Genomic DNA, 44,631 nt, shown 5'->3' on the forward strand with positions numbered 1-44,631 from the left:
ATAATATGCTTAAGGTTTACAAATTTTAAAGTAACGTCAAGTTTTTTATTAGAAGTAATTTTATGAGTGCTATAGATTTTTAAAATACTATCTTTAACATTAAATTTCAATACTTCATGTAGGTTTTCATCAGCTGTTAACTTGTATTCATTGATAACATCTTGAATTAAAATGAGATTTATATTATCATTTATTTCAATAGCATTAAACTCTGATGTAATAGGTTGGGTATTAGTTATAATATTTTTATCTCCTTTTATTTTAATTTTTTTTTGACAAAAAATTGATGTTGAAAAGCACAGTAAAACTAATACTACAATAATTTTATTATTCATTTAATTTATTTTTTACAAAGATAAAACATAAATAATGTAGAAAATTATTGCTTGGATAAAAAAAACCGATTTCTATTTTTAGAAATCGGTTTTTTTAGTTGTTTGTTTATAATTTATTAGTACAAGCTCTTGAATTTAGCAGGGTTTGCTTCATGCATAATTTCATAAACTTTTTCAAAAACATCTTCAGCAGATGGTTTAGAAAAATAGTCACCATCAGTACTGTAAGCAGGTCTATGTGCTTTAGCAGTTAAGGTTTGTGGCTTACTATCTAAATGTCTATATCCGTTTTGATTTTCTACAATTTCTTGTAATAAATATGCAGAGGCTCCACCTGGTACATCTTCATCTACTACTAATAACCTGTTAGTTTTAGCTACAGATTTTACAGTGTCTTGATTTATATCAAAAGGTAATAAACTTTGTGCATCAACAATTTCAACATCAATACCAACTTGCGCTAAATCTTTAGCAGCTTCTTCAATAATACGCAAAGTAGAACCGTATGAAACTATAGTTATATCAGTTCCTTCTTTAATAGTTTCTACAACACCGATAGGCGTTTTAAATTCACCTAAATTGGTTGGCATTTCTTCTTTTAAACGGTAACCATTTAAACACTCAACAATAAGAGCTGGTTCATCACCTTCTAAAACTGTATTATAAAAACCAGCAGCTTTGGTCATATTTCTAGGTACTAAAACATGAATACCTCTAATATTATTTATAATTCCTCCCATAGGAGATCCAGAGTGCCAAATACCTTCTAATCTGTGTCCGCGAGTACGAATAATTAAAGGTGCCTTTTGTTTACCAAACGTTCTGTAACGTAAGGTTGCCAAATCATCACTCATAATTTGTAAGGCGTACAATAAATAATCTAGGTATTGGATTTCTGCAATTGGACGTAAACCTCGCATGGCCATACCTATACCTTGACCTAAAATAGTAGCTTCTCTAATTCCAGTATCAGATACACGTAATTCACCATATTTTTCTTGTAAACCTTCTAACCCTTGGTTAACATCTCCGATATGCCCTGCATCTTCTCCAAAAACTAATACTTCAGGATATTTATTAAAAATAGCATCGAAGTTGTCACGCATAATTAAACGAGCATCAACAATATTTTTATCATCAGCATAGGTTGGATTCACAGCCGCTACTTTTTGAGTAGCTTGAGAAGTTTCGCTCATTAGGTGAGCAGAGTACTTAACAGCTGCATTATCAATAGCAGTTTTAATGAAGTTTTGCAGAGTTATTTTTTCTGCAAAATTTTCTTCTCTTATTAGTCGTAACGTTTTACGACAGGCTACTAAGATATCTTTTCTAATAGGTTCAGCAATTGATGCTAAGTCATTTTTGTATTTTGTAATAAAAGCAGCATTGCTACTTTTTTGAGCTACTTTTTCTAGTAAAGAGATGGCTTCGTTTACTTCTGATTTAATGTCGTTAACAAAATTATTCCAAGCATCTCTTTTAGCTGTAGAAACTTCTTTTTTAGCAGCTTTTTCAAGTTCTTTTAATTCATCTTCATTTTCAACAAATCGTAAAACATCTCCATTTTCATCCGTTAACTCAAAATCTAAAATCCAATTTCTCATTTGAGCTATACAATCAAACTCTTGCTCCCATTCTAATCTTTCAGCAGATTTGTAACGTTCGTGAGAACCAGAAGTAGAATGACCTTGTGGTTGCGTTAATTCTTTTACATGAATAAGAACTGGAATGTGTTGTGTTCTGGCAATTTCTGCAGCTTTGTTATAGGTATCTACAAGCTTAACATAATCCCATCCGTTTACAATAAATATTTCATACCCATTGGTATCGTTTTCTTTTTGAAAACCTTTTAATATTTCTGAAATACTTTCTTTAGTAGTTTGATGACGAGCGTGCACAGAAATTCCGTATTCATCATCCCAAACACTCATTACCATTGGCACTTGTAGAACACCTGCAGCATTAATAGTTTCAAAAAATAACCCTTCTGAAGTACTAGCATTACCAATAGTTCCCCAAGCTACTTCGTTACCATTGTTAGAAAAATTAGTAAAATTCTCTAAACCTTTTACATTTCTGTAAATTTTAGAAGCTTGAGCTAGCCCTAATAAACGAGGCATTTGACCTGCGGTAGGGGAAATATCTGAAGAAGAATTTTTTTGAGCGGTTAAATTCTTCCAATTACCATTTTCATCTAGAGAATGTGTAGCAAAGTGACCGCCCATTTGGCGACCTGCTGACATTGGCTCTTGATTTATATCTGTATGTGCATATAAACCTGCAAAGAATTGTTGAGGTGTTAATTGGCCTATTGCCATCATAAAAGTTTGATCTCTGTAGTATCCAGAACGGAAGTCTCCATTTTTAAAGGCTTTAGCCATTGCTAATTGAGGTACTTCTTTTCCGTCTCCAAAAATCCCGAATTTAGCTTTTCCTGTTAAAACTTCTCTTCGTCCTAACAAGCTACATTCGCGAGAAATTCTAGCTATTCTGTAATCGTTTAAAACTTCTGTTTTAAAATCGTTAAATGAAAGTTGTTGAGAATTAGAAACTTCTATTTTTTGTGCCATACGAAACATATTTTGGTAATGTTACAAAGGTAGTTTTTTTAAATGAAATTTAAAAATCGTTCGTTTTTTTGCACAAATCGTAAAATTTTGTTAAAATTTGAGTTTCTGTTGAAATATTTATAATAAACCTCGTCGAATAAAATTATAAATTCTATCCAAACTAGTAGAAATGATAAATCGGACTTTAGCTGGATATCCTGGTTCGCTAATTTGCCAGCCTTCATTGGTATAAATTGGTAAATAAAATTCAAATATTTCAGGAATAAAATTTAAACGAATTCCGTTTTCATAATAGTAGCGCATACTGGTATTGTTACTTTTTAATATGGCTGCATCATTGTAAAATTCAACCCAGTTCCAAATACTAACACTGGAGTTACCTGAAAGTATAAATTGATTAGCGAAAGAAGGCGTTTTAAAAAACGATTTAAAACCACCATCGGCAATTACAAATTGTTGGCTAAAAATACCTGTTTCTTCAGATCTTCCAAATAAGTTTTGTTCAAACAAATAATCGGTACCTCTGTTTAAACCAAAACTAAAATAATCACCATTAGAGTTATTATTTATGAAAAAACCACCAAATAAACGCAAATCAAAACTTCTGTTGTCATCAAAAAATTCTCGATATCTATAATCACCTGAAAGTTTAGTAAAGTTGTTTCCTAATTCTACATTTAATGCATATTGAGTACTTTTAATAACATCAGGTTTACTATATACAAATCTAAAATTAGCAATGGTATACTTGTCACTTTCTCTTGTTGGTTCTCCAATTGGTGTGTCTTTGTTTACATAAATTACTCTATTTAATAAATATTTGAATCCAACATCTCGTAAACTATTTCTTCTAAAACTAACATTAATGTAGGGGCTAAAAGTGTTGTAACCTAAATTTGGAGCATAATCAAAATTGCTTCCAGATACTCCGTAGGCAATTCTATAGATGGTATGATTGTCAAAATAATGATTATACCTTAAAGAAAAACCACCCGTAAAATTATTAGACTTTGTTCCGTAGTAAGGAGTTAGACTAATCATAAAATTACGATCAATTATATGACGATTATTAAGGTTTACACCCAACAATACACCATCGTATAAATTATAATCTATATCAGGTTTAAAAAATATTTGATTGTAATATGGGTTTTCAACATCTTTAAGAAGTCTAAACTGTAAAGGTTTGTTTATTAGTGTATTGTTGATGTTTCTGAAATTATCAAAAGAGTTAAATTCAGGATATATTTGTTCATAGTTTAACGCTAATTTTTGATAGTTTCCTTTTTTTAAAGTTATTGTTTTAGTGCTGTCTGTTCCATCTATCCATTTCTTAAAAACAATATTTTTTTTACTTACACCATATAAAGCAACAGGAGCAGCAATATCTCGTTTGTTTTTTATGGTAACATTAATAGAGTCATTATTATCATTAGGTTTTACCTTAGTAATTTTATAATCTATTTTTTTAGTTGTTTTTATGTAATCATTAAAAAACCAGTCTAAATTTTTGTGAGTATTATTAGTGATGATAGAATTAAATAGTGTACTTTTAATAGTTTTTAGTTTTGAAGCAGCGTAAAACTCACGTAATGATTTTTTTAAAATAGAATCACCCAAGTAATCTTGAAGATATTGTAAACCAAGGCCTGCTTTGTATTTATTTATTACTTTTCTGTTGAAGTTTGAAAGCGCAGCGGCATTAGTGTTTAAAGGTTGGTCATAAAATTTACGTGCACTTAGCTGATAAAAAAATAAGTATTTATCATTTTGTTTTAGTTTAGAGATATTGTAGTTACGAATTCCCCAATAGTCTGAATATTTACCTAAAAGCGTAACATCTTTATGGTATTTATTGATATACTCAATCATTAAAAATGTTTGAATACCATCTGCAAGCCAATAATCTTTTCTTGGATTTAATAATAAAACATCGTGTAAATATTTAGAAGTTAGCGCTTGAAAAAAACGCATTTCCCATCTGAAATTTTTAGGATAAGGTTTTAACCAATCAGGTAAACCATATAATTCTTTTAAAGAGTTTTTGTTTACCGTTGTACCGTCAACTAAAACTTCAACATGTGGGTGTTTGCCAATATATTCTTCAATAAAATTCACCTGTTTATTTACGATTTCATGCGCTTCTTGAAATGGTATTTTTTTATGAAGAATATCTGTTTTTATTTCTGTATAATTGGTAAGGAAAGATTTGAATATTTTCTCTTGATGAATGTTTAAAATGATATCTTTCTTTTTGCTTCCAACTAGATAAAAGCTGTTGGTTTTATCATTTTCAGATTTATATTGATATAAATTACTTTCTAAATAATAGCTTTTAGGAATTTTTAAATTGATTTCAAAATTGGTAACATCTTCATATAAATCATCCATATTAAGGTTACTCATAATTTCCCATTTTTTATTAAAAACAACGGGAGTCATATACCAAAAGCGCAAATGATATCCTTTTTTGCGCCAACCATAACCTGTAAATTTAGCATTAGGTATTTTTACTTTATAGGTAGCGGTTATTAAAACACTGTCTTTGTTTGAAAGAGGTGTGTTTAAAGTAACTTTAACCACATCGGGTTTGTTTTTTACGTTGGAAAAACTGGCTGGTTGTTTGTTAAGAGTAATGTTATATATTTTGCTATAACCTCTATCTTTCTTGTCAGAAAAATAAAAATCTTTTTTATAATCGTTTATAAAACGTTTGCCTAAAGGAGTGTTGTTGTCTTTAAAACTATTAGCCCAATTGTGAAGATATATTGAGGTTAACGGGCTACCAGTTTTGTTGATATAAATGGTTTGTTGCTGAATTTTTAAACTGTGAGTAACGGTGTCTAATTCAGCATTAATAGTAATAGCGTTTGTTTGCGCCCAAAGCGAATAATTACATATTAGGAAAACAAGTATTATTACTGATTTTTTTATCAACTATATTCGGTTTTTAAGCGAATGAAGTTACTAATATTTTTTTATGTAGAATAAAAAAAAAATGAACATGATAAAAAGATCATGTTCATTATTAGAGCTATTAAAAGTTTGGTTTTAATTGATATTTAGCATAGAATTTATTGAAATGCTCTACAGCTTCCTCTGGAGTATCAACTACACGGAACAAGTTTAAATCTTCCTCACTTATGTTTCCTTCTTCTAACAAAGTGTTTTTAATCCAATCTAGTAAACCTCCCCAGAATTTTTTACCAACTAACACAATTGGAAATCTTCCAATTTTTTTAGTTTGAATTAAGGTAATAGCTTCAAATAATTCATCCATAGTACCAAAACCTCCTGGCATTACCACAAATCCTTGAGAGTATTTTACAAACATAACTTTGCGAACAAAGAAATAATCAAAATTTAAGTTCTTATCACTATCTATCCATGGATTATCATGTTGTTCAAACGGTAGTTCTATATTTAATCCTACAGACGTTCCTTTCCCTCGATGAGCTCCTTTATTACCAGCTTCCATAATACCAGGACCACCACCTGTAATTACTCCAAATCCGTTTTGAGTTAATTGGTAAGCAACTTCTTCAGCTAATTTATAGTATTTATCGTCTGTTTTAGTACGTGCAGAACCAAAAATAGACACACAAGGTCCAATTTTACTTAGTTTTTCATATCCTTCTACAAACTCAGACATTATTTTAAAAATAGCCCAAGAGTCGTTTGTTTTTATTTCATTCCATGTTTTTTGCTGAAACTTCTCACGTATTTTTCTATCGTCTTGTGTCATTTTATCTTTTCTTTTAAATTATAATTTGCTTAAAAACAAGCCTGCTAATTTAGTTCTTTTTTTAAAAACTTTGCAGTATAACTTGTTTTATGTTTAGCAACCTCTTCTGGTGAACCTGTTGTTAATACTTTACCACCACCTTTACCGCCTTCCATACCAATATCTATAATATAATCGGCTAGTTTAATTACATCTAAATTATGTTCAATAATTAAAACTGTATTTCCTTTGTTTGTCAAGCGATTTAATACTTCCATTAACACTCTAATATCTTCAAAATGCAAACCTGTAGTTGGTTCATCTAAAATATAAAAGGTATTGCCTGTATCTTTTTTAGATAATTCTGTAGCCAATTTAATACGCTGTGCTTCTCCTCCAGAAAGTGTTGTAGATTGTTGGCCTAGCGTTATGTATCCGAGACCTACATCTTTAATTGTTTTTAATTTTCTGTGAATTTTAGGAATATGTTCAAAAAAATCTACTGCTTGATCAATTGTCATTTCTAACACATCAGAAATAGATTTTCCTTTATATCTAATTTCTAAAGTTTCTCTATTAAAGCGCTTACCTTGACATGTTTCACATTCAACATGTACATCGGGTAAAAAGTTCATTTCAATAACACGTAAACCGCCTCCCTGACAAGTTTCACATCTTCCTCCTTTTACGTTAAAACTAAAGCGTCCTGGTTTATAGCCCCTAATTGAAGCCTCTGGGGTTTTGGCAAATAAACTTCTTATTTCACTAAAAACACCAGTATAGGTTGCAGGGTTAGATCTAGGTGTTCTACCAATTGGAGATTGGTCAATGTCTATAACCTTATCAATGTGTTCTAAGCCTTCTATTTTTTTGTAAGGCATAGGTTTTTTGACAGCTCTGTAAAAATGCTGATTTAAAATAGGATAAAGAGTTTCGTTGATTAATGTAGACTTTCCACTTCCAGAAACTCCGGTAACACATATCATTTTACCTAAAGGAAAAGTAACAGAAACATTTTTAAGGTTATTTCCGTTTGCTCCCGATAGTTTTAAAAGCTTTCCATTTCCCTCTCTACGTTTTTTAGGTACTTCAATTTGTTTTCTTTTAGATAAATAATCAGCAGTTAATGTTTGTTGCTTTTTTAAATCACTAAAAGTTCCCTTGCTAACAATTTCACCACCATGTCTTCCTGCTCCGGGTCCAATATCTAAAACAAAATCAGCATTTTTAATCATGTCTTCATCATGCTCTACTACTAAAACAGAATTTCCAACATCACGAAGTTTTAATAAAGAATCAATCAATTTCTGGTTATCACGTTGATGTAAACCAATGCTAGGCTCATCTAAAATATATAGAACTCCAACCAATTGTGAACCAATTTGTGTTGCCAATCGAATACGTTGTGCTTCACCACCTGATAAAGATTTTGAGGTTCTGTCTAACGTTAAGTAATCCAATCCAACATCTAATAAAAATTGAATTCTAGTTCTTATTTCTTTTAAAATTTCTGAAGCAATAGTTAATTGTTTTTCAGATAATTCTTTTTCGATATTTGCAAACCAAGAAGCTAGTTCTTTAACATCTTGTTTGGCAAGTTCACTAATATTTTTGTTAGAGAATTTAAAGTGTAATGCTTCTTTTTTAAGACGGTTACCATTACAAGTTGCACAGGTAACTTCATCCATAAAACCTTTAGCCCATCTTTTTATAGAGGAGCTATCGGTGTTTTTGTATTGATTTTCTATAAAAGCAATAATACCTTCAAAATCAATTTCATATTTGCGTGTTACTCCTAAATCTTTAGAGTTTATTTCAAATTTTTCGTGACCTCCATGTAAAATAACCTGAAGCGCTTCTTTCGGTATTTTGTTAATAGGATCGGTAAGTTTAAAGCTGTAACGATCTGCAATAGTTTGAATTTGCTTAAAAATCCAACTGTTTTTTTGTTCTCCAAGTGGAGCAATTCCTCCATTTTTTATAGAAACACTATCATCTGGAATAATTTTTAACAGGTTAACTTCGTTATTTGTGCCTAATCCATTACAGGTGTCACATGCACCTTTTGGAGAGTTAAAAGAAAAGGTATTAGGTTCTGGGTTTGGATACGCAATTCCTGTTGTAGGACACATTAACTCACGGCTAAAATATCTTGGTTTAGCATCATCTACATCAATAACCATTAATATATTGTTGCCAGTGTACATGGCAGTTTTAATGGTTTCTTCCAAACGTTTTTCGGCATCGTTATTTATAACCAATCGATCAATAACCACTTCAATATCGTGAGTTTTGTATCGGTCTAACTTCATGCCTTTTTCAATTTCTTTTATTTCTCCATCAACACGAACTCTTAGAAAACCTTGTTTAGAGATTTGCTCAAATAACTCACGATAATGACCTTTTCTAGATTTTATTAAGGGAGCTAAAACGGCTACACGTTTATTGTTAAAATCTGAAAGGATTAATTTCTTGATTTGCTCATCTGAATAACTGACCATTTTTTCGCCAGTGTTATATGAGTAAGCTTCGGAGGCACGTGCAAACAATAACCTTAAAAAATCGTATATTTCTGTTATGGTGCCAACTGTAGATCGAGGGCTTTTGTTAGTAGTTTTTTGTTCTATAGAAATTACAGGTGATAATCCATCAATCTTATCAACATCTGGTCTTTCCAATCCTCCTAAAAACTGACGCGCATACGCAGAGAAAGTTTCAATATAACGTCGTTGTCCTTCAGCATATATTGTATCAAAAGCCAGCGAAGACTTTCCACTACCGCTTAAACCAGTAATAACAACTAATTTTTCACGAGGTATTTTTACGTCTATGTTTTTTAAATTGTGAGCTCTAGCTCCGTAAACTTCAATAAAATCTTGTTCTTTCAAATCATTCGTTTTACAGAAAAAGCAAAGTTACCAAAACCAATTTATTTTTACTTTAACAGTAGTCAACAAATAATTATAAAATAGTATCTTGCCTATTAAATAAGAAATATGAAGTTAATAAATTCTGTACGACATTTTTTTGAGCGCTACGGCTTTAATGTATCTTCTCGGTTTGCAGATCGTTTAGGAATGCGAGCCGTGAATGTTAGATTGTTTTTTATTTACATATCATTTGTAACCATAGGTTTATCGTTTGGTTTATACTTAACCTTAGCGTTTTTATTACGTTTAAAAGATATGATTTATACAAAACGAACCTCAGTTTTTGATTTATAATGAACCTTATTTTACAATCTAGATTATATAAAGCTATTTTTTTTACTGGCCTTACTTTATTTATAGGTATTGGTGGCTACATGTTTATATTTAATTATAGTTTTGTAGATGCTTTATATATGACAGTAATTACCATTACTACCGTTGGTTTTGGAGAAGTGCATCCATTTACTGTTCAAGAAAAGATATTTACTATTGGCTTAATTTTATCAAGTTTATTTACGTTTGGTTATGCAGTATCTTCTTTTTCTGAATATTTAATCAGTGGCCAGTTTTTTCATCAACTTAAAATTAGAAAAGTGCAAAAACAAATAGAACAACTTAATGGGCATATCATTGTTTGTGGTTTTGGAAGAAACGGAAAGCAAGCCTTAAAAAAACTTAAAACATATAACAGACAAGTAGTTGTTGTTGAAAAAAACAAAGAACTAATTAAAAAGTTAGATGCAGATAGGGTTTTGAATGTTGAAGGAGATGCTACATCTGATGATGTTTTATTAAAAGCAGGAATAGAAAATGCAAAATATTTAATAACTGCCCTAGCGTCTGATGCTGATAATTTATTTGTAGTATTAACGGCTAGTCAACTAAATAAAAACTGTAAAATCATAAGTAGAGCTTCTAAAGAGAGTTCATATAAAAAGTTAAAGTTTGCGGGGGCTGATAATGTAATTATGCCAGATAAACTTGGAGGTGCTCATATGGCTTCATTAGTGGTTACTCCTGATGTTATAGAATTTGTTGATAGACTTACTATAGCAGGAGATACTACTACAAACTTAGAAGAAATAGCGGTAAATGATTTGCCTAAAGAATATTTAAATAAAACTATTTTAGATTTAGACTTACGTCGTCAAACAGGTTGCACAGTAATTGGGTTTAAAAACTCAGAACAAGATTATATTATTAATCCTGAAGCTTCCGTAAAACTTACCAAAGACTGTAATTTAATTGTATTAGGTAGGCCAGAGCAAATTAATAAACTCAGAGAGATTTTTTAATGAAAAAAATAGTAATAACAGGTAGCAACGGTTTACTAGGACAATCGTTGTTAGATTTATTAGTGCCCAACTCAAATTACCAGGTCACGGCCATTTCAAGAGGAGAAAATAGATATCCAATTTCAGAAGGATACTCATATCATTCAATAGAGTTGACAAATAAAGCTCAGCTTACAGAAATTATTACTACCGTAGCTCCAGATTACATTATCAACACAGCAGCGATGACTAATGTAGATGCATGTGAAGATAATAAAGAGGAATGTTATGAAATTAATGTTAGTTTAGTTGAAAATTTGATTAACATCTCTGAAAAAATCAACGCTCATTTAATTCATATTTCCACAGATTTTATTTTTGATGGTAATTCTGGTCCATATTCAGAAGACGCTCAACCTAATCCATTAAGTTATTATGGAGAAACTAAACTTCTTTCAGAACAACGGTTGCTCAAATCAAACATTAAATTCACCATACTTAGAACAATTTTAGTTTACGGTAAAGTTCATGATATGAGTAGAAATAACATTGTTTTATGGGTGAAAAAAATGTTAGAAGATAAAAAGGAGATAACTATTGTTGATGACCAATACAGAATGCCTACTTATGTGGAAGATTTAGCCTTGGCTTGTAAGCAAGCAATAGATTTAAATGAAACAGGCGTTTTTAATGTATCATCTAATACACTACTAAGCATTTATGAAATAGCGTATCAAATAGCAAGTGTTTTTAATTTAGATGCAAGCTATATAAAACCAATACCCACTTCAATATTAAATCAAAAAGCTAAAAGACCGCCCAAAACAGGTTTCATTTTAGATAAAACTACAGAAGTTTTGCAATTGAAATTCAATTCTTTTAAAGAAGATTTACATAGATTTAAAGAAAAACTAACCTAAAATTCAGTTTTAACGACCAAAATTTGGTCAAAGGACAGTTTTTTAAGATATTGCGCTGAACTAATTCAAAAATTATCAAAAACACTATTATGAACAAAAAGCTACTTACGTTGCTGTTTACTATAGCACCGATGCTGACTTTCGCGGAAAGTACTACAGATAAAATTGATGCTATTTTTAAAGATTATACAGGATGGTTTGTAAACGCCATTTTTTATGAAATTCCATTTTCAGAAAGTTTTCAAATCCCTTGGGTATTAATAGTTTTAGTAGGTGGTGCATTATATTTTACCTTTTACTTTAAGTTTATCAATTTTGCAGGATTTGGAACTGCAATTCAAGTTGTAAGAGGTAAATATGAAGATATTGAAAAGCATGGAGTAGATGCTTTATATGGAGATCAAACTCCAGGAGGTGATATCTTAGAAACTATTAAAGACGAATCTGCCGATGGTGAAGTTTCTCACTTTCAGGCTTTAACAGCAGCATTGTCTGCAACCGTAGGTTTAGGTAACATAGCAGGTGTTGCTGTAGCATTATCTATTGGTGGTCCAGGAGCAACTTTTTGGATGATTTTAGCTGGTTTATTAGGTATGGCTTCTAAGTTTGCAGAATGTACTTTAGGAGTAAAGTATAGAGATGTAGGTGAAGATGGAACTGTTTACGGAGGACCAATGTATTACTTAACTAAAGGTTTAAAAGAAAAAGGAGCTGGTAAGTTTGGTAAAGTATTAGCCATTTTATTTGCAATTTTCGTAATTGGAGGTTCTTTTGGAGGGGGAAACATGTTCCAAGCTAACCAAGCAGCAGCTCAGTTTACTAAATTATTTGATTTAACAAGCCCAAATGCAGGTTTATATTTTGGTATAGTAATGGCTGTTTTAGTAGCCGTTGTTATTATTGGAGGTATTAAAAGAATTGCTTCTGTTACAGAAAAAGTAGTGCCTTTTATGGCCGGTATTTATGTGTTAGCAGCAGTAATTATTTTATTCGCTAATTTTACGTTAATTGATGATGCTTTTGGTTTAATATTTAAGGGAGCTTTCTCTGGTTTAGGTATTGCAGGAGGATTAATTGGTGTAATGATACAAGGTGTTAGACGTGGTGCATTTTCAAATGAAGCAGGTGTGGGTTCTGCTGCCATTGCTCACTCTGCAGTAAGAACAAAATATCCGGCATCAGAAGGTATAGTTGCTCTACTAGAGCCATTTGTAGATACTGTTGTTATTTGTACAATGACAGCTTTAGTAATTATTATTACTAATTTTGATGGTCAGTTTATGGAGTATGGAGTTGAAATTAAAGAAGGAGTTGAGTTAACGGCTGTTGCTTTTGATTCAGTGATTCCACATTTCTCTGTTGTATTAACCATCGCGGTTATCTTATTTGCTTTTTCTACCATGATTTCTTGGTCATATTACGGAATGCAAGGATGGAAGTTCTTATTTGGAAAAGGAAAGATTACTGATTTAGTGTATAAATTATTATTCTTAATCTTTGTGGTGGTTGGTGCTTCTATTAGTTTAGGTGCTGTAATTGACTTCTCAGATGCCATGATTTTTGCAATGGTAGTTCCTAACATTATTGGAGTAGTAATGTTATCGCCAGTAATTAAAAAGGAGTTAACAAAATACATGAATGCAATTAATAAGAAAGAAGAAGCTATAGAAGATGGCGCTATCGATGTTAATGAGCATATGTAAGATATAAAACTATGAAACAATTTAAATCCCATTTCTGGTACTCTAAAAGTCAAAGAAATGGGATTTTCTTTTTATTAGTATTTATAGTCTTATTTCAAACGGTCTATTTTTTTGTCGATTTTTCATCTAATGAAAAGATAAATTATAATTCTACAGAAGTCCAATACATCAATAAAAAACTTGATAGTTTATACGAGGTAGCTCAACTAGAACGTACTCCAAAAATATATCCTTTTAACCCCAATTTTATAACAGATTATAAAGGATACAAATTAGGCATGACTACAGAAGAAATTGATAGGCTGCATGTTTTTCGTTCACATAATAAATATGTTAATACCGCCAAAGAATTTCAAAAAGTAACATTAGTAAATGATAGTTTACTTAATGCATTAAAGCCCTATTTTAAATTTCCTAAATGGATTACATCGAATAGAAGTTTTTCTAATAAGACTAAAGCAAACACTTCTATTGATAAAACAACCATTTCTACTACTGATCTTAATTTAGCAACGGTTACTGATTTAAAAACTATAACAGGAGTTGGTGATAAATTAGCGAATAGAATTGTGAATTATAAAAAAAAGATACAAGGCTACACTTTTAATAGTCAACTTAAGGAGGTTTGGGGGATAAAACAAGATGTTGTTCAAAACGTTTTAAAAGTATTTTCAATACATCAAAAACCAGCTGTTTTTAAAATCAATCTAAATACGGCTACATTCAAACAGGTACTTCAAAATCCATATGTTAATTACGAACTTTGTAAGAAGATTTTTGATTACAGAGATGAAGTTGCAGAATTGCAAGATATTTCTGAATTAAAGAATATTGAAGGATTTCCAATAGAAAAATACGATAGAATAATCTTATATTTGGAAACCAAATAAACAAACAACAACTGATTTAACCTATGAATAGCTTATATTTTACCGAAGAGCATGAGGCTTTTCGTCAAAGTTTTAGAGATTTTTTACAAAAAGAAGTAGTTCCGCACATTGAAAAATGGGAAGAAACTGGCACCATAGAAAGATTTATATGGAAAAAGTTTGGAGAAATGGGATACTTCGGATTAAACCAACCAGAAGAATACGGTGGGTTGAATTTAGATTTATTTTACACTGTTATTTTTTTAGAAGAATTACAACGCATTAATTCTGGAGGTTTTGCTGCAGCTATGTGGGCTCATACTTATTTAGCAATGACTCATGTAAACAAAGAAGGAGATGAAAGAATTAAAAAAGAATATTTAACAGCAAGTATAGAAGGAGATAAAATTGGTTGCTTATGCATAACAGAGCCTTTTGGAGGAAGTGATGTAGCAGGAATGCGAACTACTGCTGTGAAAAAAGGAGATACTTATGTGTTAAACGGATCTAAAACGTTTATTACTAATGGTGTCTATTCAGATTATTTAATAGTAGCAGCAAAAACAAACCCTGAGGATAAGCATAGAGGTATGAGTATTTTTATGGTTGATAGAGATACTCCTGGTATTTCATCAACCAAGTTAAGTAAGCTTGGGTGGAGAGCATCAGATACCGGAGAGATTGCTTTTGATAACGTTGTTATTCCTGCTGAAAACTTAATGGGAGAAGAAGGAAAAGGTTTTTCTTACATTATGCAGCATTTTGCTTTAGAGCGTTTAATAATGGGAGTTAATGCTCATGCTAGAGCAGAATATGCCTTAGAATATGCTCTACAATACATGAATGATAGAGAAGCTTTTGGAAAAAAGATAAATGAGTTCCAAGCATTAAGACATAAGGTGGCTGAAATGGCTTCTAAAGTAGATATGTGTAAAGAGTATAACTATTCAATTACAAAAAGATTGAATGATGGAACATATGTTGTAAAAGAAGCAAGTATGAGTAAATTATTGTCTACTAAAATAGCTGATGAGGTAATATATGATGCTTTACAGTTATTAGGAGGTTATGGTTACATGGAAGAATATCCATTAGCAAGAATGTTTAGAGATAGTAGATTAGGACCTATAGGAGGAGGTACATCTGAAATACTTAAAGAAATTATTGCTAAAATGGTTATTGATAAAAAAGAATATAAACCAGCAACATAATACAGGTAAAATACTTTATAATATTTTAAAAAGATCGCAGTAAATGCGATCTTTTTATTTTTAATAATATTGAGATATTTGTTTTGTTATAATCTTAAATTTTAATCCGATTTTTTAAAAATATGGCAAGTTGTTAACACGAAATCGTTTTCGTAACTACATCGATTTCGTTTTTTCTATATCAATCGCTAACTTTCAGAAAACAAACAAATTATATTATGAAGACCCCGAGTAAATTTTTAAAACTAAGTAGTTTATTGCTACTCTTGTATTTTGGATACTCTTGTTCTAATGAGCAAGAAACAATTCAGGATAATCAATTAATAGAAACAAAAGAACAGCAAGTTGCTAGGCCAGGGTTAAAGCCTATTGGTTCTGGTGTTATGATGCAGGCTTTTTATTGGGATGTTCCTGCAGGAGGGAATTGGTGGCAAACAATTCAAGGTAAAGTACAATCTTGGAGTAATTCAGGTATTGATGCTATATGGCTACCACCTGTTTCTAAGGCACAGAATGGACCTTTTTCAATGGGGTATGATCCTTTTGATTATTTTGATTTTGGAGATTATAATCAAATGGGTAGTGTAGAAACAAGATTTGGTTCTAAAACAGAATTACAAAGTTTAATTAGTGCTGCGCATGGAGCACAATTAAGTGTTATTGCAGATATTGTAATTAATCATAATAGCGGAGGAGATCTAGAACCTAATCCTTATACAGGAAATCCTTACTATACAGATTTTAATCCGTTGTCAGGTAAGTTTTATAGAAGTGCAAGTGACTTTCATCCCAATGCAAATTGTTATAGTGATTCAGGAACCTTTGGAGGTTTTCCAGATTTAAGTCACTGCCAACCATATGTGCAAGATTGGTTATGGAAAAAATCAAATAGTGTAGCCAAATATTATAAAAATGTAATGGGATTTGATGGTTGGCGATTTGATTATGTAAAAGGCTTCGAGCCATGGGTTGTGAAAGAGTGGAACAATGCTGTTGGAGGTTTTTCTGTTGGTGAATATTGGGATGGTAATGCCGCTACTTTAGATTGGTGGTCAGGAGCAGCACAATCCTCTGCTTTTGATTTTGCCTGCTATTACAGAATGAGAGATGCATTTGAAGGTAATAATTTAAATAGATTAAATGATGATATGTTATGGAAAAGAAATTCTATGAAAGCAGTAACATTCGTTGCAAATCATGATACGGATGAAATTGTAAACGGTAAACTGTTAGCATATGCTTATATTTTAACTCATGAAGGTTACCCAACCATATTTTATAGAGATTATGAAGAATGGTTAAGTAAGAGTAAGTTGAACAATTTAATTTGGATTCATAACAACTTAGCATCAGGTAGTACCAATATATTATATACCGACAATGATGAATATGTAGCAAAAAGAAATGGTTATAATTCATCAGGTTTAATTGTTTATATAAATAATTCAAATTCTTGGCAAGAAAGATGGGTAGAAACCAATTGGGCTAATACTAGAATAAAAGATTATACAGGTAATTCTAATTGGGAGCCAGTTACCCAAGGCGGTAAATGGGTAAAAATTCATGTACCACCTAAAAGTTATAGTGTTTGGGCGCCTAAATAGAATACAATAATCCCCACTCTATAAAGTCTGGTAACGTAACTGTTGTCAGGCTTTTATTTATGAAGAAAAATAAATAGCTAAAATTATTTTATATTGAATAAGTTTGTATATTTGCAATCCTAAAATTTAAAATAATTAGTTAATAAATACTAAATCAGTTATTTATTATATAAAATACAGAAAATACAGATGAAAGGAGGTGCAAAAACATGTTAATTATTCCAGTAAAAGAAGGTGAGAATATCGATAGAGCGTTAAAACGTTATAAACGTAAATTTGATCGTACAAAAACAATGAGACAATTACGTGGTCGTAAGCAATTCACTAAACCATCTGTAGCGAAAAGAGCTCAAAGAATAAAAGCCTCTTACGTTCAAAGATTAAGAACACAAGAAGAATTAGGGTAACCTAATGATTCTATTCATAAAAAAAACCTACAACCTTGTTGTAGGTTTTTTTTATGGTTATTTTGTATTTTTGATGATATAAATAAAAGTTATGAGTGTTTTTTTACAACAATTTTTAGATTACCTATCGTTAGAAAAACAATACTCTAAACATACCATTTTAGCCTACAAAACAGATCTTATTCTTTTTTCAGATTTTTGTGAATTAACCTTCAGCCAGTCAGATATAGAGAATGTTCACTATAATCAAATACGAAGTTGGATTGTAACTATGGTTGATCAAGGATTAAGTAACAGAACAATTAATAGAAAGATAACCTCTTTAAAAACGTTTTACAAATTTCTTCAAAAGGTAGAGGTAATAACTGTAAACCCACTTCAAAAACATAAATCACTTAAAACTACCAAAAAAATACAAACACCATTTTCTCAAAAAGAAGTGATGGAGGTTTTAAATGTTTTTGAAGAAAATAATTTTGAGTCTGTTAGAAACAAATTAGTTATTGAGCTGTTATATACAACAGGTATTCGAAGAGATGAATTAATTAATATTCAACAAGATGCAATTAGTTTTACAGATAAAAGTTTCAAAGTACTTGGGAAAAGAAATAAAGAAAGGGTTTTGCCATTACTTCCATCTGTAATTATAACATTAAAAAAATATCTTAATTTAAAGCAAGAAATACCTTCGCAGGCATCAGAATTATTGATTACAAGTAAGGGAACGAAAATATACGAAACACTTGTTTACCGAATAATAAATTTGTACTTTAGTCATGTGTCGTCAAAAGAAAAAAAGAGTCCACATATTCTAAGGCACACATTTGCAACTCATTTACTAAATGAAGGTGCAGATTTAAACTCGGTTAAAGAATTACTAGGGCATTCAAGTTTAGCCTCTACTCAAGTTTATACACACAATAACTTGAGTCAAATTAAAAAAGTGTTTAACAAGGCTCATCCTAGGAGCCAAAAAAACGATTAAACTATGAAGGTATACACACAATCGGTAAACTTTAAAGCAGATGGAGATTTAATTAAATTCATCGAAAAAAAAGTAGGAGGGTTAGAGAAATTTCACGACAAAATTGTTGATGCTGAAGTGTTTTTAAAAGTTCAAAAAACAAGTGACAAAGAAAACAAAATCACAGAAATTAAAATTAATGTTCCGGGTGATGAAATGATTGTTAAAAAAGTTACCAAAACCTTCGAAGAAGGTGTAAGCGTGGGAGTTGAGTCTTTAAAAAGGCAATTAAGGAAATCTAAAGAGAAACATCGAGATTCTTTAGTGTCGTAAAAAGATTAAAAAATATTTAAAAAAAGTTTTAGAAATTAAAAATTACTTTTTACATTTGCAGTCCGTTAGAAATAGCGGATTGTTTTTTTGTAAACAAAAGCCGATATAGCTCAGCTGGCTAGAGCAGCTGATTTGTAATCAGCAGGTCGTGGGTTCGAGTCCCTCTATCGGCTCAAAAGAACAAAGGTTCATTAAAATAATTAAAGTTTCCGGGGAGATTCCAGAGCGGCCAAATGGGACGGACTGTAACTCCGTTGTCTTTCGACTTCGCAGGTTCGAATCCTGCTCTCCCCACAAAACTTTAAAATATTGCGGGAGTAGCTCAGTTGGTAGAGCGTCAGCCTTCCAAGCTGAATGTCGCCGGTTCGAACCCGGTCTCCCGCTCTAAACAAACTGTTGCCGACATAGCTCAGTTGGTAGAGCGCATCCTTGGTAGGGATGAGGTCACGGGTTCAAATCCCGTTGTTGGCTCTATTTTAGAGTTTATTTAAGAATTAAAATAACACTAAATATATTTAACTAAGAATTAAAATTTATAATCATGGCAAAAGGAACTTATGATCGTTCGAAACCACACTTAAATGTTGGTACTATCGGGCACGTAGATCACGGTAAAACTACTTTAACAGCTGCTATTACTAAAGTATTAGCTGATGCAGGATACTCTGAGCAGAGAGCTTTCGATCAAATTGATAATGCTCCTGAAGAAAAAGAAAGAGGTATTACAATTAACTCTTCTCACGTTGAGTATGCTACAGCTAACCGTCACTATGCACACGTTGACTGTCCAGGTCACGCCGATTATGTAAAGAACATGGTAACTGGTGCTGCACAAATGGATGGTGCTATCTTAGTAGTTGCTGCTACAGATGGTCCAATGCCACAAACTCGTGAGCACATCTTATTAGGTCGTCAGGTAGGTATTCCTCGTATCGTTGTTTTCTTAAACAAAGTTGATATGGTTGACGATGAAGAGTTATTAGAGTTAGTAGAAATGGAAGTTAGAGATTTATTATCTTTCTATGAGTATGATGGAGATAATGGTCCTGTAGTTATGGGTTCTGCTTTAGGTGCTTTAAATGGTGAAGAAAAGTGGGTAAATACAGTTTTAGAATTAATGGAAGCTGTTGATACTTGGATTGAAGAGCCACCAAGAGATACTGAAAAAGATTTCTTAATGCCAATCGAAGATGTATTCTCTATTACTGGTCGTGGTACTGTTGCTACTGGTCGTATTGAAACTGGTATCATCAACTCTGGTGATCCTGTAGAAATCATCGGTATGGGTTCTGAGAAGTTAACTTCTACAGTAACTGGTATTGAAATGTTCCGTCAAATCTTAGATAGAGGAGAGGCTGGAGATAACGCAGGTATCTTATTAAGAGGTATTGCAAAAGAAGATATTAAGAGAGGAATGGTAATCTGTAAGCCAGGTTCTGTTACTCCACACGCTAAATTTAAAGCTGAGGTTTATATCTTAAAGAAAGAAGAAGGTGGACGTCACACTCCATTCCACAACAACTACCGTCCACAGTTCTACGTACGTACAACTGACGTAACTGGTAACATTAACTTACCTGATGGAGTTGAAATGGTAATGCCAGGAGATAACTTAACAATTACTGTTGATTTAATCCAGCCTATCGCATTAAACGTAGGTTTACAATTCGCTATCCGTGAAGGAGGTAGAACTGTAGGAGCAGGTCAGGTAACTGAAATTTTAGACTAATTACTAGTTTAAAGATATAAAATAAGGTGTCTCGACGCTATTTCGAGACACCTTTTAAAATGAATTACGGGTTTAGCTCAGTTGGTAGAGCACTGGTCTCCAAAACCAGGTGTCGGGAGTTCGAGTCTCTCAACCCGTGCAAATTTTTTTATAATGAGCAACTTTATACAATATATCAAAGATTCTTTTGAAGAGTTAAGTACTAACATGACTTGGATTTCTCGTGAAGAGGCTCAAAAGTCTACAGTGGTTGTAGCAGTGTTTACAATAGTATTTGCTTTAGCAGTAGCTGCTATCGATAAGGTTTTTCAAACAGGATTAGATAATTTCTTTAAATCTTTTTAATGATGGCTGATTCGGTGATGAAATGGTATGTTGTGAGAGCAATTGGAGGTCAAGAGAATAAAGTTAAAAACTACATTGAAACGGAAATCTCAAGATTAGGTTTATCTGATTATGTTAACCAAGTAATTGTTCCTACAGAGAAAGTTGTTCAAGTTAGAAATGGGAAAAAAATTAACCGAGAAAGAGTATACTTTCCCGGTTATGTTATGATTGAAGCAAACCTTGCTGGAGAGGTACCTCACGTAATTAAGTCAGTTACCGGTGTAATTGGTTTTTTAGGTGAAACTAAGGGTGGTGATCCAGTACCAATGCGCAAATCAGAAGTTAACAGAATGTTAGGTAAGGTAGATGAATTATCTGTAAAAGATGAAAACGTAGCAATACCTTACTCTGTAGGAGAAACAATCAAAGTAGTAGATGGTCCATTTAACGGATTTGACGGTACTATAGAGAGAGTTAATGAAGAGAAACGTAAGTTAGAAGTAATGGTTAAGATTTTTGGAAGAAAGACACCATTAGAGTTAAGTTACATGCAAGTAGAGAAAATATAATTGTTACACCTATATATTTTATAGAAAATGTGTTTCGCTTCCAAACAAACACATTATTAAATTTTAAACAATGGCAAAAGAAGTAAGTAAGTTAGTTAAACTACAAGTTAGGGGAGGTGCTGCGAATCCATCGCCACCAGTTGGACCCGCTTTAGGTGCTGCCGGTGTTAACATCATGGAGTTCTGTAAGCAATTTAATGCACGTACACAGGACAAACAAGGTAAAGTTTTACCAGTTGTTATTACTGTTTATACAGACAAATCATTTGAGTTTGTTGTAAAAACACCACCAGCTGCAGTACAATTACTAGAAGCGGCCAAAATTAAAAAAGGTTCAGGAGAGCCAAATAGAAAAAAAGTAGCAAGCGTTACTTGGGATCAGATTAGAACAATTGCAGAAGATAAGATGGCAGATTTAAATGCCTTCAAAGTAGAATCTGCAATGAGAATGATCGCTGGTACAGCTCGCTCTATGGGATTAACAGTAACAGGTGATGCTCCTTCAGAGTAAACTTAAAGCAATTTAGAACATGGCAAAATTGACTAAAAAACAAAAAGAAGCTCGTGCTAAAATTGATAGCTCTAAAGTTTACAATTTAAGTGAGGCATCAGCTTTAATAAAAGAAATCACTAACGTTAAATTTGATGCGTCTATCGACTTAGCAGTACGTTTAGGAGTAGATCCTCGTAAAGCAAATCAAATGGTACGTGGTGTTGTTACCTTACCACATGGTACAGGTAAAGATGTAAAAGTATTAGCATTAGTTACTCCAGATAAAGAAGCAGAAGCTAAAGAAGCAGGAGCAGATTATGTAGGTTTAGATGAATACTTACAAAAAATCAAAGGAGGTTGGACTGATGTTGATGTTATAATTACTATGCCTTCAGTTATGGGTAAATTAGGTCCTTTAGGTCGTGTATTAGGACCAAGAGGTTTAATGCCAAACCCAAAGACAGGTACAGTTACTATGGATGTAGCTAAAGCAGTACAAGAAGTAAAAGCTGGTAAAATTGACTTTAGAGTTGATAAAACTGGTATTGTACATGCAGCTATTGGTAAAGCGTCTTTCGATGCAGATAAGATTGCAGAGAACGCTAATGAATTAGTTCAAACACTTATTAAATTAAAGCCAACGGCAGCAAAAGGAACTTATATTAAAAGTATTTTCATGTCTTCAACTATGAGTCCTTCTGTTTCTGTAGATGTAAAATCTGTATCGTAAGGCAGTTAAAACTTTTCAATTATGACAAGAGAAGAAAAATCACAAGTAATTCAAGATTTAACAGCACAATTGGCAGATACTAATGTTATCTATTTAGCAGATATTTCTGGTTTAGATGCAGGTACTACATCAAACTTACGTAGAGCTTGTTTTAAAGCAAACGTACAATTGGCTGTTGTGAAGAATACATTGTTAGAGAAAGCAATGGAAGCTTCTGATAAAGATTTTGGAGAATTACCAACTGTATTAAAAGGTAATACTTCATTATTAATTGCTGAGGCTAGTAATGGTCCTGCAAAAGTTATTAAAGAATTCAGAAAGAAGTCTGAAAAACCTTTATTAAAAGGAGCTTTTGTAGAAGAAGCAATTTATATTGGTGATGATCAATTAGATACTTTAGTTAACATTAAGTCTCGTGAAGAGCTTATTGGAGATATTGTTACCTTATTACAATCTCCTGCTAAGAATGTTGTTTCAGCATTACAATCAGGTGGAGGTAAATTATCTGGTATCTTAAAGACATTATCAGAAAAATAATTAAGCGCACTAATAAACTAAATAATAAAATTTTCAAAAAACAATTAAAATGGCAGATTTAAAAGAATTCGCAGAACAATTAGTTAACTTAACAGTAAAAGAAGTTAATGAATTAGCTGATATCTTAAAAGAAGAGTATGGTATTGAGCCAGCAGCAGCAGCAGTAGCAGTAGCAGGTCCTGCAGGAGGAGCTGGTGGAGATGCAGCTGAAGAAAAAACTGAATTCGACGTAATCTTAAAAGCAGCTGGAGGTTCTAAATTAGCTGTTGTTAAGTTAGTAAAAGAATTAACTGGATTAGGATTAAAAGAAGCTAAAGAGATCGTTGATAGCGCTCCTAAAGCAGTAAAAGAAGGTGTATCTAAAGACGAAGCAGAAGGATTAAAGAAGTCTTTAGAAGAAGCTGGAGCTGAAGTAGAATTAAAGTAAGCTACATATCCCGATTTTAAAACGGGAAAAACAAATACAGGTTTAGGCGCTAAAGCAGTAATGCTTTAGCCCTAAACCATTTTGTGTATATAATCACGAAACAATTTGTTACAAAGTAAAATTTGTAATAACTTTATATTAAAATACTGATAATTAATCTATTAATTTCAGTTTTTTTACACCAGGTGTTGCATTACCCAAGTTCAAGGGTTGCATGAAAATATTTTTAATTAAAAATAGATACTCTTTTGGCAACGATAAAGACTACTGAAAGAATTAACTTCGCGTCATCACAATTAGGAACTGATTATCCAGACTTCTTGGATATTCAGGTAAAATCTTTCCAAGATTTTTTTCAATTACAAACTAAGGCTGAAGAACGTGGAGAAGAAGGTTTGTATAAAACCTTTATGGATAACTTTCCAATTACAGATACACGTAATCAATTCGTATTAGAATTTTTAGATTATTTTGTAGATCCTCCAAGATATAGCATTCAAGAATGTATCGAAAGAGGTTTAACTCATAGCGTACCTTTAAAAGCACGTTTAAAGTTATACTGTACAGATCCAGAACACGAAGATTTTGAAACTATTGTACAAGATGTTTATTTAGGTACTATACCTTATATGACAAATTCTGGTACATTTATTATTAACGGTGCAGAAAGAGTTGTAGTATCTCAATTACACCGTTCACCAGGGGTATTCTTTGGTCAATCTTTCCATGCTAATGGTACTAAGTTATACTCTGCAAGAGTTATTCCATTTAAAGGTTCATGGATAGAATTTGCTACAGACATCAATCAGGTAATGTATGCCTACATTGATAGAAAGAAAAAATTACCAGTAACTACGCTTTTCAGAGCTATCGGTTTTGAAAGAGATAAAGATATTTTAGAAATCTTCGATTTAGCAGAAGAAGTAAAAGTATCTAAAGCTGGATTGAAAAAAGTATTAGGACGTAAGTTAGCTGCGAGAGTATTAAAAACATGGTTTGAAGATTTTGTTGATGAAGATACAGGTGAAGTTGTATCTATTGAACGTAACGAAATTATTTTTGATCGTGATACCATTTTAGAGAAAGAACATATTGATGAAATAATCGAAGCTGGTGCGAAAACTATCTTATTACATAAAGAAGATAACCAGCAAGCAGATTATGCCATCATTCATAATACATTACAAAAAGATCCTACAAACTCAGAAAAAGAAGCTGTAGAACACATCTATCGTCAATTACGTAATGCAGAACCGCCAGACGAGGAAACTGCACGTGGTATTATAGATAAGTTATTCTTTTCTGAACAACGTTATAATTTAGGTGAAGTTGGTCGTTTTAGAATGAACACCAAACTAAACTTAAATGAAGATATCGACCAAAAGGTATTAACTAAGAACGATATTATTACTATTATTAAGTATTTAATTGAGTTAATCAATTCAAAGGCTGAAGTAGATGATATCGATCACTTATCTAATCGTCGTGTTCGTACAGTAGGTGAACAATTAGCAGGTCAATTTGGAGTTGGTTTAGCACGTATGGCACGTACAATTCGTGAAAGAATGAATGTACGTGATAACGAAGTTTTTACACCAATCGACTTAATTAATGCTAAAACATTATCGTCTGTAATTAACTCATTCTTTGGGACTAACCAGTTATCTCAGTTTATGGATCAAACAAACCCGTTAGCAGAGATTACACATAAGCGTCGTTTATCGGCATTAGGTCCTGGTGGTTTATCAAGAGAAAGAGCAGGTTTTGAGGTTCGTGACGTTCACTATACACACTATGGTCGTTTATGTCCGATTGAAACACCTGAAGGACCAAACATTGGTCTTATTTCATCGTTAGCAGTATATGCTAAGGTTAATAATTTAGGATTCATTGAAACTCCTTATAAAAAGGTTGATAATGGACAAGTTTCTTCTGAAGATCCAATCTATTTAAGTGCGGAGGAAGAAGAAGGAATGAAGTTTGCTCAATCTAACATTGAAGTTAAAGAAGACGGAACTATTGATAGAGAAAAAGTAATTGCACGTGAGGAAGGAGATTTCCCTGTAGTTACTCCAGATGTTGTTAATTATATGGACGTTGCTCCAAACCAGATAGCATCTATTTCTGCATCTTTAATTCCATTCTTAGAGCATGATGATGCGAACCGTGCATTAATGGGATCTAACATGATGCGTCAAGCAGTTCCATTATTACGTCCAGAATCACCTATTGTTGGTACAGGTTTAGAGCGTAGAGTAGCAAAAGACTCTAGAATTTTAATCAATGCTGAAAGAGCAGGTACCGTAGAGTATGTAGATGCAAATAAAATTACAATTAAGTACGATAGAACTGAAGAAGAGCGTTTAGTTAGCTTTGATTCTGATGAAAAATCATATGACTTAATTAAATTTAGAAAAACCAACCAAGGAACTAACATCAACTTAAAACCAATCGTAAGAAAAGGTGACAGAGTAGAAGAAGGTCAAGTTCTTTGTGAAGGTTATGCAACGCAACAAGGTGAGTTAGCTTTAGGTAGAAATATGAAAGTTGCCTTCATGCCTTGGAAAGGATATAACTTTGAGGATGCAATTGTGATTTCTGAAAGAGTTGTTCGTGAAGATGTATTTACCTCTATTCACATTGATGAATACTCATTAGATGTTAGAGATACCAAATTAGGAGCTGAAGAGTTAACTAATGATATACCAAACGTTTCAGAAGAGGCTACTAAAGATTTAGATGAAAATGGTATGATCCGTATTGGAGCAGAGGTTAATCCTGGTGATATTTTAATTGGTAAAATTACACCTAAAGGTGAATCAGATCCAACTCCAGAAGAAAAGTTATTACGTGCCATTTTTGGTGATAAAGCAGGAGATGTAAAAGACGCATCTTTAAAAGCTTCTCCATCATTAAGAGGTGTTGTAATTAATAAGAAATTATTTAAAAGAGCTGTTAAAGATAAGAACAAGAGAGCACGTGATAAAGAGGCTATTGCCGCTTTAGAAGCATCTTTTGTATCTAAGTTTGAAGGCTTAAAAGATATTTTAGTAGAAAAGTTATTTGGTTTAATTAGTGGTAAAACATCACAAGGAATTTTTAATGATTTAGGAGAAGAAGTATTTCCTAAAGGTAAAAAATTCACTCAAAAGATGTTAAATTCTGTTGATGACTTTACTCACTTAAGCGGAAGCTGGACTACTGATAAAGAATTAAATAAATTAGTTGGAGAATTAATTCACAACTATAAAATTAAGGTAAACGATCTTCAAGGAGTTTTACGTCGTGAGAAATTTACGATTTCTGTAGGAGATGAATTACCAGCAGGTATATTAAAGCTTGCTAAAATTTATATCGCTAAAAAACGTAAGTTAAAAGTTGGTGATAAAATGGCAGGACGTCACGGAAACAAAGGTATTGTTGCCAAAATAGTACGTGCTGAAGATATGCCATTCTTAGAAGACGGAACACCTGTAGATATCGTATTGAATCCATTAGGGGTACCTTCTCGTATGAACATCGGTCAGATTTATGAAACTGTATTAGGATGGGCAGGACAAAAATTAGGTCAAAAGTATGCAACACCAATTTTTGATGGAGCATCTTTAGATGAAATTAATGCCTTAACAGACGAAGCAGGAATTCCAAGATTTGGTCATACATACTTATATGACGGGGGTACAGGTAAACGTTTTGATCAACCAGCAACTGTAGGAGTAATTTACATGATCAAGTTAGGACACATGATTGAAGATAAAATGCACGCGCGTTCTATTGGTCCATACTCATTAATTACACAACAACCTTTAGGAGGTAAAGCACAGTTTGGAGGTCAGCGTTTCGGAGAAATGGAGGTATGGGCATTAGAAGCATATGGTGCATCTAGTATCCTACGTGAAATCTTAACTGTAAAATCTGATGATGTATTAGGTAGAGCTAAAACATACGAAAGTATTGTTAAAGGTGAACAAATGCCAGAACCAGGTTTACCAGAATCATTTAACGTATTAATGCACGAACTTAAAGGTTTAGGTTTAGACGTTAAATTAGAAGAATAAGTACAGTGAAATGTCTCTGAGTTCAAGCTCAGAGGCAAATCATTTTTTCAATATTAGTCTCTCAGAGACCGTCAATTTTTTTAATTCGAATCCATTATCATGGCAAGAAAGAACGAAAAATACACTGTTAAAAAGTTTAACAAAATTTCAATTGGTTTAGCTTCACCAGAATCTATTTTAGCAGCTTCTAAAGGAGAGGTTTTAAAACCAGAAACTATTAATTATCGTACGCACAAACCAGAAAGAGATGGTTTATTTTGTGAGCGTATCTTTGGTCCTGTAAAAGACTATGAGTGTGCGTGTGGTAAATATAAAAGAATTCGCTATAAAGGAATAGTATGTGATCGTTGTGGTGTTGAAGTAACTGAGAAAAAAGTTCGTAGAGACAGAGTAGGTCACATAAACCTTGTTGTACCAGTAGCACACATTTGGTACTTTAGATCATTACCTAACAAAATGGGATACTTATTAGGGTTACCATCTAAAAAGTTAGATATGATTATTTACTACGAGCGTTACGTAGTAATTCAGCCAGGTATGGCTAAAAATGCTGAAGGAGAGCCATTACAAAAAATGGATTTCTTAACAGAGGAAGAGTATTTAGATATTATAGATGCTTTACCACAGGATAATCAATATTTAGATGATTCAGATCCTAACAAGTTTATAGCTAAAATGGGAGCTGAATGTTTAATTGATTTATTAGAAAGAATTGATTTAGATCAACTTTCTTATGAATTAAGACATAAAGCAAATACTGAAACTTCAAAACAACGTAAAAACGAAGCTTTAAAGCGTTTAAATGTTGTGGAAGCATTTAGAGATTCTCAAAAAAATAGAGAGAATAACCCAGAATGGATGATTATGAAGGTAGTTCCGGTAATTCCACCAGAATTACGTCCATTAGTTCCATTAGATGGAGGTCGTTTCGCAACTTCAGATTTAAATGATTTATACCGTCGTGTAATCATCCGTAACAATCGTTTGAAAAGATTGATGGAGATTAAAGCTCCTGAAGTAATCTTACGTAACGAGAAACGTATGTTACAAGAATCTGTAGATTCATTATTTGATAACACGCGTAAATCATCAGCAGTAAAAACAGAATCTAACAGACCGTTAAAGTCTTTATCTGATAGTTTAAAAGGTAAGCAAGGACGTTTCCGTCAGAACTTATTAGGTAAACGTGTTGATTATTCTGCACGTTCTGTAATTGTTGTTGGACCAGAATTAAGATTATTTGAATGTGGATTGCCAAAAGATATGGCAGCAGAATTATACAAACCTTTTGTTATTCGTAAGTTAATAGAAAGAGGTATTGTAAAAACTGTTAAGTCTGCAAAGAAAATTATAGATAGAAAAGAGCCTGTAGTTTGGGATATTTTAGAAAATGTAATTAAAGGACACCCAGTTTTATTAAACCGTGCCCCAACCTTACACCGTTTAGGTATCCAAGCTTTCCAACCTAAATTAATTGAAGGTAAAGCTATTCGTTTACATCCATTAGCATGTTCTGCATTTAATGCGGATTTTGATGGGGATCAAATGGCGGTACACTTACCTTTAGGTCCAGAGGCTATTTTAGAAGCGCAATTATTAATGTTAGGGTCTCACAATATCTTAAATCCTGCAAATGGTGCTCCAATTACGGTACCGTCTCAGGATATGGTATTAGGGTTATACTACATGACTAAAGAGCGTAAATCTACTCCTGAATTAGAAATTAAAGGAGAAGGGTTAACTTTCTATTCACCAGAAGAAGTAATTATTGCTTATAACGAAGAAAGAGTTGACTTAAATGCTGGAATTAAAGTTAGAACTCAAGATTTTAACGAAGCTGGAGAATTAACTTTACAAATCATTGAAACTACTGTAGGTAGAGTATTATTTAACCAGGTAGTTCCAGAGGCAGCAGGATATGTAAACGAGGTTTTAACTAAGAAATCTTTACGTGGAATTATTGGAAACATTTTAAAGGTTACTGACATTCCATCTGTAGGTAAATTCTTAGATGAAATTAAAGATATGGGGTATAAGTTTGCATTCCAAGGAGGATTATCATTCTCTTTAGGAGATATTATTATCCCAGAAGAAAAACATGCAATGATTGCAGAAGCCAACCAAGAGGTGGATGGAATCATCATGAACTATAACATGGGTATGTTAACCCAAAAAGAACGATATAACCAGGTAATTGATGTATGGGGTTCTACAAACAATCGTTTAACAGAACTTTCTATGAAACGTTTACGTGAAGACCAACAAGGATTTAACTCAGTATTTATGATGTTAGATTCTGGAGCACGTGGATCTAAAGAGCAAATTCGTCAGTTAACAGGTATGCGTGGATTAATGGCAAAGCCTAAAAAATCTACAGCAAGTGGTGGAGAAATTATTGAAAACCCAATTTTATCGAACTTTAAAGAAGGTCTTTCAATTTTAGAATACTTTATTTCAACGCACGGTGCTCGTAAAGGTCTTGCCGATACAGCATTAAAAACAGCAGATGCTGGTTATTTAACGCGTCGTTTAGTAGATGTATCTCAAGATGTAATTGTAAATGAAGAGGATTGTGGTACATTAAGAGGTTTAGAAGTTACACCATTAAAGAAAAATGATGAAATCGTTGAGTCTTTATCAGATCGTATTGAAGGACGTGTATCTTTACATGATGTGTATGACCCAACTTCTGACGATGTTTTAGTTAAAGCAGGTGAGTTAATTACAGAAACTTTAGCTAAAATTGTAGAAGCATCTGGAATAGATAGAGTAGAAGTTCGTTCACCATTAACATGTGAGGCAGAATCAGGTATTTGTGCACAATGTTATGGTAAGAGTTTATCTACAAACTCTAAAGTACAAAAAGGTGAAGCAGTTGGAGTAATTGCAGCACAATCTATTGGAGAGCCAGGTACACAGTTAACATTACGTACTTTCCACGTTGGAGGGGTAGCAGGAAACATTTCTGAAGAGAATACCATGTCTGCTAAATTTGATGGTGATGTTAAGATTGAAGATTTAAGAACTGTAAAAGGTAAAGACAATCAAGGAGAAGAAGTAGATATTGTTATTTCACGTACTGCTGAAATCAAGATTATTGATAAACGTACAGGTATTACATTAAGTACAAATAACATTCCTTACGGATCTATTATTTTTGATAAAGATAGAGATACAATTAAAAAAGGAGATGCAATTTGTCAATGGGATCCATTTAACGGTGTGATTGTATCAGAATTCTCAGGAAAAGTTAAGTTTGATAACTTAGAGCAAGGTGTTAACTACTTTGTAGAGATTGATGAACAAACAGGTTTCCAAGAAAAAGTTATTACTGATTCTAAGAACAAAAAGATTATCCCATCTTTAATTATTGAAGATGCTGATGGTAATGCATTACGTTCTTACAGTTTACCAGTTGGAGCACAGTTAATGGTAGATAATGGTGAAAAAGTAGAAACAGGTAAAACATTAGTTAAAATACCTCGTAAGTCTGGTAAAGCAGGAGATATTACTGGAGGTTTACCTCGTGTAACAGAATTATTTGAAGCACGTAATCCATCTAACCCAGCAGTAGTTGCTCAAATTGATGGTGTGGTAACATTTGGTAAGATTAAGCGTGGTAACCGTGAGATCATTGTTGAGTCTAAAACAGGAGAAATTAAAAAGTATTTAGTAAAGCTTTCTAATCAAATCTTAGTTCAAGAAAACGACTTTATCAAAGCAGGTATGCCATTATCTGATGGAGCAATTACACCAGAAGATATCCTTAAAATTAAAGGACCATCTGCAGTACAAGAGTACTTAGTAAACGAAATTCAAGAAGTATACCGTTTACAAGGTGTAAAGATTAACGATAAGCACTTTGAAGTTGTTGTTCGTCAAATGATGCGTAAAGTAAGAATTATTGATTCTGGAGATACTTTATTCTTAGAAAATCAATTGATACATAAGAATGATTTTATCAAAGAGAATGATAAGATTTACGGAATGAAAGTAATTGAAGACGCTGGTGATTCTGATAACTTAAAGTTAGGACAAATAGTTTCAGCTCGTGAGTTACGTGATGAAAACTCTATCTTACGTAGAGCAGATAAAAACTTAGTAGTAGCTAGAGATGCTGAACCAGCAACTGGAGATCAAGTTTTACAAGGTATTACTAGAGCTTCGTTACAAACTAAGTCGTTTATTTCTGCTGCATCGTTCCAGGAAACAACTAAGGTATTAAATGAAGCCGCAGTAAACGGTAAAATAGATACTTTAGATGGATTGAAAGAAAACGTAATTGTTGGTAAGCGTATACCAGCAGGTACAGGAATGAAAGACTACGAAAAGATCATAGTAGGGTCTAAAGAAGAAATAGAAGATTAATAATAATCAATAAGAAAAGACCTCTTTTTAAGAGGTCTTTCTTTTTTTTAATAATATTTACATGGAAGATCATAAAAATAAAGAGCCTCAATTAAATATTGAGTTAGATCAAGATATTGCAGAAGGAACCTATAGTAACTTAGCTATTATTAATCATTCTGTATCTGAGTTTATTGTAGATTTTATCAATATTATGCCAGGAGTACCTAAAGCAAAGGTGAAATCTAGAATAATACTTACACCACAACATGCAAAAAGATTGACAAAAGCATTAGCAGATAATGTACGTAAGTTTGAACAAGCTCATGGCGAAATTAAAGATTATGAACAGCCGCCTATTCCAATGAATTTTGGAGGTACTACAGGTGAAGCCTAAACTATATAACCGAAACATTTGTTTCGGTTTTTTTATATTTAAGAAAAAGCTATGTATAAACGAGTGTTGTAAAATTTGTATCTTTCAGCATCAAATCAATATCAACATGAAAAAAAATATAGTAAAATTAGCTACTATAGCAGGTTTTGCAGTATTTACGTCTTGTAAAGAAACAACAACCAAAACATCTTATTCAGATGAAGAGATTCAGAAAGAATCAGCCAAAGTAAACGCTTATTTTCAAAAGAAGTTCGACGAAAAATTAGATCGAAGCCCAATGTATCAAACCTATTTAGGTATTAAAAAAGATGCTGATAAATGGGACGATATTTCAGATGATTTTGCAGACAAAGAATTGGCTTTAACTAAAGAAGCACTTCAATGGATTAATGATTCTGTTAATGTAGCTGCTTTAAATGCAGATGCTAAACTTAGTTACACATTATTTAAGCAAACTCTAGAAAATGCAATAGAGGATGATGCTTATAGAAGATATAAATATCCTGTAAACCAAATGCATGGTATGCAAGCTGAAATACCAGCATTTTTAATTAACATGCATCAAATAAACTCTAAAGAAGATGCAGAAAACTACATTGCAAGGTTACAAGGTATTGAGCCATTATTTAATCAATTATCAGATAACTTAAAAAAGAATCAAGAAGCAGGTATAATGATACCTAAGTTTGTTTTTGCAAAAGTGTTAGACGATTCCAGAAATATAATTAAAGGAGAGCCATTTGATAATTCAGGTAAGAAAAGTACTTTATATAACGATTTTGAGTCTAAAGTATCAAAATTATCTATTGACGAAGCTGATAAAACAACATTATTAACTAATGCAAAAGAAGCTTTAAAGGGAGCTGTTTATAATGGTTATTCTAAATTGATAGCAACATTGGAGGCGCAAGAAAAAGAAGCAACTACAGATGATGGCGCATGGAAGTTTCCTAATGGAGCTGCCTATTATAATCATTTCTTAAAAAGAACAACCACTACCAATTTAACTGCAGATGAGATTCATGAAATTGGTTTAAAAGAAGTTAAAAGAATTCATGGAGAAATGGAAGCTATCAAGAATAGAGTAGGTTTTGAAGGTAGTTTGCAAGACTTTTTTAAATTTATGAAAACAGATAAGCAGTTTTACTATCCTGCAACAGAAGAAGGACGAACTGCTTATATGAATAAAGCAACAAAAATTATTGATAGTATGAAAACTCGTTTAGATGAGTTATTCATCACTAAGCCAAAAGCTGATTTACAGGTAAAAGCTGTTGAAGCTTTTAGAGAAAAATCTGCTGGAAAAGCTTTTTATCAACAACCAGCATTAGATGGATCAAGACCAGGTACATACTATGCTAATATGTATGATATGGAAAGTATGCCTACTTATCAAATGGAAGCATTAGCTTACCATGAAGGTATTCCTGGACATCATATGCAGATTGCCATCGCTCAAGAATTAAAAGATGTACCAATGTTTAGAAAGTTTGGACGTTACACTGCTTACGTTGAAGGCTGGGGGTTATATTCTGAATTAATTCCTAAGGAAATGGGCTTTTATGCTGACCCTTATTCTGATTTTGGTAGATTAGCTATGGAGTTGTGGAGAGCTTGTCGTTTAGTTGTAGACACAGGAATTCATACTAAAAAATGGACTCGAGAAGAAGGTATTAAATATTATACCGATAATACTCCTAACGCAGAATTAGATGCTATTAAAATGGTAGAACGTCATATTGTAATGCCAACGCAAGCTACTGCATATAAAATAGGAATGTTGAAAATAGTTGAACTACGAGAAAAAGCTAAAAAAGCACTAGGAGATAAATTTGATATTAGAAAATTTCATGATGTGGTGCTAACCAACGGACCATTACCTCTTAATATTTTAGAAGATAAGGTAGACCAATATATTGCTTCTGAACAAGCATAAATATTATAAAAAAAACCGTTGATTCAATCAACGGTTTTTTTATTACAATAATAGAGTTATTATTTATTCTGCTGCTTCAGTAGTGGTTTCAGAAGTTTTAACTTCATTAATAAATTTCTGAAGTTTTTTACCATACTCAGAAGCTTTAATTTTTTCTGTTAAGCTATTATTAATAGTATCTAATAAATAGATATTAGCATCAAATAATTCTGATAAAGCAATATAAGGTGCAGCCTCACTATCTGGGTTAGCTACAGCAAAGTTTGTTGTAAATAAATAACGACGACGTACTAGTTTTTTATATTCTTTTTCTAAACTATCTATAACTGCTTCATCTTTTTGTGCTCTAGCTTCAATATCTTTAGCAATAAAATCTAATCTTTTTAATTTAAACTGCTGATTAATTTCATTGAACTTATCAATTAATTCTTGATTTTTTGACCCAGAAATTACAGGTTTAAAACCAAACTCTTCAACATTATCATTTATAGTAATTTCTCCTTTTTCTCCAAAAAACATTAATTTTTTTTGTTGTTTATTACCATCAAAAGTTAAGTAGTACATTACAGGAGATTCAACATTATCAGATAATAAAAAAGAATCATCACCAAACAATTGAATAGAGTCTACAGTAACTAAAACTGTATCATTCATTTTCTGTAAGTATAAAGTTCCTTTTTTTAATCCTTTAATTTGACCTTTTACTACCATGTTCCCTTGTTTTTTACCACAAGCAATTACTAAAGTAGTAAAAACTAAAGCCGCTAAAATTTTCTTCATTGTATCTAAATAAATTATCGATTGCAAATATGCAGAATTTTTATGTATTAATAGGGGTACTTTTTAACTAACCCATTTCATGAATATTGCACAGGCATAGGCTCCGTATGTACCAAGTGCATAGCCAAGTACAGCTAATAATACTCCTACAGGAGCTAATGATGGATGAAATGCACCCGCTACAACTGGAGCAGAAGCAGCGCCTCCAATATTTGCCTTAGATCCTACCGCCAAGAAAAAGTAGGGAGCTCTTATAATTTTTGCTACTAAAAATAATAGGCCTACATGAATTATCATCCAAACAAAACCAATGGCAAATAAACTGATGTTTTCTACGATGGCATTTAAATTCATTTTCATACCAATTGAAGCAACAAGTATGTATATGAATAGAGAACCTATTTTACTAGCACCAGCTCCTTCAAAATTTCTAATTTTAGTAAAAGATAAAATAACTCCAAAACTAGTTGCAATAATTATTAGCCAGAAGAATGAGCTTCCTAAACCAAAATCGACCAAAGCAGGAGCATTATTTTTTATCCAACTTCCTAAATTATCACCAATCCAATGACCTACAGAGGTAATTCCGAAGGCAATACCCGTTAATAAAATTAAATCATAAAAAGTGGTTACTTTTGCTGTTTCTTGAGTAAACTTCTCCATTTTATTTTTTAAAGTTGTAATGGCGCTATTATCAGCTTTTAACCATTTGTCAACTTTATCAGAATTAGCAACACCAAGTAATAAAAATGCCATCCACACTTCAGCTACAAGTACATCTACAACAGCCATTATACTAAATAAACTATCACTAACTTCCCATTGTTCTTTCATAGCAAGTTGATTGGCGCTACCTCCAATCCAGCTTCCAGCTACCGTACTTAAACCTTTCCACAATTCTGTACCTTGTACGTTAATTAATATATCTGGAGCTACAAAATTAAAAAATACAATTGCTAATGGACCACCAATCATAACACCTAAAGTTGCAGTTAAAAACATTATTAATGCTTTTGGACCTAGTTTAAAAACACCTTTTAAATCAATACTTAATGTCAGTAAAACCAATGATGCGGGCAGTAAAAACCTTGAAGCGATGTAATAAATTTTACTTCCACCTATAAATTTAGAGTATTCACTAGCTGGAATATTATTAGTATTGATGTAATTTTTTAAAGATTTAAGATTAGTAACACCTTCTAAATTGTTATAAATTGACTGTAAGTGAGTAATGGTAGCGTTTACATCTATCCATTTATCAGCTATTAACCCCAAAGAGCTAAAAATTGATGGTACAAAATAACAAAGTAGCAACGCTGGAACTATTTTGTAAAATTTAGAGAATTTAGGATGGTTTGAGGTATAAAAAATACCTGAAAGTATTACGCATAAAACACCAAAAATTATAGTATCTGAAGCAAATACAGGAATATCATTATTGATTTCTGAAATATTCATAGAAAAATTATTTGGGCTGAATTTAGTAAAAAATTAAATTATTTCTTTTTAAAATGATTGGTGTTAATGGCAAAACCAACTTGGATTCTGTGAAAATCTCCTACTTCATTCACATTAATTTTTTGATAACCCAATTGTAGTTTTACTGTTTTAGAGAGTTGATATTTAGCACCAATACCTGACCAATTTTGATTATAGGCTTCTTCATTAAAATCAAAAAAAGTTTCACTATAAAAATAAGCAGACCATTTATGATTTATAGGATGTGAAAACCCAATTTGATAACGTAAAAAATGATCGAAAATATCATTAAAGAATCGTTGTTCAGCTCTAAATCTGTGCGCTATTTTTAATTTCTTTAACGCATGTTTTACATTAAAATCTTGATATATTCTATGTTCATTGGTAGTGCCTCCTTTAATTTGGTAGGTGTCATCTGTATTTAAAAAGGCATACCCACCGGTTGCAGATAATGTATTATTAATTTTATAAGTTGCTCCAAATCTACCAATGAATTGTTGTAAATCATCGCCTACTTCAAAAAATCTAAAGTGAGCCATAGATTTTATACTTATTCTATTTGAGATTTGATGACTTCCATTGTACATATACCATACACCTAATTCGTTTTTAGGATTGGTTTGAGCTGTAATTTGATGAATAGTAAGAAATATTAATAGTAGTAGTAGTTTTTTCATAGGTTGAAAATAAAAAAAATCCTTCAAAAAAATTCGAAGGATTTTTAATTGATTAATTTTAAGTTTAGTTTAAACTAAATGTTTTGATATCTTTAAAAGGAGAAATGGTAATAGTATTTGCTTTGTTTTTATACGTTTGCCATTCAGTATTAAAGAAAGTATTTGTTTTACTTAAAGCATCTTTTAAAGAATTTTTAAATTGATTTACAAGTTGTGTTTCTGTAGCAGTTTGAGCACCATATCGACTACCGATATACCTTCTCGCTAACTGTAATCGTTGGTTAACATTTACCTCAGGGCTACGAATAATACCTTGTCTTTTATCAACTTTACCTAGGTAAATAGCTAATAACTCATCTATTTTCTTAACTACTTCTTTAGAGGCATCAATAGTTTCTTTGTATTTATCTTTATCTTCTTTAGATAAATTTTTCTTATAGTCTTCCGCTATATTTTTACTCTCTACCAACTGTTTAACAACATCTGCTAAAATTTGCTGATCAGATTCTAATGCTTTCAAAGCATCATATTGCGCATTAATATTAGCTGAGCTATTTCCAAGGCGAGGATCATATGAAACTGTAATTTTTTGTTCTGAAACAACATCACCATAAGTAAGTTTTAAATTATAAGTACCAGGCTTAACTGTTACTCCTCTAGGTTCATAAGTTTGCTTTCTAATTCTTCTTGAAGGTCTGCTTACACCTTTTTCACCTAATCCCCAGTACATTTTATGAATTCCGTTTTCTTTTGGAGCTTTTTGCTTTAAAGTTCTTATTAAACGAGTTCCATCATAAATTTCTAATTTAATAGAATCTAATTTTACCTTTTTAGAGCCTTTTACATTTTTCTCAGCATCTTTACCTACTTCTGGTTTATTAATTAAGTAAGAAATCATGGCTCCTCGTCTTCTATTTTCTCCATTATATAAAGCATCTGCTCCAAACCTGCTTCCTGTTGGTTGTTGGTAAGCAGCAAGGTATGCTGTTGGAGGTTCAAATAAATTTACTGTACTATTTTTCACAGAAGGATTACTTGCTAATTCTCTTAAAGGTCTAATATCATCTAAAACCCAAGCAGCTCTTCCAAAAGTACCAATTACTAAATCATGTTCACGCGGATGAATTACTAGATCTTTTACAGAAACTGTAGGAAAGCCCTGAGTCCATTTTTTCCAACTTTTCCCAGCGTTTATTGATACATATAAACCATCATCTGTTCCTAAAAATAAAAGGTTTTTAGTTACAGGGTCTTCTACTATACATAGAGCGTAGCTAATTACATCATTTTCATCCACAATACGCTCCCATGTTTTACCATAGTTTTTTGTACGGTAGGTATACGGTTTATAGTTAAACCTTCTATAATCATTAGCTACCAATAAAGCCTCACCTTTGTTTTTATTAGATGCTTTAATTTGGGTAATCCAGCTATTTTCTGGTAATCCTTTTAAATTTTTAGAAACATTTGTCCAATTTCCACCTCCATTTTTAGTAACATGAACTTGTCCATCATCTGTAGCTGCCCATATCATATCTTTTTCGATAGGAGATGGCTCGATTACTAATACTGTACAATGGTTTTCGGCGCCTGTTGCATCAAGAGTAAGGCCACCGCTTTCTGCTTGTTTCTGTTTGTTTTTATCGTTAGTTGTTAAATCTGGCGATATAACAGACCATGTTAATCCCTTATCAGTAGATTTATGTACGAATTGACTTCCAAAATAAAGAGTATTATTATCAAACGGATCAATATTAATAGCTGCATTCCAGTTAAATCTTAATTTAACATTTGGATTTGGATGAGTTGGTCTAACAGTATAATTGTTTCCTGTTAAATAATCATATCTTGATACATAACCTTGCTGACTCATAGACCAACCAAAGCGTGAATCTTCTTTATCAGGTACAACATCAAAACCATCACCAAAACTAATTTCTTGCCAGTAAGAGTTTCTTATTCCCTGAGCTTTCCATACATAAGCAGGACCTCTCCAAGACCCATTATCTTGCATACCACCGTAAACGTTGTAAGGATATTCATTGTCTACATTGATATGATAGAATTGAGCTACTGGTAAATTACCAATAAATCGCCAAGTTTTTCCACCATCTTTTGTAATGTTAAGACCTCCATCGTTACCATCAATCATAAATTTACCATCCTCAGGGTGAATCCACCATGCATGATGATCTGGATGTACACCATTATCTGCTCCGTATGCAGGCATTAATTGTTTAAAACTTTTACCCCCATCTTGAGAAACGTTTACATAGGTGAAAATGCTAAAAAGTCTGTTTTCATTTTCAGGATCAGCATAAATTTCAGAATAATAAAAAGGTCTATTTCCAATACCAGGTTTATCATTTACCTTTTTCCATGTAAAACCACCATCTTCACTTTTGTATAAAGCATTTTTTTTAGCTTCTACTAATGCATAAACAACATCGGGGTTACTTCTTGCAATAGCAATACCAATTCGCCCTAAGTCCCCTTTAGGAAAGCCTTCTTTTTCTGTAATTTTCTTCCAGTTTTCACCACCATCATGAGTTATGTAAAGTCCACTAGCACCACCTGATTTAAAAAACCATGGATCACGTTTGTGTTCCCACATTGCTGCCATTAATTTATTAGGATTAGATGGATCCATCACTAAGTCTGCAGCTCCTGTTTTATTATTGTTATATAAAATCTGTTTCCAGGTTTTTCCTCCATCAGTAGTTTTATATACACCTCTTTCTTTATGTTCACCCCAAGGAGAGCCAATAGCGGCTGCATACACAATGTTAGGATTTGTAGGATCTATAATAACACGATGAATATGACGTGTTTTCTCTAATCCCATTAATTTCCAGGTTTTTCCAGCATCAAGAGATCGATAAATACCGTATCCACCATTTAAACTATTTCTTGGATTTCCTTCACCTGTTCCAACCCAAATAACACTTGGGTTACTTTGTTGTATAGCAACGGCACCAATAGAGGCGGTAGCTTCGTTTTCAAAAATAGGTTCCCATTTGATTCCTCCAGATGTAGATTTCCAAACTCCACCAGAAGCAGTACCCACATACATTATATTTGGATTTTGGGTAACAACATCAATAGCTGTTACACGTCCACTCATTCCTCCGGGACCAATATTTCTAGGTTTCATGTTTTTTACAAGATCCATAGATAATTCTTGTCCTAAAACAGTAGAAACCGCAATAAGTAATAAGAAAGTAAATATTTTTTTCATAAAATGAATTAGTTGATTTGGTCTTAAAAATACAGCTTATTCATTTTAAATTTCTTAAAAAAGTGTTAACGCCTAATCGTCAGTGTTTTTTTTGGGTGCTCTGTTGGCTTCTTTTAGAGCTTGCATAAGCATCCATTCAATTTGTCCGTTAGTTGAACGAAACTCATCACCAGCCCATTTTTCAATAGCTTTTAGCATATCTTCATTTATTCTTAGCGCAAATGCTTTCTTTTTAGCCATTTTATTTTTTTTACGAATTTACTAATGATTAAAACATTATAAATTGTAGTTAAACCTATTATTTATTTTTAAAATATTTGTTGATTGTGTTATCGGCTTCAGTTTGTTTTTGAGTACCAATTAAAATTTTTTTACCATTTTTTAATTCTATTTGAATACCTATGCTGCCACTTACATTATAGGCACTGCCATTGTTATTCCAGAACAATCCTGACCTTAATCCCCAACCGCCGTATTCATTAATAGCATCATAATTTCTTGTGTAAATTGATTTAATTTGATGCCAATTTATTACTTTATATGATAGGTGAAATGGAAAAAACTGATAGTGTAATCCAACACTATCAATTTTAGTTTTTAGTTTTAACAAGAACAGGAATAACGTTGTACTAAAAATTATTAGCATAAATATAGAGTAAGAAAATACAGTAGTTTTATTTTCAATAAGTTGTTTGGTTAACAAAAATATTGATGGGATTAATCCTAATAAAACGAGTTTAAATACCCAAAATTTAATAAAGGATTGTTCTTCTTTAAAACTTTTTTTCATGGTTACCTGTTTTTGTCTCTTTCAAATACTATTCTAAAAGAACTTTCTGCAATTTCTATGGCTTTCCAACCTTGTCTTCCATATTCATTTAAAACATCTTCTAAACGTTGATTATTTTTACTAAAGCCAGGCTTCCAATCAACTACTTTATATTCTTTCATCTTTTAATGATTTAATGTACCAGTATTAACCACTGGAGAAGCCTCTTTATCACCACATAGAATAACTAATAAATTACTTACCATTGCTGCTTTTCTTTCTTCATCAAGTTCAACAATTTCTTTTTTATTAAGTTCTTCTAGTGCCATTTCTACCATATCTACAGCTCCTTGTACAATTTTATGACGAGCTGCCACTATAGCAGTAGCCTGTTGTCTTTTAAGCATAGCATTGGCAATTTCTTGAGCATATGCTAAATAACCAATTCTTGCTTCTAAAACTTCAATACCAGCAATAGCCAATCGTTCTTCTAATTCTTTTTCTAATGTTTCACTAACTTCATTAACACTTGATCTAAGTGTGATATCTTCTTCATGCCCTTCGTCAGCAAAATTATCGTACGGATACATGCTAGCTAGTTTTCTAACAGCAGCATCTGTTTGAACTCGAACAAAATTTTCATAATTATCTACATCAAAAGCAGCTTTATAAGTATTGGTAACTCTCCATACTAAAATAGTACTAATCATAACTGGGTTACCTAGTTTATCGTTAACTTTTAACCTTTCACTATCAAAATTGCTAGCACGTAAAGATATTTTTTTCTTTGTAAAGAAAGGGTTTGCCCAATACAAACCATTTTGTTTAATAGTACCAATATACTTTCCAAACAGAAGGATTACTTTAGAAGTATTGGGGTTAACTAAAATAAAACCAGCAAGCATAAACAATGAAGCTAAAGTTATAAATATAAACCATCCGTTTTTTAAGTGTACCATAGTAGCTATGCTTCCAAAAAACAAAATAAAGAATAACAAAAGCATTAGATATCCGTTGGCAGGCTTGAAAATTTTTTCTTGTTCCATAATAGAGTTTTTATAATGATATTAAAATGATATCGTAAATATATTAAAAATATTTTTTGATTATCAAATATTTAAAAAATATTTTCTTTTTAATTTAGCACCTTAAAACAAACCACAATGAATAAAAAATACTTACTGTTATTAATTTTTATCTGTACTATTAATTTTTCTTTTGCTATTAATACAGATGATTTTTGGGGACAAACAGGTCATAGAGCAACTGGTAAAATAGCAGAGAAACATTTAAAAAGTAGAGCTAAAAGAAAAATTGAAAAGTTATTACAAGGTGAAAGTTTGGCTTTTGTGTCTACTTACGCAGATGAGATTAAGTCAGACAAAAGTTTTAGAAAATATTCTTCTTGGCATTATGTAAACATGCCTTTAGATGGTGATTATGTAACAGCAGAGAAAAACCCTAAAGGAGATTTAGTTACTGGAATAAACCAATGCATTAGTGTTTTAAAAGATGATAATGCTACTGATAAAGACAAACGCTTTTTTTTAAAAATGTTAGTGCATTTAGTTGGTGATTTACATCAGCCAATGCATATTGGTAGAAGAGAAGATAAGGGAGGAAACACAATTCAAGTACAATGGTTTAAGCAAGGTACTAACTTACATAGTGTATGGGATACTAAAATGATTGAAGAGTGGAACATGAGTTATTTAGAATTAGCTAACAATACCAAACAGTTGAGTAAAGAAGAAATTAAGGCGATTCAGTCAGGTACTGTAATAGATTGGGTAAAAGATACACATGCGATAACTAAAAAAGTATACAATTCTGTAGAAATTGGAGAGAATTTGAAATACAGATATTCTTATGATTATTTTCCTGTTGTAAGACAACAATTACAAAAAGGCGGAATTAGACTAGCGAAAATTTTAAATGAAATTTTTTGTTAATAACTATCATTTTAAACGACCAAAGCCTCTGTAACAAGAGGCTTTTTTTGTTAAAAGAAGTTAATCTTTTACAACTAATTAGTGTATTGCATAATTTTATAGTATGAGAATTAAATTAATGATTGTAGCTGTAATAGTCTTATTTACAGCATGTAAACAAGAGAGAAAAGAGTCAGATAGTATTCAAACTTCTTCTGAAAAAGTTACTGAAGTAACTAAAACTTTTGGTATTAATACCTATAATTATGATGGGTTAGCTCCTTTAATCAACAAAAAAGGAGATAAAACATACATTGTTAATTTTTGGGCTACATGGTGTAAACCTTGCGTAGATGAGCTTCCTTATTTTGAAAAAATTAATCAGGAGTACAAAGATAAAAATGTTGAGGTTTTATTAGTTAGTCTAGATTTTCCAAATGAGGTTGAAAAGGAATTATTACCTTTTTTAAAAGATCACAATATAACAAGCGAAGTTGTTTTATTTGATGATCCAAACCAAAATGAATGGATAAATAAAATAAATCCAACATGGTCAGGTTCATTACCAGCCACAATTATATACAATAAAAACTCTAGAAAGTTTTATGAAAAGCCTTTTGAGTATGAAGAGCTAGAAAGCGAATTAAATCAATTTTTAAATTAATAAATAACTATTATGAAAACTTTTAAAAGCGTATTAGTAGTAGCTGTTGTTTTATTAACAGTGGCATTTACTGTAAAAACTGCTGAGAGCGGTTACCAAGTAGGAGATAAAGTGGATGGTTTTAAGTTAAAAAATATAGATAATTCTATGGTGTCATTATCAGATTATAACGATGCAAAAGGAGTTATAGTGGTATTTACTTGTAATCATTGTCCGTATTCAAAAATGTATGAAGACAGAATCATTGCGTTAGATAAAAAATATAAAGAAAAAGGATTTCCTGTGGTAGCAATTAACCCTAATGATCCAGCTGTTTCAGCAGGTGATGATTTTGAATCTATGAAAGAAAGAGCAAAATCTAAAGGTTTTACTTTTCCATATTTATTTGATGATGGACAAAAAGTATATCCAAAGTTTGGAGCAACCAGAACTCCGCATGTATTTGTTTTAAATAAAGAAAAAGCAGATAATTTTCTTGTTTCTTATATTGGAGCCATAGATAATAATGCTAGAGATGCTGCAAGCGCTGATGAATTTTATGTAGAGGATGCTGTAAATAATTTATTAGCAGGTAAAAAGCCTGCAACTACATCAACCAAAGCAATAGGTTGTAGTATAAAAGTTGCAAAATGAGTCGTCCTAAAATAGGTTGACAGTTTTAAAAAATATATTTAAACCAGAGAAGCTAGCTTCTCTGGT

General features: G+C 32.0%; 37 protein-coding genes and 5 tRNA genes (1 of these 42 cut by a window edge). 29 read left to right on the plus strand and 13 right to left on the minus strand.

From position 1 onward, the window contains the following. From ACFQ1U_RS13395 to uvrA, 5 genes are all read right to left on the minus strand, one after another. Nucleotides 1–335 carry the beginning of a GIN domain-containing protein gene (locus ACFQ1U_RS13395; protein ID WP_386109233.1) on the minus strand. It extends 496 nt beyond the left edge of the window, so the window shows 335 of its 831 coding nt (coding positions 1–335); it begins with the start codon at nucleotides 333–335; the stop codon falls past the left edge of the window. A gap of 116 nt (nucleotides 336–451) precedes the next feature. Further along, nucleotides 452–2,905, minus strand: a complete 2,454-nt coding sequence (locus ACFQ1U_RS13400) for an alpha-ketoacid dehydrogenase subunit alpha/beta (protein ID WP_386109235.1) — start codon at nucleotides 2,903–2,905, stop codon at nucleotides 452–454. A 117-nt stretch (nucleotides 2,906–3,022) separates the two neighbouring features. Next, nucleotides 3,023–5,842: an aminopeptidase gene (locus ACFQ1U_RS13405; protein ID WP_386109237.1), complete on the minus strand. Its 2,820-nt coding sequence runs from the start codon at nucleotides 5,840–5,842 to the stop codon at nucleotides 3,023–3,025. A gap of 100 nt (nucleotides 5,843–5,942) precedes the next feature. Further along, nucleotides 5,943–6,650 carry an LOG family protein gene (locus ACFQ1U_RS13410; protein ID WP_386109239.1) on the minus strand — a complete coding sequence of 236 codons (708 nt, stop codon included), beginning with the start codon at nucleotides 6,648–6,650 and terminating at the stop codon, nucleotides 5,943–5,945. Nucleotides 6,651–6,694: 44 nt separating this feature from the next. Next, a complete protein-coding gene (gene uvrA, locus ACFQ1U_RS13415) occupies nucleotides 6,695–9,517 on the minus strand; it encodes an excinuclease ABC subunit UvrA (RefSeq protein WP_386109241.1) in 2,823 nt (940 codons plus the stop codon). Nucleotides 9,518–9,625: 108 nt separating this feature from the next. Between uvrA and ACFQ1U_RS13420 the strand changes: the two genes are divergently transcribed. The 26 genes from ACFQ1U_RS13420 (at nucleotide 9,626) to ACFQ1U_RS13545 (ending at nucleotide 34,394) form a co-directional block, all read left to right on the plus strand. Further along, complete coding sequence (locus ACFQ1U_RS13420; RefSeq protein WP_386109243.1) at nucleotides 9,626–9,853, plus strand: PspC domain-containing protein; 228 nt, start codon at nucleotides 9,626–9,628, stop codon at nucleotides 9,851–9,853. Further along, nucleotides 9,853–10,854 (plus strand): potassium channel family protein, encoded by a 1,002-nt coding sequence (locus ACFQ1U_RS13425; RefSeq protein ID WP_386109245.1) that lies wholly within the window; start codon nucleotides 9,853–9,855, stop codon nucleotides 10,852–10,854. Before ACFQ1U_RS13420 ends, ACFQ1U_RS13425 begins: the two co-directional genes overlap by 1 nt. Then, nucleotides 10,854–11,753, plus strand: coding sequence for an SDR family oxidoreductase (locus tag ACFQ1U_RS13430; protein WP_386109246.1), 900 nt, complete (start codon nucleotides 10,854–10,856; stop codon nucleotides 11,751–11,753). Before ACFQ1U_RS13425 ends, ACFQ1U_RS13430 begins: the two co-directional genes overlap by 1 nt. 89 nt (nucleotides 11,754–11,842) lie before the next feature. After that, nucleotides 11,843–13,456, plus strand: coding sequence for an alanine/glycine:cation symporter family protein (locus ACFQ1U_RS13435; RefSeq protein ID WP_386109248.1), 1,614 nt, complete (start codon nucleotides 11,843–11,845; stop codon nucleotides 13,454–13,456). Between the two features lie 11 nt (nucleotides 13,457–13,467). After that, nucleotides 13,468–14,346, plus strand: a complete 879-nt coding sequence (locus ACFQ1U_RS13440; RefSeq protein WP_386109250.1) for a ComEA family DNA-binding protein — start codon at nucleotides 13,468–13,470, stop codon at nucleotides 14,344–14,346. Nucleotides 14,347–14,369: 23 nt separating this feature from the next. Further along, nucleotides 14,370–15,536: an acyl-CoA dehydrogenase family protein gene (locus ACFQ1U_RS13445; protein ID WP_386109252.1), complete on the plus strand. Its 1,167-nt coding sequence runs from the start codon at nucleotides 14,370–14,372 to the stop codon at nucleotides 15,534–15,536. 218 nt (nucleotides 15,537–15,754) lie between these two features. Then, nucleotides 15,755–17,140: an alpha-amylase gene (locus ACFQ1U_RS13450; protein ID WP_386109254.1), complete on the plus strand. Its 1,386-nt coding sequence runs from the start codon at nucleotides 15,755–15,757 to the stop codon at nucleotides 17,138–17,140. A gap of 209 nt (nucleotides 17,141–17,349) precedes the next feature. Next, nucleotides 17,350–17,547, plus strand: a complete 198-nt coding sequence (gene rpsU, locus ACFQ1U_RS13455) for a 30S ribosomal protein S21 (protein ID WP_386109256.1) — start codon at nucleotides 17,350–17,352, stop codon at nucleotides 17,545–17,547. A gap of 91 nt (nucleotides 17,548–17,638) precedes the next feature. Continuing rightward, complete coding sequence (locus tag ACFQ1U_RS13460; protein WP_386109258.1) at nucleotides 17,639–18,532, plus strand: tyrosine-type recombinase/integrase; 894 nt, start codon at nucleotides 17,639–17,641, stop codon at nucleotides 18,530–18,532. Nucleotides 18,533–18,535: 3 nt separating this feature from the next. After that, on the plus strand, nucleotides 18,536–18,844 hold the full coding sequence (locus ACFQ1U_RS13465) for an HPF/RaiA family ribosome-associated protein (protein WP_386109260.1): 309 nt from the start codon (nucleotides 18,536–18,538) through the stop codon (nucleotides 18,842–18,844). A gap of 99 nt (nucleotides 18,845–18,943) precedes the next feature. After that, nucleotides 18,944–19,017: transfer RNA gene (locus ACFQ1U_RS13470), tRNA-Thr, on the plus strand. Nucleotides 19,018–19,055: 38 nt separating this feature from the next. Further along, nucleotides 19,056–19,138: transfer RNA gene (locus tag ACFQ1U_RS13475), tRNA-Tyr, on the plus strand. A 17-nt stretch (nucleotides 19,139–19,155) separates the two neighbouring features. Further along, a tRNA-Gly gene (locus tag ACFQ1U_RS13480) sits at nucleotides 19,156–19,228 on the plus strand. A gap of 14 nt (nucleotides 19,229–19,242) precedes the next feature. Continuing rightward, nucleotides 19,243–19,315: transfer RNA gene (locus tag ACFQ1U_RS13485), tRNA-Thr, on the plus strand. A gap of 70 nt (nucleotides 19,316–19,385) precedes the next feature. Next, nucleotides 19,386–20,573, plus strand: a complete 1,188-nt coding sequence (gene tuf, locus ACFQ1U_RS13490) for an elongation factor Tu (protein ID WP_386109262.1) — start codon at nucleotides 19,386–19,388, stop codon at nucleotides 20,571–20,573. Nucleotides 20,574–20,639: 66 nt separating this feature from the next. Next, a tRNA-Trp gene (locus tag ACFQ1U_RS13495) sits at nucleotides 20,640–20,712 on the plus strand. Between the two features lie 14 nt (nucleotides 20,713–20,726). Beyond that, complete coding sequence (gene secE / locus ACFQ1U_RS13500) at nucleotides 20,727–20,918, plus strand: preprotein translocase subunit SecE (protein ID WP_386109264.1); 192 nt, start codon at nucleotides 20,727–20,729, stop codon at nucleotides 20,916–20,918. A gap of 2 nt (nucleotides 20,919–20,920) precedes the next feature. Next, complete coding sequence (nusG, locus tag ACFQ1U_RS13505) at nucleotides 20,921–21,469, plus strand: transcription termination/antitermination protein NusG (RefSeq protein WP_386109307.1); 549 nt, start codon at nucleotides 20,921–20,923, stop codon at nucleotides 21,467–21,469. A gap of 70 nt (nucleotides 21,470–21,539) precedes the next feature. Beyond that, complete coding sequence (rplK, locus tag ACFQ1U_RS13510) at nucleotides 21,540–21,980, plus strand: 50S ribosomal protein L11 (protein ID WP_386109266.1); 441 nt, start codon at nucleotides 21,540–21,542, stop codon at nucleotides 21,978–21,980. A 19-nt stretch (nucleotides 21,981–21,999) separates the two neighbouring features. Next, a complete protein-coding gene (rplA, locus tag ACFQ1U_RS13515; RefSeq protein WP_386109268.1) occupies nucleotides 22,000–22,692 on the plus strand; it encodes a 50S ribosomal protein L1 in 693 nt (230 codons plus the stop codon). Between the two features lie 21 nt (nucleotides 22,693–22,713). Continuing rightward, nucleotides 22,714–23,229, plus strand: a complete 516-nt coding sequence (gene rplJ / locus ACFQ1U_RS13520; protein ID WP_386109270.1) for a 50S ribosomal protein L10 — start codon at nucleotides 22,714–22,716, stop codon at nucleotides 23,227–23,229. Nucleotides 23,230–23,278: 49 nt separating this feature from the next. Further along, on the plus strand, nucleotides 23,279–23,656 hold the full coding sequence (gene rplL, locus ACFQ1U_RS13525; RefSeq protein WP_386109272.1) for a 50S ribosomal protein L7/L12: 378 nt from the start codon (nucleotides 23,279–23,281) through the stop codon (nucleotides 23,654–23,656). A 248-nt stretch (nucleotides 23,657–23,904) separates the two neighbouring features. Then, entirely contained in the window at nucleotides 23,905–27,714 is a 3,810-nt protein-coding gene (rpoB, locus tag ACFQ1U_RS13530) for a DNA-directed RNA polymerase subunit beta (protein ID WP_386109274.1), read from the plus strand. A 99-nt stretch (nucleotides 27,715–27,813) separates the two neighbouring features. Continuing rightward, entirely contained in the window at nucleotides 27,814–32,082 is a 4,269-nt protein-coding gene (rpoC, locus tag ACFQ1U_RS13535) for a DNA-directed RNA polymerase subunit beta' (RefSeq protein ID WP_386109276.1), read from the plus strand. 61 nt (nucleotides 32,083–32,143) lie between these two features. Continuing rightward, a complete protein-coding gene (locus ACFQ1U_RS13540) occupies nucleotides 32,144–32,458 on the plus strand; it encodes a DUF3467 domain-containing protein (protein ID WP_386109278.1) in 315 nt (104 codons plus the stop codon). Between the two features lie 106 nt (nucleotides 32,459–32,564). Then, on the plus strand, nucleotides 32,565–34,394 hold the full coding sequence (locus tag ACFQ1U_RS13545) for a DUF885 domain-containing protein (protein WP_386109280.1): 1,830 nt from the start codon (nucleotides 32,565–32,567) through the stop codon (nucleotides 34,392–34,394). Nucleotides 34,395–34,457: 63 nt separating this feature from the next. Here ACFQ1U_RS13545 and ACFQ1U_RS13550 read toward each other — a convergent pair whose 3' ends face one another. From ACFQ1U_RS13550 to ACFQ1U_RS13585, 8 genes are all read right to left on the minus strand, one after another. Then, on the minus strand, nucleotides 34,458–35,174 hold the full coding sequence (locus ACFQ1U_RS13550; RefSeq protein ID WP_386109282.1) for a DUF4369 domain-containing protein: 717 nt from the start codon (nucleotides 35,172–35,174) through the stop codon (nucleotides 34,458–34,460). Nucleotides 35,175–35,237: 63 nt separating this feature from the next. Then, nucleotides 35,238–36,632, minus strand: coding sequence for a DUF819 family protein (locus tag ACFQ1U_RS13555; RefSeq protein ID WP_386109284.1), 1,395 nt, complete (start codon nucleotides 36,630–36,632; stop codon nucleotides 35,238–35,240). 38 nt (nucleotides 36,633–36,670) lie between these two features. Next, nucleotides 36,671–37,330, minus strand: coding sequence for a DUF2490 domain-containing protein (locus ACFQ1U_RS13560; RefSeq protein WP_386109287.1), 660 nt, complete (start codon nucleotides 37,328–37,330; stop codon nucleotides 36,671–36,673). Between the two features lie 64 nt (nucleotides 37,331–37,394). Then, nucleotides 37,395–40,568: a WD40/YVTN/BNR-like repeat-containing protein gene (locus ACFQ1U_RS13565; protein ID WP_386109289.1), complete on the minus strand. Its 3,174-nt coding sequence runs from the start codon at nucleotides 40,566–40,568 to the stop codon at nucleotides 37,395–37,397. A 72-nt stretch (nucleotides 40,569–40,640) separates the two neighbouring features. Beyond that, a complete protein-coding gene (locus tag ACFQ1U_RS13570) occupies nucleotides 40,641–40,808 on the minus strand; it encodes an Arc family DNA-binding protein (protein ID WP_386109291.1) in 168 nt (55 codons plus the stop codon). 58 nt (nucleotides 40,809–40,866) lie between these two features. After that, nucleotides 40,867–41,358 (minus strand): hypothetical protein, encoded by a 492-nt coding sequence (locus tag ACFQ1U_RS13575; RefSeq protein WP_386109293.1) that lies wholly within the window; start codon nucleotides 41,356–41,358, stop codon nucleotides 40,867–40,869. Between the two features lie 2 nt (nucleotides 41,359–41,360). After that, the gene (locus ACFQ1U_RS13580) at nucleotides 41,361–41,519 is read right to left on the minus strand and encodes a DUF4177 domain-containing protein (RefSeq protein ID WP_386109295.1); all 159 of its coding nucleotides are present in this window, start codon (nucleotides 41,517–41,519) and stop codon (nucleotides 41,361–41,363) included. A 3-nt stretch (nucleotides 41,520–41,522) separates the two neighbouring features. Beyond that, entirely contained in the window at nucleotides 41,523–42,383 is an 861-nt protein-coding gene (locus ACFQ1U_RS13585; protein ID WP_386109297.1) for an SPFH domain-containing protein, read from the minus strand. A 117-nt stretch (nucleotides 42,384–42,500) separates the two neighbouring features. On the opposite strand from ACFQ1U_RS13585, the gene ACFQ1U_RS13590 reads away from it, so the two are divergent. The 3 genes from ACFQ1U_RS13590 (at nucleotide 42,501) to ACFQ1U_RS13600 (ending at nucleotide 44,565) form a co-directional block, all read left to right on the plus strand. Beyond that, the gene (locus ACFQ1U_RS13590) at nucleotides 42,501–43,289 is read left to right on the plus strand and encodes a S1/P1 nuclease (protein WP_386109299.1); all 789 of its coding nucleotides are present in this window, start codon (nucleotides 42,501–42,503) and stop codon (nucleotides 43,287–43,289) included. A 103-nt stretch (nucleotides 43,290–43,392) separates the two neighbouring features. Then, entirely contained in the window at nucleotides 43,393–43,932 is a 540-nt protein-coding gene (locus ACFQ1U_RS13595) for a TlpA disulfide reductase family protein (protein WP_386109301.1), read from the plus strand. A gap of 12 nt (nucleotides 43,933–43,944) precedes the next feature. Then, complete coding sequence (locus tag ACFQ1U_RS13600) at nucleotides 43,945–44,565, plus strand: thioredoxin family protein (protein ID WP_386109303.1); 621 nt, start codon at nucleotides 43,945–43,947, stop codon at nucleotides 44,563–44,565. The last annotated feature ends 66 nt before the right edge of the window (nucleotides 44,566–44,631 follow it).

Origin of the sequence: Tenacibaculum geojense (assembly GCF_042676005.1) — a bacterium.
Classification (GTDB): Bacteria; Bacteroidota; Bacteroidia; order Flavobacteriales; family Flavobacteriaceae; genus Polaribacter; species Polaribacter geojense.

Excerpts from the sequence above, each read along its gene's own strand:
- rplL (WP_386109272.1), top strand. The coding sequence starts at position 23,279 with ATGGCAGATTTAAAAGAATTCGCAGAACAATTAGTTAACTTAACAGTA.
- rplJ (WP_386109270.1), top strand. The coding sequence starts at position 22,714 with ATGACAAGAGAAGAAAAATCACAAGTAATTCAAGATTTAACAGCACAA.
- tuf (WP_386109262.1), top strand. The coding sequence starts at position 19,386 with ATGGCAAAAGGAACTTATGATCGTTCGAAACCACACTTAAATGTTGGT.
- ACFQ1U_RS13595 (WP_386109301.1), top strand. The coding sequence starts at position 43,393 with ATGAGAATTAAATTAATGATTGTAGCTGTAATAGTCTTATTTACAGCA.
- ACFQ1U_RS13445 (WP_386109252.1), top strand. The coding sequence starts at position 14,370 with ATGAATAGCTTATATTTTACCGAAGAGCATGAGGCTTTTCGTCAAAGT.
- ACFQ1U_RS13435 (WP_386109248.1), top strand. The coding sequence starts at position 11,843 with ATGAACAAAAAGCTACTTACGTTGCTGTTTACTATAGCACCGATGCTG.
- nusG (WP_386109307.1), top strand. The coding sequence starts at position 20,921 with ATGGCTGATTCGGTGATGAAATGGTATGTTGTGAGAGCAATTGGAGGT.
- ACFQ1U_RS13430 (WP_386109246.1), top strand. The coding sequence starts at position 10,854 with ATGAAAAAAATAGTAATAACAGGTAGCAACGGTTTACTAGGACAATCG.
- ACFQ1U_RS13540 (WP_386109278.1), top strand. The coding sequence starts at position 32,144 with ATGGAAGATCATAAAAATAAAGAGCCTCAATTAAATATTGAGTTAGAT.
- ACFQ1U_RS13545 (WP_386109280.1), top strand. The coding sequence starts at position 32,565 with ATGAAAAAAAATATAGTAAAATTAGCTACTATAGCAGGTTTTGCAGTA.
- ACFQ1U_RS13585 (WP_386109297.1), bottom strand. The coding sequence starts at position 42,383 with ATGGAACAAGAAAAAATTTTCAAGCCTGCCAACGGATATCTAATGCTT.
- ACFQ1U_RS13400 (WP_386109235.1), bottom strand. The coding sequence starts at position 2,905 with ATGGCACAAAAAATAGAAGTTTCTAATTCTCAACAACTTTCATTTAAC.
- secE (WP_386109264.1), top strand. The coding sequence starts at position 20,727 with ATGAGCAACTTTATACAATATATCAAAGATTCTTTTGAAGAGTTAAGT.
- ACFQ1U_RS13410 (WP_386109239.1), bottom strand. The coding sequence starts at position 6,650 with ATGACACAAGACGATAGAAAAATACGTGAGAAGTTTCAGCAAAAAACA.
- ACFQ1U_RS13450 (WP_386109254.1), top strand. The coding sequence starts at position 15,755 with ATGAAGACCCCGAGTAAATTTTTAAAACTAAGTAGTTTATTGCTACTC.
- ACFQ1U_RS13570 (WP_386109291.1), bottom strand. The coding sequence starts at position 40,808 with ATGGCTAAAAAGAAAGCATTTGCGCTAAGAATAAATGAAGATATGCTA.
- ACFQ1U_RS13575 (WP_386109293.1), bottom strand. The coding sequence starts at position 41,358 with ATGAAAAAAAGTTTTAAAGAAGAACAATCCTTTATTAAATTTTGGGTA.
- ACFQ1U_RS13440 (WP_386109250.1), top strand. The coding sequence starts at position 13,468 with ATGAAACAATTTAAATCCCATTTCTGGTACTCTAAAAGTCAAAGAAAT.
- rplA (WP_386109268.1), top strand. The coding sequence starts at position 22,000 with ATGGCAAAATTGACTAAAAAACAAAAAGAAGCTCGTGCTAAAATTGAT.
- ACFQ1U_RS13460 (WP_386109258.1), top strand. The coding sequence starts at position 17,639 with ATGAGTGTTTTTTTACAACAATTTTTAGATTACCTATCGTTAGAAAAA.
- rplK (WP_386109266.1), top strand. The coding sequence starts at position 21,540 with ATGGCAAAAGAAGTAAGTAAGTTAGTTAAACTACAAGTTAGGGGAGGT.
- ACFQ1U_RS13580 (WP_386109295.1), bottom strand. The coding sequence starts at position 41,519 with ATGAAAGAATATAAAGTAGTTGATTGGAAGCCTGGCTTTAGTAAAAAT.
- rpoC (WP_386109276.1), top strand. The coding sequence starts at position 27,814 with ATGGCAAGAAAGAACGAAAAATACACTGTTAAAAAGTTTAACAAAATT.
- ACFQ1U_RS13590 (WP_386109299.1), top strand. The coding sequence starts at position 42,501 with ATGAATAAAAAATACTTACTGTTATTAATTTTTATCTGTACTATTAAT.
- ACFQ1U_RS13550 (WP_386109282.1), bottom strand. The coding sequence starts at position 35,174 with ATGAAGAAAATTTTAGCGGCTTTAGTTTTTACTACTTTAGTAATTGCT.
- ACFQ1U_RS13565 (WP_386109289.1), bottom strand. The coding sequence starts at position 40,568 with ATGAAAAAAATATTTACTTTCTTATTACTTATTGCGGTTTCTACTGTT.
- ACFQ1U_RS13555 (WP_386109284.1), bottom strand. The coding sequence starts at position 36,632 with ATGAATATTTCAGAAATCAATAATGATATTCCTGTATTTGCTTCAGAT.
- ACFQ1U_RS13465 (WP_386109260.1), top strand. The coding sequence starts at position 18,536 with ATGAAGGTATACACACAATCGGTAAACTTTAAAGCAGATGGAGATTTA.
- ACFQ1U_RS13420 (WP_386109243.1), top strand. The coding sequence starts at position 9,626 with ATGAAGTTAATAAATTCTGTACGACATTTTTTTGAGCGCTACGGCTTT.
- rpsU (WP_386109256.1), top strand. The coding sequence starts at position 17,350 with ATGTTAATTATTCCAGTAAAAGAAGGTGAGAATATCGATAGAGCGTTA.
- ACFQ1U_RS13600 (WP_386109303.1), top strand. The coding sequence starts at position 43,945 with ATGAAAACTTTTAAAAGCGTATTAGTAGTAGCTGTTGTTTTATTAACA.
- ACFQ1U_RS13425 (WP_386109245.1), top strand. The coding sequence starts at position 9,853 with ATGAACCTTATTTTACAATCTAGATTATATAAAGCTATTTTTTTTACT.
- ACFQ1U_RS13560 (WP_386109287.1), bottom strand. The coding sequence starts at position 37,330 with ATGAAAAAACTACTACTACTATTAATATTTCTTACTATTCATCAAATT.